We start from the raw sequence: 57,671 nt of genomic DNA on the forward strand, positions 1-57,671 counted from the left end.
CAGGACAAAATCATCAGGCTGCCAGCCAGAGGCGATGGCAAGCCCCGCGCGTCCGTTGGTCAGGTTGTCGATCACCGCCCATTCTTCGGCAATGCGCGCGGTATGGTGCAGCGGCGCGACGCAGCTGCCCGCGCGGACACCGATATTCTGGGTCACGGCGGCGACGGCTGCGCCCGTCACAGACGGGTTGGGGTAGGGGCCACCGAAGGCGTGGAAATGACGCTCGGGCGTCCAGACGGCGCAGAAGCCGTTTTGATCTCCGAACTTTGCGCCCTCAAGCAACAGCTTGTACTTGTCACGCCCGACGCCGTCATCGTTGCCCCAGTAGAACAGGCTGAATTCCATGCCCTTGCCGGTGATGGATTTCCCGGCGGTGGCATCACCCGCGACCAACGCGCGGTTTTCGTCATCGCTGAGAACGATCTTGAAGCCGCGCGCCAGCGTCCAGAACAGCTCTAGCACCGAAATATCGAAGGACAGGCTGGTCACTGCCAACCAGACCCCGGCCGGATCATGGCTGATGCGATCATCCATGCCGGTGAAAAAGTTCGACACGTTGCGATGTTCGACCATGACCCCCTTGGGGCGTCCGGTCGAACCGGAGGTGTAGATCATGTAGGCGAGGTTCTCCGAACGCACGCCGCTGTCGACATTGTCTGTCGCAGCCGTTCCCAGCCGTGGGTCCGTGTCCAGCAGCAAGGCTTGCGCGCCGTGGTCGGGAAGGCTTGCGGCCAACGCGGATTCTGTCAGCACCACCTTCGCGCCACTGTCTTCAAGATAGAGCGCCGTGCGATCCGCAGGGTAGGCCGGGTCCATCGGCACATAAGCTCCGCCTGCTTTCAGGATCCCCAGCGCGCCAATCAGCAACAGCGGAGAGCGTTTGACATGAAGACCCACCAGCGTATCGGGTCCCACACCCATCTCGCGCAGAACATGCGCAACCTGATTGGCGAGAGCGTTCAACTCGGTATAGGAAAAACTGAGGTTCTCGAAGACCAGCGCCGGGGCATCTGGCGTGCGTGCGACCTGCGCCTCGAAATGCTGATGCACGCAGGCGGTCTGATCGTAAGCGGTGTCGGTATCGTTCCAGTCCTGCAGTATCTGAGCACGCTCGGTCTCGGGCAGGATCGGAAGGTCCTGGATCGCCTGACTGCGCTGCGCCTCATCAGAGAGCGCCACAAGCAGGTTTTCCAGCCGTGCGGCAAACAGGTGCATGGCGGCGTCCGAGATATGTCCGCTGTCCGCAAACAGCACGGCCTGATCCCCGGATGCGGCAAGGGTCAGGCTTGTCCCCGGAACAAGCCCGGCTGAGACATCATCAGACAAGCCGACCGCTGGCGTTTGCAGAGGGGTTGCTCCGGGCATACGCGCAGGCAAATCGCAGGCAAACGGACCCATCTCACCGACCTGCGCAATGGTTTGGCTCAGCCCCTCTTGCGCCTCTGTAAAGGCCTGATCTGCCGCAAAACGGATCGGAACCCAGCTATTGAGATAGGACGAAGCCGCATCCGATAGCCGCAGCGCCAGATCAAGGCTGAAGGTATCGCCGAGCCGCGCCATAAGGGCCGCCAGAGCCGTTTGGGCGGTGATATCGTCAAGGCCAGTTGGAAGGTGCAACACTTGCGACCGAGGCGCACCGGACGGGGCCGCTGTGTTGATCAGGGGGATCTCGATCTGCTGTAGCGCTTCAAGGCGGGTGCGCCATTTGGGTTCAGCGGACAAAGTGGCAGAAACATCGCGGTCGATCTGCGCCACCTGATCTGCGGTCGGTACAGGCAAGGCGCTGCCCCCGTTCAACAGCCCATCGGTCGAGACCGAGGCCCCCAAACCGTTGCGCAATCCGCTGACCTTAATAACTCCGTCACCTGTGGCGACAGTCAGGCTGTCGGCTGTGCTTGTCAGAATGGTGCCGGGTGTCGCGTCGGTTTGCTGATCGCTGACCTCGACCGAGCCGACCAGCCAAATCTGACCATCACGCTCGATCTTCGGACAGCAAAGCGGGTTCCAGTATTCTCCGTGATCCAAAGCGCGGGTCAGGGCGGCCAGTTCGGTTGCGGGTTTGGAGAAATCCAGCCTAGCGGCAGCCGCCGGACGGTCATTCTTGGCAAAATAGCTGCGTTGCGACAGATCTTGCGGGGTCGCGGGCTGATCCACTTCAAGCGCCCGGATGACATCACCAAAGCTTTCGATGGCGGCGCCATAGCATTTGGTGTTCAGGGTCAGGGCGGTCTCACGGTCGCTGATATCAAACAGATTTTGGGCGACAATCCCGCCCTCATCGACACCGCCCGAGATCTTGTGCCAGGTGATCCCGTGCTTTGCCTCACCGTTCAGAATGGCCCAGACCGGCGCGTTCAGGCCGGCATAGCGTGGCAGCGGGCCGTCATGAAAATTGACCGCGCCCTTGCTGGCCTTGTCCAAAAGTGTCTGCGGCAACAGATCGAGATTGGCGATGCTGAGCAGCCAGTCGAACGACACACCCCCAATCCGGTTTGACAAATCCTGACCAGGGGCATGCAGGGGCAGGGAATGCGATTGTGCCCAGGCCTCGACATCCGGGTTGCGGGTCGCCACCCCCTGAATGCTGTGCCCTGCCTCCAGCAGCATTTCCCCGCATTGAATGACAAGGGATTCATGGCCAATAAGAAATGTGCTGAAAGGCATTGTTACTCTCCAATAACTGGCTTGGATGTGCTGTCCTGCGTGGCTTTGCGAGTGGGCGCGCGAAAGCAGGCGGACAGGTCATGCCAGGCCAGGGTACGCAAAAAATGGGGTGGAACACCGCTGTCCTTACGGGTGATCAAACACCGCAACCAGTGCAGGAAACCACCGGTCAAATGTACGCAGGTGGCACAGGCCGCATAAAACCGGCCGTGGTTCTTGGTGAAATAGTGTAGGCGCGAGTCGAACCAATAGGTCGGCACCCGGCTCCAGGTTTTCATACCGGTTGAGACCGAGCCAATATGCATGACCTCGCTGGGGCGCACGTAGTCGGTGCGATAACCCGCCAGCGCGGCGCGGCGGCACAGGTCGGTTTCCTCGAAATACAGGAAAAACTGCTCGTCAAAGAGGCCGATTTTATCCAGAACGCTTTGACGCATCATCAGGCTTGCCCCAGCTGTCCAATCAACGGTGCGCGTCTCGGACGGGATGGGAATGGGCACGATCCGGTTCTTGAGCAATCGACTGACCGGGCCAAAGTTGATTCCGCTTTCAAACTCGCTGGCAATAGACGGAAAGCGAAAGCTGGTCAGATGCGGATCCCCGTCTTCACCGTGGATGTAGCTGCCGGCAAAACCAGCCTGAGGCGTGGTTTCCAGATGCTCCAACAACAGGCCTATGGCGTTCTCGGCCGGGAAAGCATCAGAGTTCAGGATATAGACGTAGTCGGGCCGCGTGCCATCGGACAGGCCCGCCCGGATGCCCACATTGTTGCCCGCGCCAAAACCGCCATTGTGACCGGACTGGATGACCCGAACGCGATTGCCGTTATCCCAGCCTTGATCCTGAACATATGCAGCGATGGCTTCAAACGATCCATCCTGTGAATCGTTGTCCACAATAATGATCTCGCCCGCGATACCCTCCATTGCCTGCCGCGCAGCGCTGACGGATCGCAGGGTCATATCCGATGTTTTGTAGTTCAGAATAACCGTCAGGAGTTTGGGATCAGACATGGTCATTCCGCCGCTTGCCGAAGGGTCGGGCGCGGGATTTGACGCTCAGCGTCTTCCAGACAGGTTTTCATCTGTGCGGCCAACACCCGGACATTGGGCTCCAACACCATCGAGTCATGATCTCCGGGTACCTCGAACACTTCGATACTCGGGGCCCAAGGCGTCCAGTCATTGTCGTGGGTCAGGTAATAGCGCTCATGATGGACCAGTTTACCCGGCCCCAGTTCCCATTTCCCGACCAAAGGCGGGCGGAACAGGGTCAGGGGGCCTTCCCAAGGGTGCAAGGGATAGCTGTTGACGCTTTCCATAAACGCGGCCTCGATCTCGGTGTCGTGGAACTGCTGACCGGTCTCGGCTGTTTCTTCTTTGGGTTGGCGTTTATGGATCTCCCAGGCGATCCGGTTCTTGGCCCATTGAATGGGGTAGCTTGCCCCTTTGTTCCGTATCTCCTGCAACTGAATCTTCAAGCGATCCGCTTTGCTGAGCGGTTGCCGTACCGGCAAGGGCGTATCCAGCATGACCAGCGCTGCGATTTCTTCGCCCGCTTCAGTCAACTGGCGCGCGATCTCGTAAGCGGTGATGCCGCCGCCCGAGAAACCACCCAGCATGTAAGGCCCGGTGGGCTGCACCTGCCGCATCTCGGCGATGTAGTCCTTGGCGGCCTCGCGCAGATCGCGATGGGGTTCTTCGTCGCCATAAAGGCCGCGTGCTTGCAAGCCATAGAAGGGCCGGTCGGTGCCCACCAGATGCGCCAGATGACGCAGGTTCAGCACGTTGCCGAACATACCCGCCACCAGGAAGAACGGAGTCTTCGGTCCACCTTCGCCGGAATGCATCGGCACCAGATGGGTAAAGCGACGTTCCGGCGTGGCCGGGGCTGCTGCTGGTGCATCCCCTTCGCCGCCATCTTTCGGCACGCCGCGGGCGGCGATCAGGTCGGCGCATTTGCGGATGGTTGGGGCCTCGAACAGGACCGAAATCGGGAAGTCCACGTTATAGGCCTTGCGGATTTGTGCGAACAGGCGCACCGCGATCAGGGAATGCCCACCCAGATCGAAGAAACTGTCCTCGACACCGATCTCATCAACACCCAGTAGTTCCTGCCAGAACCCGGCGAGGCGACGTTCGATGTCATTTTCCGGGGCGACATAATCCGAATCCAACTCGGGTCGTTGGAATTTCTGATCCGAGCTTTCGGTGGATGCGCCGCTGTCGGCGGCCTGCGCGATCAAGCCGTCCAGATCCAGCGAGGACAAGATGATCTGCGATTGCCCGCTGGCCAGTGCCTTGAAGAACAGATCGGCCCCTTCTGTCGCGGGAATACCCTGAGACAGATTGTGGCGCAGCCGTTCCTCGGCCGGGGACAGGGGCGCCGGGGCGTCGACCTCGGAGGTGATCGCTGGCGCGCTTTCGGTGAAGGCAAAATCCACGGCATCTTCCATCCGGCGGATCGAGAAGCCCTCGACCTCGATACAGATCTTGCCGTCCGGGGCGGCGATAGTGACATCGAAACTGGCGGTTTCGCCTTCAGCCCGGTTGTCGCCTGCGTTGCGGACCCAACTGACGATCTGCGCGGGCAGTGGTGCATAAACGCGGACCGAGCGATACGAGACCGGCACCCACAGGTGCGAGGCCTGATATCCGACGATCAATTCCATCGCCCAACCCGTGGCCAGATCCATTAGCGCCGGGTGCAGGTGATAGCCCGCCTCGATATCCGTTTGCAGGCCCTCCGGCAGCGCCAAATGCGCCAGACCTTCATCCTGCCCCAGTGCGGTTGAGGTCAGCACCCGCCAGCGCGGGCCAAAGTTCAGATGTGCCTCCTGCGGGGATCGCAGCCGCCCACCACCCTCCGCCTGATGGACCGAGCCGCAACGGGCAGCGATGGCCGCCACATCCAGAGGTGCGGGCGCGATCAACGGCAGCAGAGACAGGCTGGCCTGTGCGTTCAATTCAAATGCATCGTCTGACCCGCTCTCGACCGTTAGGTCATAGCCCACATCGCTGCGTGGCAGGCGCAGACGGACCTGCTGATCTTCGCTATCGGACACCGCAAGCGGGCGCAGGAAATACAGATCGCGAATTTCAAACGGACCGGTTTCACCTTGTACTCGCAGTGCCTCAGACGCCAGTTCCAGATAACCGGTGCCGGGGATCAGAGCGTGCCCGGCTTTGGTCCGGTGGTCGTTCAGGAACCATCGATCATGGGCGTTGTAGGTCGCGCTCAGCAGTCGGTTTCCGACGTCATCGAATGTTGCCTGATCCAGCATCGGTACGCTTGCCGAAGTGACCGGCGCGGGCTCAACCGATCCCGTCCGGACCTCCATCGCGTCGGCGGCCATACCGACGTCGGCCCAGATTCCCCAGTTGACCGACAGAACCTGCGTTTTGTCGCCCGAACGTGCGCGAGCATAGGCGTTCAGGTAATCGTTGGCGGCCACATAGTCGACCTGACCCACAGGCGCCGTAGCGGTTGAGCTGGACGAGAACAGAACCAGCCAGTCAAGCGATCCGTCCGGGAAGATCTGGTCGATGACCTGTGTGCCGTGGATCTTGGGCGTAAAGACGTCCTCAATCTCCATCATGGTCTTGGTCATGATCGGCGCGTCGTCGATCAGGCCAGCCGCATGGATCACGCCGTTGATCTGGCCGAATTCCTGCGTAACGCTTTCGACGCAGCGGCGCATCTCTTCGACATTGCTGACGTCGACAGACATCGGCAGCACTTTGCCCCCGGCCGTTTCCAGCTTTTCGATGGCGCGGATACGGCGGGCCGTCTTGTCCTGTGGGGCCGAGTTATTCAGTACGGTTTCCCACTGATCCCGTGGCGGAAGATCCCCGCGTGCAAGCAGGACGATATTGGCATTCACCTTGGAAATCAGCGCTTCGGCCAGTGTCAGGCCAATGCCGCCGAATCCGCCGGTGATCAGATAGGTGCCGCCGTTGCGCAGGGGCAAGTCATCCAGAGACGGTTCCGCCAGAGCCTGCGGGCGATAGCCCTGTTCAAACCGCTTGCCCGCGCGGATCGCTGCCGTGAACGATGCGGGTGGGGCCAGCAGGTCTTCCAGCACCTGATCTGTCAGGCCGTTCGGTAATGCAGGCGCGCGGCGCTTGCCTGCGTTGTGAGACAGATCGATATCCAGCAGCGCACAGGTCAAGCCGGGGAATTCGCGCGGGATCACGCGGGTCGGGCCGGTGACGGTTGCTTTTTCCGGGTAGGGCAGGGCCTCATCCCGAACCTGCAGCGCGCCCGAGCTGAGGACATGGAGGTGCAGGGGCATCGGCAAGTCTTCGTCCCCGATGGCCTGCGCCAGGAAGAACAGGCTGTAAAAGCCCTGTTCCAGATTGCGGTGGAAGAAACTACCGCCGGGGCGGAAAGTCTCGGCCTGTGTCAGCAGCCAGCCATGCACAATTCGGGTTGGGATGCGGTCCTGCGCAACCAGATCGCGGATCAGCGCATCATAGCTTTCGCGCCCGCGTTCTGGGGCCAGTTGATAGTGATCCTCGCTGATGCGCGCAAAGGCATCGCCGGGCGTGACTGTGACAACCTTATGCCCGGCTTGCTTCAGGCGCGCGGTCAGGTTGTTGCACAGCCCGGCCTCGTCCGCAAAGATCAACCAGCTTTCCTGCGCCGCCTCCGACAGATCGCCGGTGACATCGACATCGCAGGCCGCGTATTTCGGTGTCCAGGCCACGCGAAAACCCCAATCGGCGGGGTCTTCGGTGCGCATCAGCCATTGGCTGGCTGTCTCGATCTGTGTCGTGCCGGGTTCGATGAAGTAAGGTGAGCGCTGGAAGGCATAGGTGGGCAGAGGCACCCGGTTGCGCCTCGCCTCGCCCCAGATCTGTTCCCAGTCGAACGCGCCGCCCAAAGCCCAGATCCGGCCCAGCATGGCCATGAAATAAGCATCATCAGCCACGTCATCATTCGGGTGACGCAGGCTGCTGATCACCTGATTGGCGTCGACCTTATCGTGCTGTCCGGTCAGAGAGGCCAGCGCCTTGCCCGGGCCGACCTCAATGAAGATACGTTCGGGGTTCTCAGAAAGCGTGGTGATGCAATCGGCGAAATGAACGGTGTTGCGCAGATGGCCGACCCAGTATTCGGGGTCCGTGGCCTCGGCTTCGGTGATCCAGTTGCCGCTGCGGTTCGAGGGGAACGGGATCTGCGGGGCGTTCAATTCGATTGAGCGCAAATAGTCGCCGAATTCCTTCAGAATAGGCTCCAGCATCCGCGAATGCGCGGCGATATCAATCGGGATGCGCTGACAGTCTACGCCCTGATTGCGCAGGCGTTCCTCCAGATTGTCCAGCGCCGCCTGTGGGCCGGTTGCTACGCTCAGGCTGGGGGCATTCACGGCACCCAGATCGAGGTCATCGCCAAGTAGCGGCAGCAGATCATCGGCGGGCAGGGGGACGCTTAACATGCCACCGGCCGGAACCGTATCGAACAGACGCCCGCGCAGATGAACCAGACCGATGCAATCCTCAAACGACATGACACCTGCCACGCAAGCGGCGGTGTTTTCGCCCATCGAATGGCCGACCAGAGCGGTGGGCTGAACGCCCCATTCCATCCACAGCTGCGCCAGCGCATATTCGGTGATCATGATCAGCGGCAGTTGTACCGAGGGCGTTTTCAACCGCTCATCTGCGGCCTCTTCCTGGCCCGGCTCAGGCAGCCAGATCGCGCGGATATCATAGTCGAGCTTGGCCTGCAGAATATCCAGACCCCGATCCATCCAATCGGCAAAGACCGGCTCGGTCTCATAGAGGTCGCGCGCCATCCCGGCGTACTGAGCGCCCCCGCCTGGGAACATAAAGACATGCTCGGGCGCGTCCGAGATCACCGTATGCGTGAACACCCGACGTGGATCATTTTCCTCAAGGATCGTGGCGGCTTCTTCATGGGTTTCGGCGACGATGACGCGCCGCTTTTCAAACCCGCGGCGCCCGTTTTTCAACGTCCAGGCGACATCGGCCAAATCCTGATCGGGATTGGCCCGCAGATGCGCGGCCAGTGCCGCGCTGTTGGCATCCAGCGCTTTTTTGCCCCGCGCTGACACCGTGAGGATTTGAAACGGCCAATCTGACGGCTCGGATGCGGCTCGCGCGGGCGCTTCCTCCAGAATGGCGTGTGCATTCGTGCCGCCAACGCCCAGAGAGTTGACCCCGGCTCGGCGGGGACCCTTGTGCGAGACCCAATCGGTCAGAGTGTCATTCACCCGGAACGGGCTGTTCTCGAAGTCAATCGCCGGGTTGGGTTTCTCGTAGCCCAAGCTAGGCGGGATTTGCTTGTGATGCAGCGCCAGTGAGGTCTTGATCAGGCTGGCCACCCCGGCGGCGGTATCCAGATGGCCGATATTGGTCTTGACCGAGCCCAGCCGACAGAACCCCGTCTCCTGAGTGGTTTCCGAAAATGCCTGTGTCAGCGCGGCCACTTCGATCGGATCACCCAGATAGGTTCCAGTCCCGTGGCATTCGATATAGTCCACTGTATCGGCCTGAACATCGGCCATCACATGGGCTTCGGAAATCGCGGCGGCCTGACCATCCACAGATGGCGCCAAGTACCCGGCTTTGGCCGCGCCATCATTGTTGATCGCTGTGCCGCGGATCACGCCCCAGATATGGTCGCCATCCTCGATCGCATCAGACAGACGGCGCAAAATGACAGCGCCAGCACCTGAGCCAAAAACAGTGCCTTGCGCGCGATGATCGAAGGCGTGGCAATGGCCGTCGGGCGAGAGAACCTCACCCTCTTTATAAACATAACCCCTGTTTTGAGGGAGTTCGATCGTAACCCCCCCGGCGATCGCCATATCGCACTCACCGGTCAACAAAGCCTGCGTTGCATAATGCGTTGCGACCAGCGAGGTCGAGCATGCCGTCTGCACATTTACACTCGGCCCCTTGAGGTCGAGGATATGGCTCAGCCGCGTCGACAGGAAATCTTTGTCATTCCCGGTATGGCGCAACAGGAACATGCCCACATCGTCGACCAGATCCCGGTTCGAGCAGACATTGAAATAGAAGTAGCTACCCATGCCGCAGCCTGCGAACACGCCGATAGGTCCGGGGAAATTCTCGGGCGGATGGCCGGCGTTTTCCAGCGCTTCCCAAGCGACCTCAAGGAACTGACGGTGTTGCGGGTCCATGATGGCCGCTTCTTTGGGGGAAAGACCGAAGAATTCGGCGTCGAATTCTTCGAACCGGTCGAGAGGCGCGGCAAACGGAACATAATCAGGCCGCTCAAGCAGATGCGGAGTTTCGCCGTTCGCAAGGAGTTGCTCTCTGCTGAGTTGGCGGATGGACTCCAGCCCCTCACGCAAGTTCGACCAATAGGTTTCAACCGAAGGCGCACCAGGCAAATGCGCGGCCATACCTATAATTGCGATATCGCCTTCCCGAGTAGAGATACTCACAGTTGAACCATCCATAACTTTAATGAGGCGAGCTTAAACCGCCCCGAAGAGATTTCCAAACAAAACAGGAAGGAAACCCATAGTTCATCTAGTTTTTGTTGCACCGATCTCGGCTGTCGTGGCCCAAGGAGCTATGTCAACGGAGTTCAGTGGAAATAGAGCACGTCAATTCGTGTAAAAGAAACTGCTCAAGCAACATGAAGTAGACGATATTGGTGAATGGAAAACTCGTTATCCAGTTTTAGTGGCCAGTTGCTCGAACTACGACGCCGACGGTCGCGCACAAAATGCCAAGATCAGTCATAAGTCTCAGGTCTTCCGCGTACGAGGTATCAAACTCAGCTCGGCCAGCAAATGTACTCGCATTACGCTCTGACACTTGCCAAGATCCAGTCAGGCCTGGCCGCAGAGAGAAATAGGCTTTGCCCGGGTAAAGCTTTTGTTGCTCCGGCATCATCGGACGAGGTCCAACTAGACTCATTTCGCCGATCAGGACATTCCAGAGTTGAGGCAGTTCATCTAGCGAAGTTTTGCGCAAAATGAGGCCAAACGAAGTAATGCGCGGGTCGTCCTTGAGTTTTTGGGTTTCTTCCCACTCTAGTCGTGCCAGCGTATTCGTCGCCAAATACTCATCGAGCAAGGACTTTGCGTCAGGGACCATTGTGCGGAGTTTCCACATCGTGAAGATACGCCCGTCTCGACCAACGCGTTGTTGGCCATAAAAGGGGTTGTAGCCGTCCCGAGCTACCAGCACCGCCAGCACTAAGACTATCGGCACAACAAAGGGTAGCGACAGCGTAACAACACTCACATCAAGAATGCGCTTGAAGAATTTTTGATATAGTGGAGTGAGTCTTGCAAGAGGCAGGCTGCACTGACGGACAGACTCGCTCGCCGCGATCTTCACGGAAACATTCGTATCTTGAATAGACATTACTATCTACCTTTTAACCTAAAGCCACAAATACGGCTTCACCAATACACCATGCTCTGAAGGGCCAAATACAAACCCTTGACGCATTCAAAGCATGAAGAACTTCTAGCTTACAACTTTGCGTCTTTTACTCAGCTTTGACTGTATACGTATATGAACTTCATCACAACGAGGCAAATACTTCAGTGCGTCAAATTTTCGCCCTAATAATGCTACAATTGGACGAAGTGCCCGCGATTGTTTAACCTAGTGCACGAAGCCTCAATCTTAGGTTGCGCGCACTCTACGACCCCATTCTTCTTGTTCTGTAATTCAGCATCCGGATGTCGGTAGAAAACCACAAGATCTTTGCGTTTTAGGGCTGCGGCCATTTGATTCGTCAGCTCAAAAGCAGCTTCAGATAGTCGCCATATGTAGACTTTGCGAACAAACGCGCGCGCTCTTCCAGCGCCGCATCATCGATCCAGCCGTTAGCCCAGGCGATCTCATCGAGGCTTCCGGTCTGCATGCCCTGCCGGTCCGTTAGCGTGCGCACAAAGTTCCCGGCATCCAGCAGGGATCCATGCGTGCCGGTATCGAGCCAGGCAAATCCGCGGCCCATGGTTTGAACATTCAGAAGCCCGTTGGTCAGGTACATCTCGAGCAGGGATGTAATCTCCAGTTCGCCACGCTTGGAGGGTTGAACTTCGCGCGCGCGCGCCGGGGCATCGCCGTCGAGGAAATAAAGTCCGGTTACGGCATAATTCGACGGCGGCACTTTGGGTTTTTCAATGATGCCGCGCGCCTTTCTGCCTTCGAAATCAACCACGCCATACCGTTCGGGGTCCGCAACACGGTAAGCAAATACCGTTCCGCCCTTCTCCTGTGCGTTTGCTTCAAGCAGCAGATCTGGAAGGCCGTGGCCGAAGAAAATATTGTCTCCCAGGATCATCGCCGACGGAGCCCCTGCCAGAAAATCTTCGGCCAGGGTATAAGCCTGTGCCAGGCCATCCGGGGATGGCTGCGTAATCCAGGTCAATGAAAGCCCGTATTGGCTGCCGTCGCCCAGCAGGCGCTGGAACTGGTCCTGATCCTGTGGCGTCGTGATAATCGCGATCTCGCGAATGTTTGAGAGCATGAGGACGCTGAGCGGATAAAAGATCATCGGCTTGTCGTAGATCGGCAGCAGCTGTTTTGAGACCGCCATGGTGATCGGATAAAGCCGGGTGCCAGACCCACCGGCAAGAATAATACCTTTGCGCTGCATGATCTGTCCTTTCAGGATTCAGCCGCTCGCGACCTTCAATTCAGCCAATACATTGGCCAGACCGATTTTCCAGTCAGGCCGGGAAATTTCGAAGATGTCTTTAAGCCGCGAACATTCCAGACGCGAATTCAGCGGTCTGGGGGCCGGGGTCGGGTAATCCGTTGTTGGTACGTTTTCGATCTGAACCGCAAGGCCCGCCTGCGAAACAATTTCGCGCGCGAAATCTGCCCAACTGACGTCTGGGTTACCCGAATAGTGAAACAGGCCACCTTCGGCCCGCCCACTGGTTTTGGCGATGGTCAACAGCGTGTCAGCAATATCGGCCGCGGGGGTCGGCCCACCGATCTGATCTGCAACAATGGTCAACCGGTCACGGGTCTCGGCCAGCCTCAGGATGGTTTTTACAAAGTTCTTCCCATGGGCTGAAAACACCCAGCTCGTACGTAGAATGGCGTGCCACCCCCCGGCCAGGGCAATCTGGCGCTCTCCGTCCAGTTTGGTCTGGCCATACACACCCAACGGACCGGTCGGGGCCTGCGTGGTTCGTGGAGTGTCCCCCGCTCCATCAAACACATAATCGGTCGAGATATGCAGGAGGGGAAGGCCCCGATCTGCCGCAGCACGCGCCATTGCGCCTGGTGCGTCGCCATTGATCCGCTGAGCCAGGCCCTGTTCTTCTTCAGCCTTGTCAACCGCTGTATAGGCAGCGGCATTGATGATCACATCAGCGTCTGTGCGCTGGACAAGTGCTGCGCAAACTGTAGGGTCAGACAGATCCGCCTGAGACCGATCCAACGCCTCAACCGCGATGTCATGAGTTTTCGCACGCCTGCGCAGCTCCGTCGCCACCTGACCGCTAGAGCCGAATACCAACGCCTTCATTTCGCGATCCCGAGCCGCTCGCCCACTCCGCTGCGCGTCTGTAGTGCGTTCAGCCATGCGCTATTCTCCAGATACCACTGAACTGTCTGTTCCAACCCGGTCTCAGGCGTGTAGGACGGACGCCAGTTCAGCTCTTCGCGGATACGGGTTGGGTCTATCGCATAGCGGCGATCGTGGCCGGGGCGGTCTGTGACAAAGGTGATCAGATCGGCATAGGGCGTCTTGCCCGGACTCAGCCGGTCCAGGGTCGCGCAGAGCAATTTGACCAGATCAAGATTGGTCATCTCGTTTTCGCCCCCGATGTTATAGCTACGGCCCAACTGACCTTTTTCCAGCACCAGTAGCAGTGCCTCGGCATGATCTTCGACATGTAGCCAATCGCGGATGTTATCCCCCGCCCCGTAGATTGGGATCGGCTGACCCGACAGCGCGTTGAGGATCACCACCGGGATCAGCTTTTCCGGAAACTGATAGGGGCCGTAATTGTTCGAGCAATTGGTTAGAACCACCGGCAGGCCATAGGTTTCGCGCCACGCCCGCACAAGGTGATCTGATCCAGCCTTCGAGGCGGAATAGGGCGAATTGGGCTGATAGGGGCTGTCTTCGGTGAAAAACCCGGTCTCGCCCAGAGATCCAAAGACCTCATCAGTCGAGATGTGATGAAAGCGGAAGCTCTCGGGTCGGCCAGCATCCATCCAGTAGGCACGGGCCGCTTCCAGCAGCACATATGTTCCGGTTACATTTGTGTCGATAAAGGCTGCAGGACCATCGATGGAACGGTCGACATGGCTTTCGGCGGCCAAATGCATGATTGCGTCAGGCTGATGCTTGCGCAGAATGCCGGACATCGCACCGGCATCCCGAATGTCAGCATGTTCAAATGCATAGCCCGGCGCGTCGGTAACCGAAGCGACATTATCCAGACAGGCGGCATAGGTGAGAGCATCGACATTGACGACCGAATGTCCCTCGGCAATCGCGCGGCGGATAACAGCAGAGCCAATAAAGCCCGCACCGCCCGTGACCATAATTTTCATCAACCATCCTCAATCGTGAACGGGGTATCTATATCTCGTAAAAATGGAGCTGCTCTATCTTTATCGGATAATTGTGGTTCGGCCATATCTAGCGGCCAATTAATTCCAATTTCGGGATCATCCCACCGAATGCTGCCCTCTGTTTCCGGTGCATAGGTGTCGGAGCATTTGTAAACGATCTCGGTATCTGGCTCCAATGTCATGAAGCCATGCGCAAACCCCGAGGGAATAAACATCATCCGGCCGTTTTCGAAGCTGAGCTCTTCACCAACCCACTGGCCGAAGGTGGGGGAGCCTTTTCGGATATCCACGGCCACGTCAAAAAGACGCCCGCGCCCACAGCGGACCAGCTTGGCCTGCGCGCGTGGGGGCGCTTGGAAATGCAGGCCGCGTACTGTGCCAGCGACGCTTGAAAGCGAATGGTTGTCCTGAACAAACTCGGTTTCGATGCCTTCGGCGGCAAATTTTTCGAGGTTATAAGTTTCTTCAAAGAACCCGCGATGATCACCGACGCGTCTTGGATAGATTAGAGTTACGTCCGAGATATGTAGATGCGCTAAAATCATGAATTGGAGTATCTCGCGTTGCTATCTGATTGAATTGCATGGCATTGTTGATTCCGATTGATCAGCCCCACCTATGTTGCCCGGTTTGATTGTTAGTGCATGGTTGACCCTTAGTCCATCAGGACAAATCGCACGTTTTCGCCCCTCACCTTTGTATGCTCCGCGACATGGTGGGATGACCAATACGCATCACTGAAGGGGAATCTGCAGGTCAGGTCAATTTGGTTACAGTCATTCAATGGGCGGATTTTATGGAGTTTGAGATCGCCGTTGCGAGCGCGTGTGCATTTTTCTTGTGATCAAATAATTGCAGCGCTTTAGCACGCGCGTTTTTGCCCATCTCGGCACGGAGCTCTGGATTTGACGCTAAAGTCCGAGTTGCCGCAGCTATGGAACCGACGTCTTTTTGCGGTACCAAAAAACCATCATGCCCATCCTCAATCATATCCGGTGTAGCGCCGATGATTGAACATATAGCAGGAATGCCACAGGCCATGGCCTCCATTACCGCGACAGGAGCTGCTTCATTTATACTGGTCAGAACCAGAGTGTCGCTCGTATGCAGAAGTTCCAAAACTGCGGCCTCCTCCAGCGAGCCCCAAAACTTGACATATTTGGTTAGTCCTAACTGTTTCACCTCGTCTTCAATACCTTGTTGGAATGGGCCATCACCAACAATGTCATAGTAGATTTCAATGCCCTCTTCGAGCAGGGCCGCCATCGCTCGCAAAAAATACCTATGACCTTTGGTGTCAGTCAATCTTGCAACGGTGACAGCCCGTATTGCTCCTGACTGTTCATGGGTTTGAGGTTTGGGAACGGGTTTAAATCGATCTGTATCTACACCCATCCAGATGACCGGAGTAGGTTTTTTTAGACCAATCTCTTCGCGAAGTTCATTACTTAGCTGGTTTGTAACTGCGCTGACGAAGGTCGCTCCACTCATTTTCGAAGGGTGGTCCACGCCGTAGTTTCCCAGATCCCCGTGCAAAGTTAGGCTATAAGTTATGTTGAAAAGGATGTTAGTCATCGCACCAACATGAGCAGAATTTGCACAAGAATGTATATGTATATGTGGAATATCTTGAGTTAGGCAGAAAATCCCCAAATCCGTGGCCGACGGGATAAGACCAAGTAGTTTCAATCGAGACGACAGAGGGGTTTCCTGCAAGCCCATTACATACTTGATTGCTCTTGCCGTACGTCTTGGATGACTAACAATGTAACCTAAGGCCTTCGTCAGCTTTGGAGGGAATATATAGTGCGTGCGATCCTGCGCTTCGTTGGCAAAGGCATGTGGACAGCTACCAGCTTGCGGTCTTCTAGTAGAAACAAGGAAGACATCCAAATTTGCCTCTTCAAGTGCCTGAGCCTCTCTCCAAAAGAAAGCATGCGTTTGACCGGGAAATTCAGGTACCAAGTATCCGATACGAAGAGAGTTACTCATAAAATTATCCAAGCTTAGGTTATCAGAAGGCAATCTACTAATCAGTTTAGCCGCTACGATATAGTGAGAATTTCAATGAGCAATTCAATTTCAAACATAGCTGTAGTCGCATATTTTTTCGGTCTTTGTCATTGATGAAATGATGGTCCGTTCTGGCTCAGATGGCAATCGCGCTTCTGCAAATATCAAGCCTCATAGTCGGCTTTGTTGCACAAATCGGTTCAAGGATTCATTTTGTGAATTCAGCGTTGTAGCCGGGAGGCATGAGCAGTTGGTCCCCTACGAAGTACAAGACCAGGAGCTAGGCTTCGTAAAACGCGGCGTTGAAGCAGCGCGGTTCGCCATCGAACTGGTTTGATCCTGAGATGCCTTGGCATGCGCGTCCGACAGGCAAGCGCGGGCGTCAGCCTGAGTTCCGCGACACGACGATCCAGTTCTGCCTGTCGACCAAGGCTCTGTTCAAGCTGCCACTCCGGCAGACCGCCGGGATGGTCGGCAGCTTTTTGCAATTGACTGGGCTGGACTGGTCCGTTCCCGATTTCGCTACGCTGTGCCGCCGACAGAAAGCGCTGGCCGTCCGGCTGCGCAGTCATCAACCGCTTCAATGCACGCGGCACCGCCAAGATCGTCCGTGCCCCCTAAGTTCAGAGGGGAAAGGAGGAGACAGACCTCAAGAAAGAGTTCTGCAACAACGCCGCGCCGATGGGTCCTGAGCTTAGTTCACTATCTTTGCCAAGTGGTTCATTCTTGCCTGGAATTCTTGGGAAAAGTCATGTCTAATTGCAAATTCCATAGCATTTTTTGATCGCTCTTTTACCTGATTGCGATTTCTATCCAGCTTTTCGAGGCATTCGGCGGTTTGTTCGATATTAGCCATCCGCACCGTCCAACCTCCACCAGACATCTTGCACAATGGACGCCACATTAGGTTGTCGTACCCGACAATCGGCAGGCCGCACCCCATACTTTCCAAATAGGTGCAAGAAGGATCCGACTGTCTGTGACAGCACAAGAATATATCCGCCGATGTACGTGCATAAGGCACCAGCTCGGTTTCAAAATCTATCGGTTTATGGAGCTTTACTTTCGTTTTCAAATTGTTGTTGCAAATGTCTTCAAATATTGCATCACGCAATGAGCCTGAACCAAAAATCTCCAGCGTAAATGGAACGCCTTTAGCGTTGAGTTTTGCGGCTATTGGAACCAGATCTTGTGCGCCTTTCATCGGCTCCAAGCGCCCTGAATAGATCAAACGCAAGGGCAATTTGCTATCTATGTAGGAAAAACGCTCGTCCATTTCAGTCTGTGTGACAAACAGATCTGGCTTCATTCTGTTATCCAGGTACATCATGCTGTTTGAATTCAGCTTCGAATAAGATTCGTAGCCTGGATATCCATTTGATTGAAGGCCAGATGCTTTTCGAAAGGCACGGCGCCGTCGATATTCGTGTCGCGTGTGCCACAATAGAGAATAGGCCCGCTTCAACAAGCTCCTGGATTTATCCAAAAGAACAATCTGAGTACGTGTACCGAAAACATATTCGACCGTATATACTACCTTGACGCCTTCTTTGGCTCCAATATCCGCGAGGTCTAAATTGACAGGATCGTCCCCACCGCAGAAAATTAGATCGTAGTTGGATATCATCTTGTTAGTAATAGGTTCGTCTGGTCCAATAACCTCAAGACCAAAACTGAGATCTTTCGCCTTGACCGTTCTCGAAAAGGGAATATGGTCAGCCCCCCTTCGTAAAACGCAATCAACAGGCCCGTCCCAAAGCTCACAGTGCAGCTTCATTCCTTCAATGAATTTTGTATCCAACTCCAATTCTTCGCCGTTTTCTATCACCGGGGCGGTGGCAACAATTAATAACTTGGACATGCAAAATAACTCACAAAAAAAGCCGGGCCTTGATAGGCTAGCATAGCTCCGAACATCATGGTTTGATCGATTTCATATCATTGCCTCATTGTATCAGTATTGTAGGCATTGCCAACTTGTTTACGCGTGGTTGAATAGGGTGAGGCCAGTTCCTGTCAGGGGATCTTTTCGACAACATAACCGTCCCAGAGGGCTGTGTTGGGTATTGCCAAAAATAGGGGCTATTTAGCGACTGCAAAACGCAACCGTATTTTTGATCTCATTCAATCGACCATGTACACCGTTTCGCCGGTTTCTATTGCCCGTTGCGCCGCTTGCCCCATTCTGACGGCCCAGAGGCCGTCATTCAAACTCACATCCGGTTTTGCTTTTTCGCCACGAAGCACTGCCAAAAAACCTTTGTGCTGGTAGTAGGTCGACCCATTGTGATCCCCCGCCGCCAACAGGTTCGGGTCCACTGGAACGTCCATTGATACGGGGCCTTTGGGATTGCGCGGACTGATGATTACACGCGGAGGCGGGGGGGCGCCCAAATGATCCTGCCAAAAGCGCTCGGGTCCTGGAACCAGCGCCTCGATTTTAGCATCTGGTCCGACGGCCGAGATTTCTTCCTGATAGCGAGAGCCTTCGGCAAACATGCAAAGCTCCAACATCGCGCGCGCGCCCGAAGCAAAGTCGACAAGAACATAGCCGTGATCCAGAATATCTGGGGTTTGGCCGTCGTAGCTCTCGTCCAAATGGTTCACCGCCTGCCCACCACTCGCCGTTATCCGTACCGGGTCGGATTGCAATATCAGGCGCATTAGGTCGAAGAAGTGGCAGCATTTTTCGACAAAAGTACCGCCAGTATTACGGTTGAAACGGTTCCAATGGCCGACCTTGTCCAGAAAAGGAAAACGATGCTCGCGGATCGACAACATTTTTATTCCACCAGTCACCTGGGCCTTCTCGATCAGAGCCGCAACAGGGGGCATGTACCGGTATTCCATCGCGACCCAAATCGGGCAGGGGTAGTCGCGCTGCAACTGTTCGAGCCGGGCCACGTCTTGCAGGTCGGTGAACAATGGCTTTTCTACCAAAAGCGGCAGCGGACGTGTTTCAGCGATTTCGCAAATCTGGTCCACATGAAGATGGTTTGGACTAACAATGACGACGCAGTCCAGTTCTTCAACCGTCAGAAGCTCTTGCACGGAACCTACCATGACAGCAGTCGGCGCAATTGCCTTGGCGACTTTTGCCATCTCTGGATCGGGCTCAAAGATCACTGCCACATTCGTACCGTCTAGCAATGCGATATTGTTCAGGTGCTCTTGCCCCATCATGCCGCATCCAATCAGCCCGTAATTGATGGTCCGGGTCATGTGCGATTCCTTTTACTTCAAACGTTGTACGTAGTTGGCCCGATCTGGGTCGAACCATGTTTTTGAGAACTCAACAGGTTCGGCGCTTTCCGACCAGCTGAAACGCTCGATATAACCTACTGTTTGGCCCGCTGGTTTGGTGAAATCAGGAGGTGTCCAGTCCGGTAGCGGCCGAACCGAGACTCTGTCTTCGGCTCTTGCGATCCAAAAGCCCAATTGGCGCTGATAGTAGCGATAGAGTGAGTCGGACAGCAGGCTCTGGTCGATCAGGCCCGCTGATTCGTCCAGCCAAATTTCTTCGACAGCGATGATTGTATCATTCAGGTAGCGCATCCGCCGGACGCGCGAACCGGCATCAGAAACACCGAATTTTGGCAGAACCACTGGCTTCCTTAGATGGTCAACTGACAGGATATCCGCACGCGGCAGGCCACCCCCTTCAGGTAGTTCCAGCCTGAACATTGCATAGACGCTGTTTTGTGTACCGGTCTCGCGGATGTAGTTGCCTGAGCCCTGGATGCGCTCCAACATCCCCTTTTTTTCTAGCTCCGAGAGCGATTTTCGGAGCGTTCCAACCGAGACATTCAGCTCCGCTGCCATCTCTCGCTCGGGCGGCAAACGCTCACCATCAATAAGGCGTCCAGCTGCGATGTCGCGGATCAGAAGTTCCGCGATCTGAATATATACCGGCAGGGCACTTGAGTTTCGGTTGGATGCAGGCACGGTCGACGCTTCACTCGGTCGCAGGAAAAATTGATACACTATTGATCTACATCAAAGCGATTGCTACGCAAGAGGAAAGTCAAAGATGTACGGAGCGTGAATCAGATGAGCATCGTCCCCATCACATCCCCCGATCTGAATGCGGCCGAAGTTTCCTGGTTTGCCGCGCTGTGTTCCGATGACTACCAATTCCTTGGCGTGCCCGATGGCGACCTGCGGTCGAGTTGGGAGCATTGTTCCGGCATCGTGAAAGAGGCCGAAGCGCAGGGGTTCCGCAACATCCTCTGCCCGTCCTCCTATCAGGTCGGTCAGGACACGCTGAGTTTTGTCGCGGGATGCGCCCCAATCACCGACCGGATCAACCTGCTGGCCGCTGTGCGTTGTGGTGAGATGCAACCGATCATGCTGGCCCGCACCATTGCAACGCTGGATCACATGCTGAAGGGGCGGTTGACGGTCAACATCATTTCCTCCGACTTCCCCGGTGAAAAAGCCGACAGCGCGTTCCGCTATCAGCGCTCGCGCGAAGTGGTAGAGATTCTGAAACAGGCTTGGACGCAGGATGAGATCAATCACGCAGGTGAGGTCTATAACTTCTCAGGCCTGACCACTGACCCGGCCAAGCCATTCCAGGTTGGAGGGCCGCTGCTCTATTTCGGCGGTTATTCTCCCTCTGCGCTGGACCTCTGTGGCGAACATTGTGACGTCTACCTGATGTGGCCCGAAACCAAGGACCAACTTGCCGAACGCATGAAGGCCGTTCATGCGGTTGCCGAGAACTACAATCGCACGCTGGACTATGGCCTGCGCGTCCACATGATCGTCCGCGATACCGAGGCCGAGGCGCAGGAGTATGCAGACTACATCGTCTCGAAACTGGACGATGAATATGGTCGTGCAATCCGGGAACGGGCGCTGGATTCGACCTCTCTCGGCGTGGCGCATCAAGCCAAGAACCGTGATCTGGCGGATGAATATGGCTATGTCGAACCCGGTCTCTGGACCGGTGTTGGGCGCGCGCGTTCGGGCTGTGGCGCAGCGCTTGTCGGTTCGACCGATCAGGTTATGAGCAAGATTGAAGAATACCAAAAGATGGGCATCCGCGCCTTCATCTTTTCGGGCTATCCGCACATGGATGAAGCCAAACATTTCGGCGCCCGCGTGCTGCCCAACCTGAAAACCTGTTCGCTGCCCGAAGCTTATGGGCGCGTGCCTGCAACTACCCCGGCAACACCGCTGGGCAACGGAGTTCGTCGCTGATGCAACGTGTGAAACTTTCTGACTCGCTGGAAATGAGCCGCATTGTCTATGGCATGTGGCGCTTGGGCGACGACACAGACACATCGGCGGCTCATGTCGAAGCCAAGATCCAGGCCTGTCTGGATCAGGGTATCACCACATTCGATCAGGCTGACATCTATGGGGGCTACGCGGCCGAGGCGGTGCTGGGCACGGCCCTGCGCATCAACCCAAGCCTGCGCCAGAAGATGGAGATCGTCACCAAATGTGACATCGTCGCTCCGGTTGGCCGCTACGCGGATGCGAAGGTGAAATACTACGACACCTCGCGCGCTCATATTCTGAAATCGGTCGACACGTCGCTGTCCGAAATGGCGATTGACCATATTGATCTGCTTCTGATCCACCGTCCCGACCCCATGATGGACCACCATGAGACCGGAGCGGCTCTGGACGAGGTCGTCGCCGGTGGCAAGGTCGGCGCGGTCGGCGTGTCGAACTTCCGGCCTTGGGATTGGTCACTGCTGCAATCGGCGATGAAGACCCAACTGGTCACCAACCAGATCGAGGTGTCTCTGGGTGAGATCAGCCCTTTCACCAATGGCGACCTGGCATTTCACCAGCAACATGGCCATCCACTGATGGCTTGGTCACCGCTGGGTGGAGGCTTGTTGATGGCCGGAAACCCGCCGGTGGGCGTTGTCGCGGATGAAATCGCAGCCGAGTTCGGCGTGGATCGCGCCGCGGTTGCCGTGGCCTTCTTGTTGGCGCATCCGGCCAACATCCTGCCAGTTCTAGGCACCAACAATCTGGACCGGATCAAACGTGCCTCGGACGCGCTGAAAGTCAAACTGGATCGTGAAAGCTGGTACCGCCTCTATGAGGCGGCGCTGGGCCATGAGGTGCCATGATGAACGCAATCTCAAAGGACATGACCCACACTTTCGTTCCGCAAAAGGACGACACCCGCACCCTACGCGACGCCTTCGGCCGCTTTGCCACGGGCGTCACCATCGTCACCTGCGACAGCGCGGATGGCCCGGTCTGCATTACGGCCAATAGCTTTTCGTCCCTGTCGCTGGACCCCGCCCTGATCATGTGGGCGGGTGACCGCAACTCGCGCCGCTTCCCCTATTTTCACAAAGCCCGCCATTTCAGCGTGCATGTGCTGTCCTCGGAACAGGCCGAGCTTTGCTTTGGCTGCTCGAAAGACGCTTTTGCGCTGCGCGACATTGCGCATGAGCGGTGTGAAAACGGGACACCGATCCTACCGGACTGCCTGGCGCGGTTCGAATGCGAACAACACGCGTATCACGATGCGGGCGATCACGTTATTGTGGTGGGAAAGGTACTTAAGGCCAGCATGGCGGACGGAGACGCGCTGACCTTTTATGCCGGGAAACTCGGCCAATTCGCGCAGCACTAAGCGCGATTTGACGACCGTGGGACATACCCGCGGCTGAACAAGGGAGGATCCGCATGGGCGGACTGGCATCGGTGCTTGCGCCGATTGCATTCGTGAACGAAGCCGCGCTGCGTCTGGGCCGCGCGGTTGGTGTCGTTGCGATTGCACTCATGGTGATCGCAATCCTAATCCAAGTGTTCTTCCGATACGTTTTAGGAAATGCTTTGCCATGGCCGGATGAGGCCGCGCGGTTTTGCATGTTGTGGATGACAGGCCTTATGGCCCCCACCGCGTTCCGGCGAGGCGGCTTTGTGGCCATCGACATGCTGGAACGCTTTCTGCCGCGCGTAATCGGCCAAACGCTGAACCTGTTCCTGCTGCTGATTTCGCTCGCGGTCCTGTTGGTTGCGGTCAATATCGGCTGGTCCGAGGTCACTGGATTCGGCGGCAGATTCGCCACGGCTGCCCTGTACCTGCCCACCACGTTCGGGTTCGATGAATGGTACCGCATCCCGCGCAGTTGGATGATGGCCTCGTTGCTGGTGGGGATCATTCTGTTGATTTCGGTGAATATCGAGCTGATCCTGCGATCCTTCATAACTCTGCTCGGCGGGGGCCACCTGTTGCCTGAAATTCCTGACGCGGCAGTGGGGGCCGAATAGATGCTGATCTGGTTCCTACCCACCTTCCTGATTTTCCTGCTGATTGGCCTGCCGGTCTTTTTCGCCCTTCTGGCCGCGCCCGGTATCCTGCTGTGGCTGAACGGTCAGGCCAACGACATCACGCTGCTCTATCGCAATGTCTATAACGGCATGGACAGCTTTCCCCTGATGGCGATTCCCTTCTTCATGCTGGCCGGAGAGTTGATGAATCGCGGTGGCATCACTATCCGCTTGGTCGAATTCAGTCAGGCCCTGATGGGCCACCTGCGCGGTGGTCTGGCGCATGTGAACGTGCTGAGCTCGATACTCTTCGCGGGCCTCTCGGGGTCCGCTGTGGCGGACACCTCGGCGCTTGGATCGATGCTGATCCCGGCGATGGAGAAACAGGGCTATACCCGCAAATTCGCTGCCGCGATTACAGCGGCGAGTTCAGTCATTGGTCCAATCATCCCGCCCTCAGGCATCATGATCATCTACGCTTACGTCATGGGTGAAAGCGTCGCCGCCCTGTTCCTTGCGGGCATCGTTCCGGGCGTGATGGTGGGCGTTGGCCTGATGCTGATGATCAAGTTCATGGCCGACCGATATGATTTCCCGGTTGCCAGCCGCAAATACACATGGCCCGAACGACGTCAGGCCAGCCTGAAAGCCTTTTTCCCATTGATGACCCCGGTGATCATTCTGGGCGGCATTCTGGGCGGCATCTTCACACCAACCGAGGCCGCCGCCGTCGCCGTGGGCTACGCCTTCATCATCGGCTTCTTCGTCCTGCGCACACTAACTTGGAAAGAGGTGCCCGAGGTTCTTAGCAACGCAGGGATGACCTCTGCCGTCGTACTGCTGCTGGTTGGCGCCGCGATGGCGTTCAAAACGGTTGTCAGCCTCAGCCATGCGCCGGAACAACTGGCCTCGCTGATTCTCAGCCTGTCGGAAAACCCGCTGATCCTGCTGTTCCTGATCAACCTGCTGCTATTCGTCGTCGGCATGTTTCTGGATGCAGGCCCCGCGATCATCATCCTTGGGCCCATCCTTGGCCCGATCTTCACCAGCCTCGGCGTCGACCCGATCCACTTCGCGATCATCATGAGCGTCAACCTGACCGTCGGCCTCGCCACACCGCCAATGGGCTTGGTGCTGTTCGTGGCCGCCGCCGTATCGCGCGAACGGGTCGAGACCATTGCCAAGGCGATCCTGCCGTTCCTGGCCGTTGAAATCATAGTGATCTTCCTGATCACCTATATCCCCGCACTATCCATGACGATCCCGAGGATAACGGGATTTGCCAACTAACTGAGTTCCACAGGGAGGAAACGCATGCTCAGAGAATTCTTCAAAACCGCAGCGGTGGCCACATCGCTTGTGGCCGCGTCCGCCATGGCTGCCACGGCCGCTGATTACACGCTGCGCGCCACCGCAAACTCGAACGAAAATGACGAAGACTATGACGGTCTGGTCGTCTTCAAGAACTACGTCGAGGCCGCCTCGAACGGCGCGATCGAGGTCGAGTTGTTCATCGGAACGCAGCTGTGTTCGAACGGCGCGGAATGCCTGCAAGGCGTGGCTGATGGCACGATCGACATCTATATCTCCACCTCAGGCGGCGCGTCGGGCATCTTTCCTTACGTGCAGGTTCTGGACTTGCCTTACCTGATGGCCGATGACCGCATTGCCGAGCATGTTCTGTCCGGCGACTTCACCCGCACCATGCGCAACATGGCGCTGGAGGACTCGGGCGGCGCGATCCGTCTGATGACCATTGGCAACACTGGCGGTTGGCGCAACTTCGCCAACACTCAGCGCCGCATTGCCGAGCCCGCCGATATGGAAGGTCTGAAAATCCGCACCGTGGTCGCCGACCTGCCGCAGGAACTGGTCAAAGCGCTGGGCGCTTCTCCGACACCGATCCCATGGCCGGAACTGTTCACCAGCTTCCAGACCGGTGTGGTCGAGGGCTCCAAGAACGGCATCACCGACATCATGGGGATGAAATTCCCCGACGCGGGCCTGCAATATGTCACGCTGGACGGCCACGCCTATATGGGCGCGCTGTGGTGGATGAATAACGCCAAGTTCCAGGAGATGCCTGAGGATATGCGCCGCGTCGTGGTCGACGGTTTCTATGCGCTGCAACAGGCCACCTTTGCCTCGCCCAAGCGCAAGTCGATTCAGGCCTATGAGGATTTCGTTGCAGGTGGCGGAGACCTCTATGTCCTGACGCCAGATCAGAAGGCAGCTTTCAAAGAGGCCGCAACCCCGGTGTATGACTGGTTCCAGTCCAACGTTGCCCGTGGGGACGAAATCTTTGGTGCATTGACCGAAGCGGTTGCTGCGGCTGAGGCCGATGTAAACGCCTCACGGGATGCGGATCTGAAATAAGTACATAGGCCGGGCTTTGCGGCCCGGCCCTCACCGAAACGGGTACATCCACCCTTTGTAGTCGTTGACCAGCACATGCGCCCTTTCGATCTGCTCCGGCGACATTTTCTTGACCACTTCCTCAAGGCTGATCGCCGCGTCGGGGTCGCCGCCAATGGCGCTGAGCGTGTACCACATGTATGCGCGCACCAGATCGGGCGCAGGCATGCCCAGACCCAATTCATAGTACCAGCCAACGCCCGACTGAGCCCCCGGATGCCCTTTCATCGAGGCGCGCAGATACCATTCAAAGGCCCGCTCGTAGTCCTGCTCGACCCCGAGACCCAGCCCGTACATCACGCCGATCAGCTCCTCAGCCTCGGCGTTGCCCGAGCGAGCGGCGGGAAGAAGCTCCTCTCGCGCGGCTTCAAACTGTCCGGCTTCCATCATATCGCGCGCTTGCTCCAGTTCCGCCAGAGCCGGAGACGCAAATATGCAAAGGGCGAAAACAAGCTGACGCATGGGGTGGTTGCTCTCTTCTGGGTTGGGGCTGCTGCGGCGCAGGATTTGCCGCGACCGTTAACCGATGATGACTTTATCTCATTTGATATGGAACAGGCCGCCGTTGGTCATCAACTGTTTTACGACCCGATCCTGTCGGGCAACCAGAACATCTCCTGCGCTCATTGCCACCACCCGGATTTTGGCACTTCGGATGGGTTGTCACTGGGCATAGGAGAAGGCGGGCAGGGGTTGGGACCGGACCGCACACCCGGCACCGGGGCAGACAGAATACGCAAACGCATCCCTCGCAACTCTCCGGGCTTGTGGAACCTTGGGGCGAAGGAAATTCACACCGTCTTTCACGACGGCAGGCTGAGCATTTCGGACGTCTACGGCAACGGCTTCAACTCCCCAGCGCAGGAGTGGCTGCCCGAGGGCTTGAATTCCCTGCTGGCGGCACAGGCTTTGTTTCCCCTGACCTCCCAATTCGAGATGGCGGGCAATGTGGCCGAGAATGAGGTTACAGGCGCGGTGCATGATCGGATAGACAAAGGCTGGCCTATTCTGGCGAAACGCGTCCGCACCGATCCACGCTATGGTCCGGCCATCGTCGCCGCCTTTGATGAAGTCGAGACGACCGAAGACATCACGATCACGCAAATCGCCAACGCTCTGGCCGCTTTCATGGCGATCGAGTGGCGGAGCACCGACAGCCCGTTTGACCACTACCTCGCGGGTGACACGAATGCCCTTTCACCGGCCCAATTGGATGGGATGAAGCTTTTCTACGGCAAAGTCCGCTGCTCAAGCTGCCATGCCGGACCTCTCATGTCAGATCAGAAGTTCCATGCTTTAGGTTTACCGCCCTTTGGGCCGGGCCGCACCCGTCAGTGGGATCCCGTTGTCCGGGATGTTGGCCGCATGGGTGAAAGCAACCGACTAGAGGATGCTTATAGGTTCCGCACCCCTATGTTGCGCAATGTTGCCCTGACTGCGCCTTACGGTCACAATGGCGCTTTCCCCGATCTTGAAAGCGTCGTTCGCCATCATTTAGACCCGCAGGCAAGCCTAGAAAAGTGGAATCCCAAAATGGCTGCATTGCCCGAGGTGCCATGGTTGCAAAAAGCTGACTTCATAGTTTGGGAGGACTACTATGAAATGGAGCGGCAACGCAAAAAGAATGATATTGCACCAATCCAACTCACGGAGTCAGAAATTCAAAATCTGATTGCTTTTTTACATTCGTTGACAGGTATCGGCGTAGATTCATTGAAGTTCGGGGTACCGAAAGGATTTGTTCCTTAGCTAGTCCTAAGGAAGACATTCTGGCGGAATGCTAATGTTGCACTTCGCCTATATCTCAATCGCGTACACCATTTGCAGCGAGGCAAATCTCGGCAGTTAGCTGTTGTGGGACCTACGCATCGGGTTGGGCGGTTGTATCCGAATGGGCCTGGGACGCGTGGAATTCCATTTTGCTGAACGCAGATTTCAAATGACGGTTTTGTGTGAGATCATCTACGCTTTGGCTTCGCGGCTACGGCTAGAGCCCGGTTTGACGGGCCGCATCGCAGCATCGATGGCTATCGCCGGAGGTCGGCTTTGGGCCATGAACCTGCCTATGCAAATACCGTCACAGCCTCTTGTCAAAAACTTGGTAATACCGAGTGGCTTTGTTCAGAATTTGTTGCAAACACGCAAAGCATCGAGAATTGCGGCGTGCATATTGCGGCTGGCGACTGCGTCGCCAATGCGGGCGAGATAGAATTGACCGTTCTGCACGGTGTCGGTGAAAGGGGACGTCCCGTTGATCAGCGCCTTGTGATTGACCTGTCCAAGGTTTTTCGAACCTGGTTTGAGGTCGTGATAAAGATCGTCCATCGGGATCGAGCCATGCTCGACGACCACGTGATCGACAAGACGATCAGTTATGCCACCCGTCAATACATGGCGCAGGCTGGCGTTAACCTTGTTTCCCTCGCGTGTCAGAGTGTGGAGTTCCTGAAGGCCGGTGAAGTTGACCCCATTGGCGGCCAGATCACGTAAGGCCACTGCAGAAGTCGTTGGACCAAGATCATGCAGAAACGCCCGGTCCAGAGTCACAAGCTCGACGCTGCAGCCGGCGCCCGCCAGCGTGTCGGCAGTGACCGCGGCGGGGTGGTCGCCGACCTCGTCGAACAAAAGCACGTCTCCCGAGATACGCGCCTCCCCGGACAATACCTCCCAGCTGGCGATCGCCAGATCGCCGCCGGGAATGGACGGGGGCTTTGGCCAGCCGCCAGTGGCAATGATGACCAGATCAGGGGCTTCGGAGAGCACGTCACCGGCTTCGGCATAGGCGTTGAGGCGGATGTCGACCCCAAGTGTTTTCACTTCGGAAATCAGCCAGTCAGCAACGCCCCAGACCTGCCTGCGCGTCGTGCCCTTGGAGGCCAGAACAAGCTGCCCCCCCAGCCGATCTGACGCCTCGAATAGAACAACATTGTGACCTCGCAGGGCACTTGTCCGCGCAGCCTCCAACCCGCCGGGTCCGCCGCCGACGACAACGACCTTCTTGCGGGTGCCGCTGGGCGCGATGACATGGGGCAATGTCTGTTCCCGCCCGGTGGCGGCGTTGTGACCGCACACGGCAGGCTTGCCCTGATTGACCCGGTCCACGCAATAGCCCAGGCCGACGCAGGGGCGGATGCGTTCCTCTACCCCGCGTGCAAGTTTGCTCACCAGATATGGATCGGCCATCTGGGCGCGGGTCATGCCCACCAGATCGACATGACCGCCGGAAACCGCGTGGCGGGCTGTTGCAATGTCGGCGATGCCGCCTGCATGCAGGATCGGCAGTTTGACGGCCTCACGGATACGCCCGGCCACAGTGATATGCGGGGCGGCGGGCAGGCCCATGGGGCGCACCCATTCGGCAAGACCAAGGTCATCGTAGGGTGCCCCAGCCAGGATGTTGAGCAGATCGACCTGGCCCGTGTCCTCCAGCAGCCGGGCGGCGGCGACGCAATCATCTGCGCTCAGGCCACCCTCAGTCAGCTCATCGCCGGTGATGCGTATGGACAGGATGAATTCTGGGCCGACCTCCGCGCGCACGGCGTCAAGCGCCTGCAGGGTCAGACGCATGCGGTTCTCCAACGTTCCACCATAGTCATCGTCGCGCTGGTTGGTCAGCGGCGACAGAAACTGGCCCAGCAAATGCGAGTGTGACAGGATTTCGATCCCGTCGAACCCGCCCTGCTGACAGCGGCGCGCTGCGGCGGCAAAATCTTCAATAACCCGGTCGATGTCCTCTTGTTCCATCACTTTGGGAAAGGCGCGGTGGGCGCGCTCGCGCACGCCGGAGGGCGCCAATACCGGCAGCCAATTGCCATCATCCCAAGCGGTCCGGCGCCCCATATGGGTGATTTGGCACAAGACAGCGGCGCCGTGCGCCTGAACGCCATCCGTGAGTTTCCGAAACCACGGAATGATACTGTCGTCGCCCGCATAAAGCTGGCCAAACACCGAAGGGCTGTCGGGGGCGATATTGGTCGACCCGCCAATCATGGTCAGGGCAACACCACCCTTGGCCTTCTCTTCGTGATACAGCCTGTAGCGGTCTCGCGGATGGCCGTCTTCAACGTAGTTGGGTGCGTGAGAGGTGCTGACGATGCGGTTGCGCAACGTCAGGTGCTTGAGCTGAAACGGATCAAGTAGTTTCACCACGATCAAATCCCTTCGGTCACGATATCTGTTTGAAAGCCGCCCTGGGTCAGGTCCGCTGATCAGCTTCAATGCTTGATGACGCTCTTTCCGAAAATATGCTACTTGGCAAGTATGGGTGAGAGTTCACTGCTTCCGACACGAATGCACAAAATGACGACCTGACCAAGAGTCTCGAATGCGGAAAATTCGTTGGGCAATGACGGGTGCCAGACATTCATCGCACGATCCACCAAGGTCAGCTCAGGGCCAAGGGTGTGTAGCCTTAGATTGGAGGTACGGCACGCGCGGTGACCAACTGTCTGGCTGTAACCCTTTCGCGATGTATCATATACAACCCCGCACTGATAATGATGGCAATGCCAAGCAGGCTAAGCGTGTTCGGGAAGTCTTTGAACACAAGATAGCCGAACAAGGTCGCGACCGGCAGCTCAAAGTATTGCAGCGGTGCCAATGTTGCCGAAGGGGCATACGAAAGCGCATAGGTCATCATCATGTGGCTCACCGTCGCGAAAAAGCCAGCGCCCAAAAGCCACAACAACGCGATGTCTGCCGGCCAAACGGGATCAAACAGATCAGAGCCGGAACCTTGCGCAACTATTAGGGGTGGAATGCAAAACAGGCTGGCGATCAGGCCGGTGTGGAATTGCAGGGTCACGGGGTGTACCCGACGCGACAATCCACGTGTCACAAGAATATAGAAAGCGAAGGCAACTGCCGTGCCAAGCGGAAAAATGGCAACTGCGCCGAAAGCCGCGAAACTGGGTTGGATGACGAACAACACCCCGACAAATCCCACAAGCGCTGCGCCGACGCGACGCGGACCGACGTTTTCGCCAAGATAAAACTTGCCGACCAACAAGACGATGAACGGGGCCACAAACACGATTGCCAGCGCATCGGCAAGGGGCATCACCCGGATGGCGGTAATGAAGCAAAACGTTGCGAACACCAAAAGCAATGAGCGGAAAACCAGCGCCATCACCTGATCTTTCGCCACGCGCAATGACAGTCCCATTATCCAGATGAATGGTGCCATCAACGCGCATTGCACCATAAACCGAGCAGCCGTAATCTGCCCAACCGGCACACTTGCCGATGCGAGTTTCGCAGACACATCCAGCAAAGGAGCGGTTAGGCAAAATCCCAGCATCAGTGCAACGCCAACAAGGATGCGATCTGTAGATTGAGGTATGGGATCAGCGGAGGTCATCGCATCATTTATCGATGTCGCCAAATGCGTGTCTGTTCTCAATGCGACGAAAGGCAAAAATCCCGCAATCCACGAGTTCGGGTGGGTGGGTTAGGATTTGCGCTCGCGGCGAATGTCCCCTCTGAGGGGCGCGCCGCAGCGACGTGGAGTATGGGTCAATGACTTCTGTGGGTGGCTCCTGCATTGCAAGTGTTTCCTGGCGATTTTTGCGGTTGTTTTTTCAGTACCGTCGTCTGTCCGGCCTGTATTCCTGTTTCTTTGTCAGCATCGCCCAGATGGCCCGCGCCGCTTTGTTTGCCACTGCAGTTGTCGCCAGTCTGAAGGGCTTGTCGGCGATGGTCTTCGCGGTCCAGAGATCGACCTTTTCGGGCGAACGCTTCGCCATCACTGCACGAGGCGTCATGCCCACGATCAACAGTTTGCGAATGTAGCGAACACCCTGTTTGGTGATTTTGCCAAGACGCTCCTTGCCGCCACTGTATTTGTTGAGCGAGGTCAGCCCCAGCCACACCGCCAGATCGCGCCCTGTGCGGAACTGTTTTGCATCACCAATCGTTGCGACAATCGCAGAGGCGGTGATCGGTCCGATGCCAGGCAGGCGGAAACGGACAGAGGTTTCCAGCTTGGTGCAACGAACCCGCCAATCTTCGAAGGCTTTTGCGTAAGCTTCAGAACCAAGCGTTTCGGACTGAACCCCCGCAGGCATAGACGCCAGCCACACCGCAGCCCATAGAATGCCAATACCACGCATAGCGATCAGCCGGGTTGGCCGATTGGTTTGGCAATGCTGTTCAGAGAGTGCTTGAGAAACATAGCAACCCACCAATGCAAAAAACCGTGGACGCAGCCACTACCTGCTAAGCCAGCAAACCAGACAGTCGGGAATGTTTGGCAATCAAGGTCGATGTGTGCCACTTTTCTCATCGTAAACAGGCCTGAGGAATCCCATCGCAGATGCAGCAGCCAGCACGGCCAACATTTTTTCAAAGGGGCCAACTTTTTTATCTGAAACCTCTTGAACCCTGTCAGCAACAATCGTAGATAGCCGCTCACCGATGGGGTGTAGCCAAGTGGTAAGGCAGCGGTTTTTGGTACCGTGTATCGTAGGTTCGAATCCTACCACCCCAGCCACCATTCTCCGAAAGAGCAACAAAATAAGGGGAATTCCGCCCCTTCAAGCCGACATGTATCCCATGCCTCCGAAGTTGGGATACAATGCGGGATACAAGCTCGTCACTCCAAGCTCGGATTCCGACCCAGGCGACGCGCTCGCGTCGGCCCCTACAGGCTCTCGGCAATACCTTCGCGGCGGCACGGCTCCGCAATGCTGTCCTCGCCCTTCAAACCGTCCAGCACAATCCGGATCTGCTCTTCGGCCGAAAACTGTTTGCATGTGGCACGGCGGATGTCCTTAACAACCTTCTCGCCGCGGCTCTTGCGTGTTCCGGGTTTCTGTCTCATCTCCACTCCCTGGTGGTTGCGATGTGCCAGAAACCCTCTCCTATAAAATCGACCTAAGCTGTCCCATTGGCGCTGACGTCAGACAGAAATTCCCCAGATTCCAACTCATGCCACACCCTAAATCCAATGAAATCAAAGGGCAAAACCTGCCTCGGACACGCCGTGTGTCACAGCCTTCAGAAACTGAGACACAGAGTGTAACACATGCCATTGCGAGCTATGCCCGCAAGCATGCCAACGCGCCCCGTCGAAAACCCAAATGGGCGGATCAAGCCTTGTACTTGATCCAGGTTGTTTTCAACGCAGTATACTTATCAAGCGAGTGCAAAGACAAATCCCTTCCGAAGCCTGATTGTTTCATGCCGCCAAACGGGGTTTGGGCGGACAGCGCGTCGACGGTGTTTACCGAAACGGTTCCCGCCATCAGCTTGTCCGACACGCGGCAGGCGCGCGACAGATTATCGGTCCAGACCGAAGCCGCCAGACCATAGATCGAATCGTTGGCCATGGAAATCGCCTCGTCCTCGCTGTCGAAGGGGATGACCGACAGGACGGGGCCAAAGATTTCATCACGGGCCAGCGGGTTGTCGTGGCTGACGTCATCGAAGATGGTTGGCTGAACAAAACAGCCTTTTCCGTCAATTTTGACTTGCTCGCCGCCGGTAACCAGATTGGCGTTTTTCTTGCCTTCTTCGACAAAACGCATGATGCCCTGGGTTTGCCGATCATTGACGATGGCCCCCATTTTCGAGGCCGGATCCAGCGGATCTCCGGGTTGCATCGCTTCGGCACGCGCGATCAGTTTTTCGACAAAGGCGTTCTTGATCGAGCGTTCGACATAGAGCCGCGAGTTGGCCGAGCAAACCTCACCCTGATTGAAGAAGATACCAAAGGCTGCCATGTCAGCGGCGGTATCCAGATCCTCGCAATCGGCAAAGACCAGATTGGGGCTCTTGCCGCCGGTTTCGGGCCAAACCTGTTTCAGGTTTGACTGACCGGAATACTGCATGAACATTTTGCCGATACCGGTCGAGCCGGTGAAGGCCAGACAATCGACGTCCATATGCAGACCCAGCGCTTTACCTGCGGTCACGCCGTAACCGGGCACCACGTTGAACACACCGTCGGGAATGCCAGCCTCAGCCGCCAATTCGGCCAGACGCAGGGCGGACAGGGGCGATTGCTCGGCGGGTTTCAGCACGAATGAGTTACCTGCAGCCAGTGCTGCGGCGCCTTTCCAGGTGGCCATGTCCAGCGGAAAGTTCCACGGAGTCACCGCGCCGACAACACCCAGAGGCACGCGTTTGACCAGCGCCAGATCGCCGGGTCCGGTCGGGGCGACCTCATCATAAATCTTGTCGATGGCTTCCGCGTACCATTGAAAGAAATGCGCCGAACCGGGCGCGTCCACGGTTGCCGCGTCTGTGACCAGCTTACCCATGTCGAGGCTGTCCAGCAGCGCCATTTCCTCCAGGTTTTCGCGGATCAGATCGGCCAGCTTGAGCATGACAGCCTTACGATCGCCTGGTGCCATGCGCGACCAGCGACCATCTTCAAATGCGGCGCGACCGGCAGCAACGGCACGGTTCACGTCTTCTTCGTCACATTCCGCAACCTGTGCCAAAACGTCGTTGGTTGCGGGATTGATGCAGTCAAATGTCTTACCGGATGCGGCATCGACAAATTTGCCGTCGATGAAAGCCTGGTTGCGGAAGGACAAACCGGCAGCGCGGCTTTTCCAATCTTCGTGTGAATAGTCCAACATGGTGTCTCTCCCTGATTATTCGTCGCCGGGCACGCCGTAAGACGGGGCCTCGCGTGGATCCAATGCGCGCTGGATGTATGCGTCCAACTGGGGTTTATACACGTCCCAGGCGGTTGCGATGTTTTCGATCGGGCAGTCCTCGGTCCAGTCGCAGCGCAGATCGGCAACGGGCCAACTGACCTTGTCGACGATTTTCATGCCTGCCGAATGCACCGGTCCGGCTTCGCCACCGGCGGCCAGAGCGGCCCGCATCGCCGCGATCAGGCGGTCGCCGATATGGCCCGAAGCGGAAAGAAACCCGTCAACGATCGCCTGCGGAACCGTGTCATTGGCCAGCAGGTTGCCGCCGGATGCGACATTCTCGGCCTGCGCCTGCGTCCAGATGCCCAGCGAATTGGGGCCGGAGTGGATTGCGGTACGTCCGAGCGTATCCACAGCCAGAACCTGACGATATTCGATAAAGCGGCCCTGCGCCTTCACCTCTTCCACCGCCTCGGGCGCGGATTTTCCCTGCTCCATCAGATCCAGCGTGAGGGGGCCAAGGCTGGGATCTGTGACGTTTTGGGATGCAACCGCACCAACTCCTGCACGCGCAAAGGAACAGCGCGCGGCAACGGCGGGGGAAGAGGACGAAATTGCCAGGCCAAACATGCCGGTCTCGGCGCATCGGGCAACCAATGAGAATGTCATTCTGGTCTCCTGTAATAACAAATACCGGACCGCGTTTTTTCGGGGAGAGGAGGGTTTGCGCGGCCCGGTCTGTTTGATTGATCAGTCAGACTGATCAATCGGGTATGACAGCGGTGCCGTCAATTTCGACCAGCCAGTCCGGGCGCGCCAGCGCCTGAACCACCAGACCGGTTGAACAAGGATGAACACCTTTGATGTATTCGCCCATGGTGCGATAGACCGCCTCGCGGTGGCGAACATCCGTGATGTAGACTACGACCTTGACCAGATGCTCCATGCTGCCGCCGGCCTCTTCGATCAGCTGCTTGATGTTCTGCATCACTTTGTGGGTCTGTTCGACCGGGTCATGACTTTCGATGTTGACGGCATCATCCAGGTTCTGCGGGCACTGGCCACGCAGATAGACGGTTTTGCCGCCCTGGGTGACAACGGCCTGACACAGGTCATTGTCCAGATTTTGCTCGGGGTAAGTGTCCGAAGTGTTGAATTTGCGAATGCGCGTATGAGCCATTTCGATATCCTGCTTTTCTAGTCTTATTCTGCTGCGGAAGAGATGATCGCCGCTTCGCCTTCGTATTTGGCGTAAGAGCACTGGATCGCGATCTGGTCAGCGATATATTTCGCGTCATGCCATACGCCCCAAAGGAACGAGGAACCACGGCGCGACTGCCAGGGCAGGCCCAGGAAATACACATCAGGTTCAACCGACACGCCACGCTGATGAATAGGCGCGCCACGCTCGTCAAATGCATCCGCCTTGAGCCATTTGTAATCCTGACGGAAACCCGTCGCCCAGATGATCGAGGTCACGCCCTCTTTGGCCAGATCAATACCTGTCAGCGGGTTGACCAGGCTTTCAGGATCATCATGAACCTTGCGGGCTTCGGGTTCCTCGGGCAGGTCGATACCGGTGCGTTCCACATAGGCATCGGCCGCATCCAGAACTTCGATATAGTTCGCATCGCCACCGGCGACATTCGCCTGCAGATCGTCATTGAAGCTCAGAACACCATCCGCGTAGCCTGCGGTCAGACCGGTCAGGGTGACGCCTTCGTTGCCCAGTCGACGGAAATCCATCGTGCGACCACCATAGGCACCACTGACCGAGATGGTCACATGTTCGGTGCCCGGCGCAGGCGCGGCCATGTCCCACAGGCCAAGAACACCCAGCCACCAGACAAAGTCACGCCCACGGTAACGGCGCGGCGGGCGATCATGCGGGCCGACCGACAGGAACACTTTGCGACCGGCGCGGTTCAGCTCATCCGCGATCTGTGCGCCGGACGAACCGGCACCCACGACCATTACAGCGCCTTCAGGCAATTGATCGGGATTTTTGTAGTAGAACGAGTGGATCTGCTCGACACCTGCGGTTTCCGGTACGATCGGCGGAATCACGGGGTGCTGGAACGCGCCGGTTGCCGCAACGATGCGATTGCATTCGATCTCGCCAGCGCTGGTCTTGACCAGAAAGCCACATTTGCCCGGCTGGCGGTTCGCCTCCAGCACTTCGACACCTTCGCGGATCGGTGCTTTGACCATTGCCGCATAATCCACCAGATATTGCGCAAAGCGTTCCTTGGTCACAAACTCATCGGGGTCATTGCCTTCGAACAGCATGTTCGGAAAACGGTCATGCCAGGCAGGGCCATTTGCCACCAATGCGTCCCAGCGACCTGTGCGCCACGCTTCTGCAGTTCGGTTCTTTTCAAGGATGACATGTGGAACATTGTTGTTCCCCAGATGCTCGCTTAGCGCGATACCTGCCTGTCCAGCGCCAACAACCAGCGTGTCCGTTTTTTCGATCGGCATTTATCGGTTCCCTTTTTGTCGTGGTCCGGTCGTTACAACCGGGGAGAGCTTGCGGTCTGATCCGGATTTGACGCATATCAACTGGCCCAAGAGCAGCGGAAAGAGTGTTCGTCCCCAGAAATCGGAACTGATAGATATCCTCGCTGGCAGCGATCCTGCCAAAACAGTGACGCCATAGGTGACGATGTCCATCCGTGCCGGTTCAGCACGCTTCGCGCGTTTCTATGGCAAAGTTCCACAAATCCGATGCGGACGAAATTAATGTCTAGCTTACCCTTAGTTAGGCTTTGGCTAATCCTGGAACCTCGCACCAAATTTTCCGGGTTTACTGAGTTTTCGACAGATACGGCGCGATCAGATAGTACAGTTCCCCCTGCGAAGAGATTTCGCATTTCTTGTACAATTGCTTGCGAATAACTTTCACGGTTTGCGGACTGATTCCCAACGTAAGGCCAATGGAGATCGATGAATGTCCCTGAAGGATCAGAAAGGCAATCTCGGACTGTCGGACGCTCAGGTTGATACCCTTTTCGTTGGATAGTCTCTGACGCAATGTTTCCGAGGGGTGTTCGGGCGCCGCCTCAGACCTGGAACTGAAAGAACGCCAGTTCTTTCGGATCAGCGCATTGGCAATCGGTGCGACCTGTCTTGCCTCTCTGATATCGCGGTTCGAGAATTTATGGCCTGTGGTCGCATCCCGACCAAAACAAGCGGTGATGGAAATCCCCTCGGCGGGGGTTGAGAAAAAGGCCATTTCGTCCACCAGAGTCGTGCGCTGGTAATAGGACTTGTAGTATTCGTTGCGTTGAAACTGATCCGGGGCGATGTCGATCAGGCGGTACAGCCCATCCGGCTGACCCTGTTTGTGCAGCGAATAGAACGGATCCAGCAAATAGACACCATCAGTATAGTGGCTGCTGATGCGTTCAAATACACGCTTTTCGGTTGCTTGGGTCAGAAAGACCTGAGGCGTTTGATCGTTGATAAAGGCGACGATCGTGAAGTTGTCGAATTGCAGGCAGGCGTTCAGCCAGGCCACCAGATGTTGTGCAAACTGTGGGGTATCAAGGGCAAGGACGGTCTGGGCCAGTAGTTCGGGTGTCGGATCGGGTTTCATCACAATCATACCTCTCTGGGGGTATATAGCCCTGAATGGATATAGTGATAGAGTTTTAGCCACAAATAGGGGGTATGTCTTGTCAATGTGCACAAATAAATGTGCCTGGCATTGAAACTGCCCCGCCAGATGTCCAACGGAGGTCCAGCCATGCGTGATCCACGCTATGATATTTTGTTCGAACCGATGAAGATCGGTCCCTTGACGGCCAAAAATCGGTTTTACCAGGTGCCGCACTGCAATGGTGGCGGGTACCGTGACCCATCCGCCGCCGCAGAGATGCGCGGGATCAAGGCCGAGGGTGGCTGGGGTGTGATCTTTACCGAACAGTGCGAGATGCACCACACTTCGGAAATCACGCCGTTCATCGAATTGCGCCTGTGGGAAGACAAGGACATCCCGCAACTGCGCAAAATGTCTGAAAAGATGAAAACGCATGGCGCGCTGGCGGGAATTCAGTTGGCGTATTCGGGCATCAATGGCCCGAACCTGTACACCAAGGAAGTACCTCTGGCGCCGTCCGCGATGCCGATCCGAACCTTCACAAACGATCCGGTGCAGGCGCGTGCGCTGGACAAGCAGGATATCCAGGACCTGCGCCGCTGGTTCGTGAACGCAGCAAAACGGTCGAAAGAGGCGGGGTTTGACCTGATCAACCTGTACGGTGCGCACGGGTTCGGCATCTTCCAACACTTCCTGAGCCGTGCCACCAATCATCGGACGGACGAATATGGCGGCAGCCTGGAAAACCGATCCCGCTTTGCGCAGGAAGTCATCGCCGACATGAAGGACGCGGTGGGTGACACCATGGCTATCGTATTGCGCGCCAGCCTGGATGAAACCATCGGAGAGCTTGGTTTTTCCAATGCCGAGCTGCGTGAATTCATCGAGATGAACAGAAACCTGCCGGACATGTGGGATCTGGCGCAGGGTACGTGGGAAGACTGTTCGGGCCCGTCTCGGTTCAAGGAAGAGGCCGCACAGGAAACTCTGGTCAAAGGTATTCGTGAACTTACCGACAAGCCCGTTGTCGGTGTTGGCCGGTTTACCTCACCAGACGTGATGGCCCGGATGATCAAATCCGGTACGCTGGACATGATCGGATGCGCGCGCCCGTCAATTGCTGACCCGTTCATTCCAAAAAAGATCGACGAAGGCCGGATCGAAGACATCCGCGAATGTATCGGCTGCAACATCTGCATCACCGGCGACATGACGATGTCGATCAGCCGCTGCACGCAGAACCCGACCTTCATGGAAGAATGGCGCAAGGGTTGGCATCCTGAAAAAATGAACGAAAAGGGCGACAGTTCGAACGTTTTGATCGTCGGTTCCGGCCCCGCCGGGCTGGAGGCCGCATGGGCTCTGTGCCGTCGCGGATATGACGTTGCCGTGGCCGAATCCCGGGATGTGATTGGTGGCCGTGTGACCCGCGAACGGGCCCTGCCGGGGCTGAGCGCATGGGGTCGTGTCGTCGACTATCGCGAATATCAGCTCAGCCAGCGCCCGAATGTGGAAATCTATCGCGAAAGCGAACTGGATGCCGACAGCATTCTGGAATTCGGCTTTGAAAACGTGTGTATCGCCACTGGCGCAACATGGCGCGCCGATGGTGTCGCCCGTCAGCACGTCGTGCCGATGCCGATTGCCGATGGCGCCAAGATCTATACTCCGGATGACCTGATGGATGGCACTATCCCGTCCGGCCGTGTCGTGGTTTATGATGACGATCACTATTACATGGGTGGCGTTCTGGCCGAGCTTTTGGCGAAGAACGGCGCGCAGGTGACGCTGGTTACACCGTCGGCCTATGTCAGCGACTGGACCAACAACACGCTGGAGCAGATCGCAATTCACCCTAGACTGGTGAACGCGGGCGTTGAAATCGTCCTCAATCAGGGTGTTTCCGAAATCCATGCGGATCACGTGGTGTCAAACTGCGTTTATACCGACCGCACCTGGAAGATTGAGGCCGACGCCGTGGTTGTTGTCGCATCCCGTGCTGAGAACAACAGTGTCTATCAGGACCTGATAGCCAAAGAGGCTGAATGGGGCGACGCAGGTATCAAGTCGGTCAAGCTGATCGGGGACGCCAATGCTCCGGGTCCGATTGCATGGGCAACCTATGCCGGTCACCGCTATGCACGGGAACTGGATGGCCCGGATATTGGCGACGCTTTGCCATTCCGTCGTGAGATTACTGAACTGGCCGTCGACTAATCTTTGACCAACCGCAGGCGCGGAGCTTGATCAAGTCACTCAGGCTCTGCGCTTCGGACAACGCAAGACCGTCTGCAAGGTGTCTTGATCCCTGCGAACCACCGAGAAGATGGCTTGGCTTTTTTCGAACCAGTGCAAAAAATCTGGTTGTTGAAAACGAAACCCGGGTCAATGATCTGACCTGCACAGGACTACCCGATACGCTTGGAATTTATTCTGCAACGCTGTCGCCTTCTGATTGAGGAGACGAAATCATGGTAGATGCAACTGATCGCGCTTTTGTTGGAAATCACAAATACGGCATGGGCTATGAGCCAACTTATAGTGGCGCAAACAGCCTGTTCCGCAGGCCCTATTCGCGCGACCTTGAAGGCGTCGATTTTGTCGTTTGGGGGGTGCCTTATGACCTGAGCGTCACCAACCGTCCCGGCTGTCGGCTTGGCCCCCGTGGCATTCGCGCTGCGTCAACCAACGTGGCCTGGGACGGTGGGCCGTGGTTTTGGGATTTCGATCCGTTCGAAAAGTTCCGGATGGTGGATTACGGCGATTGCTCGTTTGATCCCGGTTTCCCGTTGGAAATTCACGACAAGATATATCAGGAAGCCAAGGGTATTTTGGAATCGAACGCTTTTCTGCTGACCATGGGCGGGGATCATTCCATCACCGCACCAATTCTGAAAGCGCAGGCCGAGCGCCACGGACCGATCTCTCTGATCCAGATTGATGCGCATTCTGACACTTGGGAAGAAGAACCCCGACGGTTCGACCATGGGTCGATGTTCTATCACGCCGCGAAAGCGGGCATTGTCGACGCTGAGCATTCCATTCAGGCGGGACTGCGGACCTTCAATGCGAAATCTCATGGGTATACCCGTCTGACTGCCGAGTTCGTGCATGAAAACGGCATTGATGCGACCGTGGCAAAGATCAAGGAAGTTGTGGGCGACCGTCCAGCCTATCTGACCTTTGACATCGACGCACTGGACCCTGCCTTTGCGCCGGGCACCGGTACGCCTGTGTGTGGCGGACTGACCACTTGGCAGGCGATTTCGCTTATTCGCAAGCTGGGTGGCGTGAACCTGATTGGCGCGGATCTGGTCGAAGTTTCACCGCCTTTTGACAACGCCGAAATCACCGCGTTGGCCGGGGCGACGCTCTTGCTTGAGATGATCTGTCTGCTTGCTTCGCAGAAATGAGGGTGCGAAAGGGCAGGCCCCACCAGCGGCGCGCAAGGCAGAAAGCAGAGGGAACCGGAGTTTCGGGCAGGTCTTCAGCGTCTTTATAGTATATCGGGTTTGGTTTCCTGCGGATCACTTATCCTGACGAAAAGCAATGCTCGACTTGGCAATAACCCTCACGAAACTCGGGGCGTTGGAAAAACCTGCGCACCCGGTTCGCGGGTGACTGCACATGCGGTCAGAACGACGGTGGCGTGCAGGCGCTGATGATGACGCATTTTTGCGGCCCCACGGCGCGAAACCGGTGGGGCATATTGCTGTTGAACAGGTAGGCGTCGCCGGGGCCAAGGATCTTGCGCTTGTCGCCCACTGTCACTTCGACACGGCCGGATACGACAATCCCACCTTCTTCACCTTCATGCTGATAACTGCGCAGACCGGTATCGGCGTTGGGCTCATAGGTTTCATGCAGAATTTGCAGGGCGTGACCATAAAGGTTGCCTCCGACCTGACGCAGGGACAGTTTTCCCTTACCGATTTCAGTAAGTTCCTCTGCTGCGAAAAACACGTCCCGTTCAGGATCGGGTTCAAAGGCAAAGAACTCGGACAATCCTATCGGAATGCCATCCAGCAAACGCTTGAGCGAGCTGACCGAGGGGCTGGTTCGCCCGGATTCGATCTGTGAAATCGTCGAATTGGGCACATCTGTTGCCTTGGCCAGCGCCCGTTGGGACAACCCCGCACGCTCACGCAGATACCGCAGGCGCGCGCCTATTTCGAAATTGGTATCTTCTTTGTTCGAAGTGTTCATAATTTCGTACGATATCACGCAACATATATATAAAACAATGGTTTAAAAAAAGCAGCGAAAAGGCTTTTCAAACAACATCATGAAACATAATGTTTGTCGATTTCATTTCACCCGAGTCACGATGACCGGCATTCGAGAGGACACGAGATGAAGAACGCAGAGATTGCAGAACGTCGTAACGACGCCATCGCACGCGGTGTTGGCATGATGACACAGATCTATGTGGATCGGGCCGAAAACGCCGAGGTATGGGATGTCGAAGGCAACCGTTACATCGACTTTGCCGCCGGTATCGCCGTGGTCAACACGGGCCACCGTCACCCCAAGGTCATGGCCGCCGTAGAAAAGCAGCTGAACAGCTTTACCCATACCTGCCATCAGGTGATGCCCTATGAAAATTATATCCGTCTGGGCGAGCGTCTGAACGCAGCTGTTCCGGGTGATTTTGAAAAGAAGACCCTTTTTGTCACCACCGGTGCCGAAGCGGTTGAAAACGCTATCAAGGTCGCTCGCGCGGCGACCGGTCGTCAGGCTGTCATCGCGTTTGGTGGCGGTTTCCATGGTCGCACGTTCATGGGTATGTCGCTGACCGGCAAGGTCCAGCCCTACAAGGCTGGTTTTGGCACCATGATGCCCGATGTGTTCCATGTGCCTTTCCCGATTGATCTGCACGGTGTCAGTGTCGACGATGCCAAGGCGGCGATCACCCAGCTGTTCAAGGCAGATCTGGACCCGGGTCGTGTTGCCGCCATCATTCTGGAGCCGGTTCAGGGCGAAGGCGGGTTCTATCAGGCCCCTGCCGAGCTGATGCGCGCGGTACGTGACGTTTGTGATGAACATGGCATCGTAATGATTGCTGACGAAGTTCAGACTGGCTTTGCACGGACCGGCAAACTTTTTGCGATGGAGCACTATGACGTTGCGGCCGACCTGACCACGATGGCCAAGGGTCTGGCTGGTGGTCTGCCTTTGGCCGCCGTCACTGGCCGTGCCGATCTGATGGACGCCGCCAATCCCGGCGGTCTGGGCGGTACTTATGCGGGCAACCCGCTGGGCATCGCTGCGGCCAATGCCGTGATGGATGTGATCGAAGAAGAAGATCTGTGTAACCGCGCCAACGAGCTGGGTTCGCGCCTGAAACAACGCCTCGAGGCGATCCGGTCCACCACACCGGAAATGGTGGATGTTCGTGGCCCGGGCTTTATGATTGCGGCAGAATTCAACACTGCAGACGGTTCGGCACCAGATGCTGATTTCGCCAACCGTGTGCGCGCCGAAGGTCTTAAGCGCAATCTTGTGCTGCTGACTTGTGGCACCTACGGCAACGTCGTGCGCTTTCTAGCGCCGATCACCATCCAGGACGAGGTTCTGGCCGAAGCGCTGGATCTGCTCGAGCAGTCGATCAAAGCCGCGAAAGGAGCATGAGATGCTGGATGTAACCGCGAAGACTCTGGGCTTGTCGGACCCGTCGCTGTTAGAGGGGCGGGCCTATATCAATGGCGAATGGCGCGACAGTGAGGCCCGGTTTGACGTGACCAACCCGGCGACGGGCGAGGTCATCGCGCAGGTCACCGATACCACCGTTGCCGATGTGCAGCAGGCCATCGACGGCGCTTATGAGGCGCAAAAAGGCTGGGCGGCGAAGACCGGCAAGGAACGCGCGCAGATCCTGCGCAAATGGTTCGATCTGATGATGGCGGCGCAGGACGACCTGGGCACCATCCTGTGTGCCGAAATGGGTAAACCGCTGGCCGAGGCCAAGGGCGAGATCGCTTATGGCGCCTCGTTCATCGAATGGTTCGGGGAAGAGGCCAAGCGGGTCTATGGTGATACCATTCCGGGCCACCAGCCGGACAAGCGCATCGTGGTGCTGAAGCAGCCGGTGGGTGTCGTGGGTGCAATCACGCCGTGGAACTTTCCCAATGCGATGATCGCGCGCAAGGTTGCGCCGGCGCTGGCTGCGGGTTGTTCCTTTGTCGTGCGCCCGGCGGAACTGACACCGCTGTCGGCTATTGCAATGGCGGTGCTGGCCGAGCGCGCTGGCGTGCCTGCCGGTGTGTTCAGCGTGGTGCCGAACTCGAACGCGTCGGGTACGGGCCAAGAGATGTGCGCCAACCCGAAAGTGGCCAAGATCACCTTTACCGGCTCGACCCGGGTGGGCCAGATCCTGATGCGTCAGGGTGCGGACACCATCAAGAAGATGAGCCTGGAACTGGGTGGCAACGCGCCGTTCCTGGTGTTCGACGATGCCGATCTGGATGCAGCGGTCGAAGGCGCGATGATCGCCAAGTTCCGCAACAACGGTCAGACCTGTGTCTGCGCCAACCGCATCTACGTGCAGGCGGGTGTCTATGACGCCTTTGCCGAAAAACTGGCTGCGGCGATCAACAAACTGGTGCCGGGCGACGGCATGAAAGAGGGCATCACAACCGGCCCGCTGATCAATCAGGCCGCCGTCGACAAGGTCGAGGATCATCTGGCCGACGCAACTGCCAAGGGCGCGCGCATCCTGACCGGCGGCAAGCGGCTGGAGGGGACGTTCTTTGAACCCACCCTGTTGGCGGATGTGCCCGCCAGTGCCAAAGTCTCGCACGAGGAAACCTTTGGCCCCGTCGCACCGCTGATCCGGTTCGAGACCGAGGAAGAGGTAATCGCGCTGGCCAATGACAGCGAGTTCGGTCTGGCGGGGTATTTCTATGCCAATGACCTGGCCCGCGTCTGGCGCGTGGCCGAAGCACTGGAGACCGGCATGGTCGGCATCAACACCGGCCTGATCTCGACCGAGGTGGCGCCTTTTGGCGGGGTCAAGCAATCCGGTCTGGGCCGCGAAGGCTCGAAATACGGCATGGATGACTACCTCGAGCTGAAATACCTCTGCATCGGCGGCGTCAGCTGATCGACAAGACCATGTGCAGGCCGATGAATTTGGTCATCGGCCTGCACATCACCCTGTCGACTTATGGTTTCCAACGATCTGGTTTGCCGTCACCCGGTTTCGAGACGCGCAACAGCCTGAAGCAAGGTTTGCCCAAGCGTTCGAATTTGCTCTGCCGTCATGGATTTTCCCAATATCCGCTGATCCTGTTTTCCAACCGCCTGCATAACCGCTTCGGCGCGGGATTGACCCGAACATGTCAGGCGCACAAACCGGCTTCTTTGATCGTGGGGGTTATCGGTGCGTTCGATCAGGCCGTCCTTTTCCAGCTGCTTTAGCACCTTCGTCATGCCGCCAGAACTGATCAGTAACGAGCGGTAGAGCTCTGTCGGGGTCATCTGCCGGGGCTCGGCCTGGGCGCGAAGTGTGGTGAGGACCTCAAAGCTCGCCTGGGTCAATCCAAACTGCGTCACGACGTTACGCGTTTCTTCCAGCACGATGTCATTCAGCCGGGCAATCCCAAGGATCAGGTCGGTCTCGGGGCTGTCGGCTTCGGGCCAGTTTTCTTTGATTTGCGACAGGATCTCCTGAAGAGTTAATCGGTTGTTCACACAGGCCCCTCTCATTTGTCTTGCTGGAAAGATATATTTGTTCTAGAGAAAAAGAAAGCATCTTTCCGGAAAGACAGATTGTGCGCACGCTAAGGGACCGAATTCGTCATACGATACTGTTTGAGGGCATCGCTCTTGCCATTGTGTCGGTGGGCGGTAGCTGGATCACAGGCCATTCACTGGAGGCTATCGGAACCCTCAGCATCCTGTTCAGCCTGCTGGCGATGGGCTGGAATTTCGTGTTCAACTGGCTCTTTGATCTTTGGGATCTGAAGTATCGCAACATGGCACCACGTGGCCCCGGCATTCGGGCCATACATGCCATCTTGTTTGAAGCGGTCATGCTTACCGTCGGAATCTTCCTAACGGCCTGGTGGCTGAATATCGGGTATTGGGAAGCCTTCGTGCTGGATCTGGCGTTCTCGATCTTCTTCCTGTTCTACGCCTATGCGTATAACTGGGCCTACGACGCGATTTTTCCCGTTCCCAAGGCGGCGACGGCAATCAGCCCTTGCATCACCACGCCCGAGATTGCCAGCGCCGCCGACAGGTCTGGCGCAACCGACAGCACCCCTTCGGGTGAAAGAGCGCGCCGAAAACCCACATCCGGCAAATCCATCGCGTCAGCCGGATAGTTTGAGGTCCGATCACGGCCCACAAGCCGGTCTTTCTGCCCCAGAGGACAGATGATCTCGGTTATCGAACTGCCAATGGCGATCACCCGTCGTTCCTCGGCTATCAGGGCAGTGGTGGACAGCAACGCAGCGGCGCAGAAGGATAGAAGCTATCATATTGCACCACCTCATTTTCGGCTACGTCGGGCAATCCGGCGACCAACGCGTCTCAGGTGAGGCGGTGATCGGTGTCGCCTGTGTGTCGACCGGATATCAGGAAAATCAAACCGACCGCCGCATCAAACACTTCGACTGAAACAGCAGGTCCACGCTGAGTGGGTTTGGCGACGGCCCTGACCTCGGCAACATGATCGGTGTGCAGATACAGGTTGAAATCTGGATCCAGCATCATTGATGCAAGGCCCCATCTGCTTGAGCGTTTTGACGGGGCCGCCATGAATTTGGATGCAGCCGCGATTGCCGACAAAAACCATGAACTCAAGCTTTTAGTAGTACGCCATGGTTTTAACTGATGACTTTACGGCACTGAACGAGGGCGGCAGCCTACATAGCCTCTAAGGTGTGAGTGAGGCCGTTTCGGATGTGATCTTCCAACAGCTTTTTGGCCGCGTGGGCGTCTCTGGCCAGTGCGGCATCGAACATACCTTTGTGTTCCTTGACTGCTTCTTCGCCACGATAGGTCAGAACGAGCATCTGATAGCGCAGGTACTTGTCGTAGATGATCGAGTGCAGCGACAAAAGGTTCTTGGAGTTGCAGGCCGCGATCATCGCTTGGTGAAACTCCCAATCATATCGTTTCCAGGTTTCTTTCTCGGACTCGTCGCCCTTGAGAAGCTGCTGTTCCATCAGGTGCAATTTGTGATGTGCGGCAACAAGATTGCCTTCCCAATCCGTATCGCCGTTCGCAATGGACAACTCCAGCGCGTGGCATTCCAACAGGACGCGCAGTTCCGACACCTCTGTCAGGTCTTCGCGAGAAACCGGGGTAACCAGGAAACCCCGTTGCTCGGGAGCTTCGACAAATCCGTCGCTGGCAAGCCTGTTCAGGGTTTCACGAAGTGTCGAAAGGCTTGCCGAATAGCGATCCTTCAAGGCTTCCAGCTTCAGCTTGGAGCCGGGCTGCAGCGCGCCGAAGATGATGTCCCGTTTGATACGCTGATAAGTGCTTGCGCCTATTGTAGACGGCTGCTTTGCCATGCATTTCACCCGATATTCCTGATTTTCTCATTCAACTACCATTTTTGGCGACCATCAGCAATCTATACCTGTGTATGATAAAAATAATAATATCATATAATATTGCGGAATCGTGAAAACCCCAATACGGTCATGTCCAAGTTGGGCAAAACAGCCCGATCGCAAACATCAGTTTCGGGATTTTCCAGACCCTCCGGAAGGAAGCAAAGTGTCTAAGAACTTTCGCGTTGCCATTGTCGGCATTGGCCTAGTTGGACGCCGCCACGCAGACGCTATCCGAGCGTTGCGCCATGTGGATCTTGTCGCAGTGGTCGATCCCAGCGACGAAGGCCGTGCATACGCTGATGAGCACGGGATCGCATGCTACGAGACCCTCGGGGATATGTTTGCAAATCAGACGCCGGACGGAGCTGTTCTTGCGACCCCGACCACGCTTCATGTCGAACAAGGCCTCACCTGTATTCAACATGGTTGTCCTGTTCTTGTTGAAAAACCGATCGCCGTGGAGGCCACAGCAGCACTGGAACTTGTCCAAGCAGCGGAGAAGGCCAATGTGCCACTAATGGTTGGCCATCACCGTCGCCACAATCCTCTGATCAGGTCAGCTAAGGAAGCCATTGTCGCCGGCAAGATTGGAGATGTGCGCGCTGTCCATGCGAATTGCTGGTTCTATAAGCCAGACGACTATTTTGATGCTGCGCCCTGGCGAAAGAAACCCGGTGCAGGGCCCATCTCGGTCAATCTTGTTCATGATGTGGATCTGCTGCGGTACCTGGCCGGAGAGGTCGTGACAGTGCAGGCTCAGTCGGCTGCATCGCAACGCGGGTACGACAACGAAGATGTTGCCGGCGCGCTGTTGACGTTCGAAAGCGGGGCGATCGGGACTATTAGCGTTTCCGACAGCATCGTCGCTCCGTGGAGCTGGGAGATGACGTCTCGGGAATATCCGATCTATCCGTCGACCACTGAAAGCAGCTACATGATCGGTGGCTCTCATGGGTCGTTGTCCGTTCCCGATCTTCGATTGTGGAGTTACCAGAGCGAGCAAAGGGACTGGTGGACGCCAATCTCATCAACTGCACTGAAAAAAGGTGCCTCTGACCCGTTGGTCAATCAACTCAGGCACTTTGTCGAAGTTGCACGGCGTGAATTGGATCCGATTGTGTCCGGTTGGGAAGGTTTCAGAACACTTCAAGTCATTGAAGCTATTCAGAATTCCTGCAGAACAGGGGAAACGGTCAGGATCAAGAACTTGTAAGTAGCATCAACAATATACGTGGCTGTGGCTAAAAAATATCTGATATTTTGGAAAACATCTTGCAAACAGTCCAAAATAGGTCAAAACTCAGAATCGGAAAAATGCATCATGATGTCTCAGGGAGGAGCAAAGTGATTACCAAACTTACCCGCCGGGCTGCCGTGTCAGCCCTGGTCGCAACCGGTGTTCTGTTCAGTGCAACAAGTGGTGTGCTGGCGCAGGACAAAGTGCAACTTCGCCTCGCAACATCAGGCTCGGAAACGGATCAACGCTCGGTTGCTATGGCCGAGGTTTTCGCGCCAATGATTGCAGATTTTGCAAGTTATGAGCCCAGCTATAACGGCACTATCTTCGCTCAAGGCACCGAGTTGGATGCGATCAGTCGCGGCAATCTGGAAATGTCGATCACCTCGGCGCAGGAACTGGCACAGTTCTTCCCCGAGTTTTCGATCTTTACAGCCGGTTATGTCCATCAGGACGCCGCGCATCAGGTGGCTGTCTTCAACGATCCTTTGATGGATGCCTTCAAGCAAAAGGCAGAAGAAGAACTGGGCGTTAAACTGCTGTCGGTCATGTATCTGGGCCGTCGTCAGGTAAACCTGCGTCAACCCAAGGATGAATTGACCGTCTCAACGCCTGCCGATCTGGAAGGCGTGAACCTGCGGATGCCTGGCACCGACGCGTGGCAGTTCCTGGGCAAGGCACTGGGTGCCGCGCCGACGCCAATGGCATTTTCGGAAGTCTACACAGCGCTGTCGACCGGAGCGGTTGACGGTCAGGACAACCCGCTGCCAACCGTGGTTGATGCCAAGTTCTATGAAGTGACCAACCAGATCGTGCTGACATCGCATCTGGTGGACCTGAACTATATCGCCATCGGCAAAGGGGTTTGGGACGGGCTGACACCGGACCAGCAAGCCAAAGTTCAGGAAGCAGCAGATGCAGCGGCTGAATCAGGCCGCCAGAAGCAGCTGCAGAAAGAAGAGGACCTGGTCAGTTTCCTGAAAGAACAGGGGATGGAGATCTACGAACCCGATCTGGCAGCATTCCGCGATCAGGTACAGTCGATGTATCTTGAGAGCGAGTTTGCCGGTGCCTGGCCCGAGGGTGTTCTGGATCAGATTAACGCTCTGGGCAACTAATTCGCCGCGATAAGGGAGGGAGAACCATAATGAAAGGCTTCATCAAGGGGTTCTCCCGACTAACCGAAGCGATTGCCGGCGGGATGCTGGCGGCAATCTTCCTAATCTTCCTGCTTCAAATCCTTCTACGGTACTTCTTTACCCCAGCTGGCTGGACGCTTGAACTGATCGGCATCCTCTGGGTCTGGGTGATCTTCTTCAGCTGCGCCTTCATCGTGCGCGAACGGGATCACGTGAAGTTTGACATCATCTACCTTTCGGTGCCGATGCGGGTGCGTCAGGTCTTTGCGATGCTGGCGGCTGCCGCGATTGTGATCGGGATGCTTTACAGTTTCTTGCCAACCTGGGACTACATCGACTGGATGAAAATCCGCAAAACTTCGACCGTGCGCAATCCGTTCTCGGGCGAGAAGATACCGTTGCGCACAATATTCTCGATTTACGCGGTTTTCATGCTGGTCGTAGCAGCGCGGTATGCCTGGCTTTTCTTTGACGTCATGCGCAACGGCCCACCAAAAACCGAGCTTGAAATGGTCGTTGGGTACAACGTGGTTGACGATCATCCCCGCGTCGACGGTGAAGACGACGAGGACGCAGATAAATGAGTTTTGAACTACTTTCCTGCCTGCTTGCTCTCTTTCTTCTGGCAGGCATCGGCACACCTATCGGCTACTCCATCCTGTTGGCCTCATTGGTGTATCTGGGCGCGGCCGGACTGGACGTCGCCCTCGCGGGTGAGAAAATCCTGCAAGGCTTCTACAAAAGCACGATCCTGCTTGCCGTGCCTTTGTTCATCGTCGCCGCCAATATCATGAATGCGGGGTCGATCACCGACCGCCTGCTGAACTTCTGCGTCGCTGCTGTTGGTCGTTTCAAGGGCGGTCTTGGGCACGTCAACGTGGTGGCGTCGCTGATCTTTTCCGGCATGTCCGGGTCTGCTGTCGCGGATGCTGCGGGGATCGGCAAGATCATCATCGAGATGATGACCAAGGATGGCCGGTATAGCCGGGGCTATGCGGCTGCGATCACGGCAGCGTCGGCGACGATCGGCCCGATCATTCCGCCCTCGATCCCGATGGTTCTGTATGCGCTGGTCTCAAAGGCCTCTATCGGATCGCTGTTTCTGGCCGGTATTCTGCCGGGCCTGATCATGGGCGTCGTCCTCATGGCGATGAACTACTATCTGGCCGGCAAGCGGAACTTTGCGTTGGAAGAACCCGTTCCGCTGCGCGAGTTGCCAGCTAAAACCGCAAACGCGTTCCCGGCGCTGTTGATGCCCGCAATCTTGCTCTATGGCATCTACGGCGGTGTCACCACGCCGACCGAAGCCGCCGCGGTGGCCGCATTCTACGCCCTGCTATTGGCCGCACTGTTCTACCGCGCGCTGACCTTCCGGGGTCTCTATCAGGTCTTCGTTGACAGTGCCCGGTCATCCGCTGCCGTCGGGGTGGTCATTGGTGGTGCGTTCATCCTGAACTTCATCGTCATTCAGGAACAAATCCCTCAGTCGATCTCAGCACTGCTGGAGGGTTCGGATGTTAGCCCGATTGTTTTCCTGATCCTGGTCAACCTGTTGATCCTCGCGCTGGGTTGCGTGTTGGACGCAACAACGATCATTCTGGTGATCGTGCCCCTGTTCATTCCAACCTGCGAAGCGCTTGGGATTGATCTGGTGCATTTCGGGGTTCTGGTTGTCGTGAACTCGATGATTGGTCTGATCACGCCGCCCTATGGTATTCTGCTTTTCGTGATCAACGCAGTGACCGACATTCCACTGCGTGAGATTATCTCGGAGATTTGGGCCTTTCTGGCGGTGCTTATCTTTGCCCTTGTGATCATGATGCTGATGCCCGATCTGGTTCTGTGGTTGCCGCGTATGTTCGGGTATCAGGGGTAATGTGCCTGTCGGTTTCGACAACATCCATTCCCGGCGATCTGGCTGAAAAACTGTACGCCATCGCCGGGGCTGGATTTGACGGTGTCGAGTTGCATGAACCGGACCTGACCGCTTTTGATGGGCCGCCATCGCAAATTCGCGATATTGCATCAGACCTCGGCCTGAAAATTTGCCTGCTGCAACCCTTCCACAACCTCGAAGGTCAGTCAGGTGACAATCGGCAGCGCGCTTTTGACCGATTGAAGCGTAAACTTGATCTGATGAACGAGCTGGAGACCGATCTTCTGCTGATCGGGTCCGCCTTCGATACAGACCTTGCCGCCACAGAAGATCAGGTGATCGCAGACCTCGGCGAGGCGACTGAAATTGCGGAAAAACAGGGGTTGCGTCTGGCCTATATGGGCTTGCCATGGTCGGGCCTTGTTCACTCGGATGAGCAAGCGCTGCGCGTCGTTGAAGCCATTGATAGCCCTCATTTCGGGTTGGCCTTGAATTCCTTCTTCTCCCTTGCCGACGGGTCCAAACCCGCCCGCCTTCGGGACATTCCCGGAGAGCGCCTGTTCCATGTGCAACTGTCCGATGCACCCCGGCTTGAGATGGACATACGTCGGCTCAAACGGCATTTCGGACTTCTGCCGGGGCTCGGATCGCTTAATCTCGCGGGCTTCGTCAGGGTGTTGTCTCGCGCCGGGTACACGGGGCCCTGGTCGATTGCGCGCGTCAACGAGGCAGCACCTCAACCCGGCGGCCGGACCCTGGCCCGAGACAGCTACAGGGCGCTGGTGAACCTTCTGGACGAGGTGTCACGGACTGAGCCGGGAACAGATTTCGGTATCCCGGACCTGCCGGAGCGCGTCTATGCGTCAGGCTTTGAGTTCGTCGAATTTACTGCTGATGAGGTAGGCGGCGCGCAGCTGGCAGATATGCTGTCAGCCATGTGTTTCCGAATGGAGCGAAAACACGTCAGCAAATCCGTCGAGCTGTGGCGGCAGGGTGCGATCAACATCGTGGTGAATACCGAAAAGGAAGGTTTTGCCCATTCGGCGTTCCTGGGTCACGGCCCGTCGGTCTGTGACATGGGTCTGCGCGTCAAGGATGCGGATCAGACGGTTCAGCGCGCCACCGCGTTGGGTGCGCCGAATTTCTCGCAGCCGGTGGGGACCGGGGAACTGGACATACCGGCCATTCGTGGTGTTGGCGGCAACGTCGTTCATTTCATCGATGAGAAATCCGATCTACACCGGGTCTGGGATATCGAGTTCGAGCCGGTCGCCAAAACCAAGGCGACCCAGCCGGCCGGTCTGCGCCGTATCGACCATCTGGCCCAGACGATGCGCCATGATGAGATGCAAAGCTGGCTGCTCTATTACATCTCGACTTTTGAGATGGCCAAGTCGCCCATCGTGAACGTCGCCGACCCGTCCGGTGTCGTACAAAGCCAGGCTATCGAAAGCCCTGAAGGCGAAGTGCGCCTGAACCTTAATGGGGCGGTTGGACGACGAACGCTGGCCGCATCCTTCCTCAAAGAAGGGCTGGGGGCAGGGGTGCAGCACATCGCCTTCCAGTCGGACGATATATTCGAAACTTCAGACCAATTGCGCAAATCCGACTTTCCCAGCCTGCCCATCCCTGAGAATTACTACGCTGATCTGCAAGCGACATTCGGGTTGGATGACGACTTGGTTGCCCAACTGCGCCGGGGTAATATTCTATACGACCGGGCGGCGGGTGCCGAGTATTTTCAGATCTACAGTCACCCCATCTTCAACGGTTTCTTCTTTGAAATTGTTGAACGCCGCATGAGCTATGCCGGGTATGGCGCGCGAAACGCGCCCATTCGCCTCGCCGCGCAAAGCAAAACCCAGACGCTCAAAGAGGTGCAGATTCAATGACCTTGCTGGATGAAAACATGACAATGGATGAGCGCGCCGTTCGCCAATGGTGGCGTACCTCAATCATCGACATGAAGCCCGGCCAGATCGCTTTTCGAGGCAACGCGATTGAAGATCTGATCGGGAATGTCTCTTTCCCGCAGATGATCTGGCTAATGGTGCGGGGCGATCTGCCCAGCGACGCGCAAGCGCGCCTGTTCGAGGCCGCTTTGGTCGCGGGCGTGGATCACGGCCCGCAGGCGCCTTCGATTGCGGCTGCGCGTATGGCCGCCACCTGCGGGGTTGGCCTCAATAATGCGATGGCGACTGCGATAAACATGCTGGGCGACGTGCATGGTGGGGCAGGAGAGCAGTGTGCAGAGCTGTACTATGATATTGCCGCCCGCATCGATGCCGGAGCTTCGCTGGATGACGCTGTTCGGGATGGCTTGGACAGCTGGCGCGAGACCTACGGCAAGATCGTTTCTGGCTTCGGACACCGTTTTCATAAGCCCGTCGACCCACGTGCGCCCCGGCTGATGCAACTTGTTCGTGATGCGGCAGCAGAAGGTACAGTTTCCGGCCGGTTTGCCGAAATCGGAGAAGAGGTTCAGGCCGAGCTTGGCCGCCAACGCGGCGGTCGACCAATTGCCATGAATATCGACGGCGCAACGGCCGTGATTTTCTGCGAACTTGACTTTCCTGCGCCCTTGTCGCGCGGGCTGTTCTGCCTGTCCCGCTCGGTCGGAATACTCGCCCACGCGTGGGAGCAGATGGGGCAGGGTGGTCGCAACAAGGGCCCAATGCCCCCGAATTACTTACCCCTCTACGAAGACAGGAATGATGATAAGTGAGACATCGAAATCCTTCCGGGTCGGCCTTATTGGCTGTGGTCGTATCAGCGATATCTATCTAAAAACGCTCTCCAAGTTCTCAAACATCGATGTTGTGGCTTGCGCAAGCCTTGATCCTTCGGAAAGCCGCGCCAAGGCGGATCAATACGGCATCCTCAAAGCCTGCACACCAGATGAGGTGTTTGACGACCAGACAATTGACTGCGTTCTGAACCTGACAATTCCAGCGGCGCATGCCGAAATCAGCCTGCGCGCCCTGGAGGCGGGTAAGCACGTTTATTCCGAAAAGCCACTGGTTATGAACCGAACCGATGGCAAGGCGATCCTGCACACAGCCTCCGAAAAGGGGTTGCTGGTCGGCTGCGCGCCCGACACGTTTCTGGGCGGTCGTTGGCAGACAGTTCGGCGCTTGATTGATGAAGGTGCTATCGGGAAACCAACAGGGGTTTTCGCCCATGTCGGCACCCACGGAACCGAACGCCATCATCCCAACCCGGATTTTTATTACAAGGCCGGTGGCGGGCCGTTGCTGGACCTCGGGCCCTACTACCTGACCGCCATGATTTTTTGTCTTGGCCAAATTGACCGTGTCGCCGGAATGGCGCGGCGAACCTTCGACAAACGAATGATCGAAAACGGCCCGCGCAACGGCGAATGGATGGATGTCGAGGTCGACACGCACTCCCTAAGCCTGCTTCAGTTCTCATCCGGTGCTATAGGGTCGATGACCATGAGTTTCGACGTCTGGGACAGCGAAACTCCGCGGTTCGAGATCTATGGCGAAGACGGAACCATCAGCATCCCTGATCCTGACCCGGTTCACGGTGCCAATGTCTTTCAGGGCGATGTCTGGTTGAAAACGCGCGAAACCTCGCGCTGGTCCCATCAGCCCCGGCCAGTGGGTCGCGAGGACTGGCAGGTGGTCGAAAACAAGCATGGGTTTAATGAAGACAGCCGCGGGCTTGGTCTACTAGATCTGGCTCTGGCGGCACAAGAGGGACGCCAGCCCCGTGCAAGTGGAGCGCTTGCTTACCACGTTTTTGAGGTCATGGACGCAATTGAACGCGCCCCGAAATTCGGTGCCTACCAAACGATAGAAAGCCGTTGCGCAGTGCCAGAGCCTCTGCCGGTGGATTTTCTGAAGAATGAGAGGAAGGAGCTGGCTCATGCCGGTTGAAATACTGGAATTCGCGCAACCGTTCTTTCGCGTCCAGCACATTACCGATGAAGACAAAACACCAGTCGAGGGTCGTGCGATTGTTCTGAACCTTGGGGGACGGGACCTTTTGGTCGAGGATCAGGCCATTGCGCCGCTTACGTCTGTCATCGTGCAAGATAGCTCACTCAGAGGTGTGGAACGCGCAGTAATTGTCTACGGATTCGACGAACATGGCGACGACAACGCCTTGTTCGCAAGCGTGAAAGACACATGGCCTTCTGCCTTTGACGTTCGCCAAGAGGAGCGCCTGCGCGGTGTCAGCCATTACATGTCGCCAAAGATCTTCGTGGGGAATGTCGGACTGACCATGTACCATTCCGGCTCGGTTCCGTTGAATGTCGGATTGCACAAGGACCATCCGTTCTGCCCGGTGCCGGGGTTTCGCGAAGTGCATACGCAAATCGTAGGCTTCGGCAAAATGCAGCAATGCCGCGAACGGGATGTTGAGACGCTTTACCTCGAAGAATTCATGGCCCCGGGCACAACGCACAAGCCGATGTATGACGCCGAAGGCAACTATCCCTGGCACCAATACGAAACGATTACACCCAGCATCTTCATGGCGGTGGAGATACTGCCCGAAGGTGCACGGATCCCGGACATGGAGGTTCGGAATGACTGAGAGACTTTTACCCGAAAACCTGAACTTTGACGGCCCTTTCCCCCAATTGTCCCGCCGTTTGCGGCTGGGCGTTGTCGGCGGTGGGCGTATTTCGGTCACGCAAGCAACGGCCGCGCGGATGACTGACCGTTGGGAGGTCATCGCAGGTGCGCTCAGTTCCGACGCGGCGCGCAGCAAGGCGCGCGGGGCTGAGTGGTTCCTGCCAGCAGACAGGTGCTATGCGTCGTTTGATGAAATGGCAAAGGCCGAGGCAGCGCGCCCGGATGGTGTGGATGCCGTTATGATTACCACCCCGAACCACGTTCATTTCGACGCGGCCAAAGCGTTTCTGGAGGCGGGCATTGACGTGCTGTGCGACAAGCCCCTGACCAACGACGTCGCCGAGGCGGAGGGGCTTGAGGGGATCACCACAAGTACGGGGCAGGTTTTTGCCGTCGGTTATGCGATGTCGTGTTTTCCTGTAATCCGTCAGGCCAAACAGATCGTCGCCGAAGGCGGCATCGGCAAAATCAACCAAATCCATGTCGAATTCATGCAAGACTGGATGACCCCGGAAGATGTGGCGGATGCGCCCCACGTCAAATGGCGGCTGGACCCGAAAATCTCAGGCCCGACCAGTTGCGTTGGCGACATCGGCACGCACGCTGCGCATCTCGCCAGTTTTGTCTCGGGGCTGCCTTTGACCGACCTGCGGGCCGAGTTTCATGTCTGCGGCGCGCCCAAGCCATTAGAAGACACGGTGTTCATGTTCACCCGCTACCAAAACGAGGTTCCGGGAACCCTGATGGCGACACGCCTTGCCCCCGGAAATCGCGGTGGGTTGCGGTTGCGCATTTTCGGAAGCGAAGGAGGTCTTGAGTGGGACCTGGAGAACTCGGAACAACTGAAGTTCAACCGGTTTGGAGAGCCTGATCGTATCATCAGCCGAGGACACGGGCATGGCATCGGCCCGGGTGCGGAACGTCTGGTCCGTACCGCGCGCGGCTTCCCTGAAGGGATAATTGAGGCGTGGGCCAATCTTTATACCGAGTTCGCAATGGCGGTCGCTGCGCGAAGAGATGGCGTTACACCGCCGCCAAACTGGCTTGGATATCCCGGTGTCGGTCAAGGGGCAGACGGCGTAAGATTCATTGATGCATCTGTCAGATCACACCAGTCCGGAGGAAATTGGGTCAA

General features: G+C 56.9%; 44 protein-coding genes, 1 tRNA gene and 4 pseudogenes (2 of these 49 cut by a window edge). 23 read left to right on the forward strand and 26 right to left on the reverse strand.

Translation table 11 applies throughout. The features are described from left to right. The 9 genes from AC2FD8_RS07410 to epsE form a co-directional block, all read right to left on the reverse strand. Window positions 1-2,607, reverse strand: the 5' portion of a protein-coding gene (locus AC2FD8_RS07410) for a MupA/Atu3671 family FMN-dependent luciferase-like monooxygenase (protein ID WP_496855293.1). The gene continues 1,959 nt to the left of window position 1, outside the view; the window shows 2,607 of its 4,566 coding nt (coding positions 1-2,607); its start codon is at window positions 2,605-2,607; the stop codon falls past the left edge of the window. A 59-nt stretch (window positions 2,608-2,666) separates the two neighbouring features. After that, on the reverse strand, window positions 2,667-3,677 hold the full coding sequence (locus AC2FD8_RS07415; protein WP_496855291.1) for a glycosyltransferase family 2 protein: 1,011 nt from the start codon (window positions 3,675-3,677) through the stop codon (window positions 2,667-2,669). Between the two features lie 2 nt (window positions 3,678-3,679). Then, entirely contained in the window at window positions 3,680-10,117 is a 6,438-nt protein-coding gene (locus tag AC2FD8_RS07420; RefSeq protein WP_496855289.1) for a type I polyketide synthase, read from the reverse strand. A gap of 226 nt (window positions 10,118-10,343) precedes the next feature. Continuing rightward, on the reverse strand, window positions 10,344-11,036 hold the full coding sequence (locus AC2FD8_RS07425; RefSeq protein WP_496855287.1) for a sugar transferase: 693 nt from the start codon (window positions 11,034-11,036) through the stop codon (window positions 10,344-10,346). Between the two features lie 379 nt (window positions 11,037-11,415). Beyond that, the gene (rfbA, locus tag AC2FD8_RS07430) at window positions 11,416-12,285 is read right to left on the reverse strand and encodes a glucose-1-phosphate thymidylyltransferase RfbA (RefSeq protein WP_496855385.1); all 870 of its coding nucleotides are present in this window, start codon (window positions 12,283-12,285) and stop codon (window positions 11,416-11,418) included. 15 nt (window positions 12,286-12,300) lie between these two features. After that, window positions 12,301-13,164 carry a dTDP-4-dehydrorhamnose reductase gene (gene rfbD / locus AC2FD8_RS07435; RefSeq protein WP_496855383.1) on the reverse strand — a complete coding sequence of 288 codons (864 nt, stop codon included), beginning with the start codon at window positions 13,162-13,164 and terminating at the stop codon, window positions 12,301-12,303. Beyond that, complete coding sequence (gene rfbB / locus AC2FD8_RS07440; RefSeq protein ID WP_496855285.1) at window positions 13,161-14,201, reverse strand: dTDP-glucose 4,6-dehydratase; 1,041 nt, start codon at window positions 14,199-14,201, stop codon at window positions 13,161-13,163. Before rfbB ends, rfbD begins: the two co-directional genes overlap by 4 nt. Further along, entirely contained in the window at window positions 14,201-14,767 is a 567-nt protein-coding gene (gene rfbC, locus AC2FD8_RS07445; protein WP_496855284.1) for a dTDP-4-dehydrorhamnose 3,5-epimerase, read from the reverse strand. The genes rfbB and rfbC overlap by 1 nt, the downstream gene beginning before the upstream one ends. Before the next feature lie 235 nt (window positions 14,768-15,002). After that, complete coding sequence (gene epsE, locus AC2FD8_RS07450) at window positions 15,003-16,214, reverse strand: exopolysaccharide biosynthesis GT4 family glycosyltransferase EpsE (RefSeq protein ID WP_496855282.1); 1,212 nt, start codon at window positions 16,212-16,214, stop codon at window positions 15,003-15,005. A gap of 323 nt (window positions 16,215-16,537) precedes the next feature. Between epsE and AC2FD8_RS07455 the strand changes: the two are divergent. Next, a pseudogene (locus AC2FD8_RS07455) lies at window positions 16,538-16,798 on the forward strand (transposase); the annotation flags it as partial. Between the two features lie 131 nt (window positions 16,799-16,929). Here AC2FD8_RS07455 and AC2FD8_RS07460 read toward each other — a convergent pair. The 3 genes from AC2FD8_RS07460 to AC2FD8_RS07470 all read right to left on the reverse strand — a co-directional run bounded on the left by AC2FD8_RS07460 (window position 16,930) and on the right by AC2FD8_RS07470 (window position 20,180). Then, window positions 16,930-18,096: a glycosyltransferase gene (locus AC2FD8_RS07460; RefSeq protein WP_496855280.1), complete on the reverse strand. Its 1,167-nt coding sequence runs from the start codon at window positions 18,094-18,096 to the stop codon at window positions 16,930-16,932. Between the two features lie 263 nt (window positions 18,097-18,359). Then, window positions 18,360-19,457 (reverse strand): Gfo/Idh/MocA family protein, encoded by a 1,098-nt coding sequence (locus AC2FD8_RS07465; RefSeq protein WP_496855278.1) that lies wholly within the window; start codon window positions 19,455-19,457, stop codon window positions 18,360-18,362. 12 nt (window positions 19,458-19,469) lie between these two features. Beyond that, a complete protein-coding gene (locus tag AC2FD8_RS07470; RefSeq protein WP_496855276.1) occupies window positions 19,470-20,180 on the reverse strand; it encodes a GntR family transcriptional regulator in 711 nt (236 codons plus the stop codon). Between the two features lie 105 nt (window positions 20,181-20,285). Here AC2FD8_RS07470 and AC2FD8_RS07475 point away from each other — a divergent pair, with 105 nt between their 5' ends. The 6 genes from AC2FD8_RS07475 to AC2FD8_RS07500 are packed head-to-tail and all read left to right on the forward strand — an operon-like array spanning window position 20,286 to window position 25,862. Continuing rightward, on the forward strand, window positions 20,286-21,440 hold the full coding sequence (locus AC2FD8_RS07475) for an LLM class flavin-dependent oxidoreductase (RefSeq protein WP_496855274.1): 1,155 nt from the start codon (window positions 20,286-20,288) through the stop codon (window positions 21,438-21,440). Beyond that, window positions 21,440-22,330 carry an aldo/keto reductase gene (locus AC2FD8_RS07480; protein WP_496855272.1) on the forward strand — a complete coding sequence of 297 codons (891 nt, stop codon included), beginning with the start codon at window positions 21,440-21,442 and terminating at the stop codon, window positions 22,328-22,330. The genes AC2FD8_RS07475 and AC2FD8_RS07480 overlap by 1 nt, the downstream gene beginning before the upstream one ends. After that, the gene (locus tag AC2FD8_RS07485; RefSeq protein WP_496855270.1) at window positions 22,330-22,845 is read left to right on the forward strand and encodes a flavin reductase family protein; all 516 of its coding nucleotides are present in this window, start codon (window positions 22,330-22,332) and stop codon (window positions 22,843-22,845) included. The genes AC2FD8_RS07480 and AC2FD8_RS07485 overlap by 1 nt, the downstream gene beginning before the upstream one ends. 53 nt (window positions 22,846-22,898) lie before the next feature. Then, entirely contained in the window at window positions 22,899-23,486 is a 588-nt protein-coding gene (locus AC2FD8_RS07490; protein ID WP_496855269.1) for a TRAP transporter small permease, read from the forward strand. Beyond that, window positions 23,487-24,776 carry a TRAP transporter large permease gene (locus tag AC2FD8_RS07495; protein WP_496855267.1) on the forward strand — a complete coding sequence of 430 codons (1,290 nt, stop codon included), beginning with the start codon at window positions 23,487-23,489 and terminating at the stop codon, window positions 24,774-24,776. A 24-nt stretch (window positions 24,777-24,800) separates the two neighbouring features. Then, window positions 24,801-25,862 (forward strand): TRAP transporter substrate-binding protein, encoded by a 1,062-nt coding sequence (locus tag AC2FD8_RS07500; protein ID WP_496855265.1) that lies wholly within the window; start codon window positions 24,801-24,803, stop codon window positions 25,860-25,862. A gap of 30 nt (window positions 25,863-25,892) precedes the next feature. Here the strand turns inward: AC2FD8_RS07500 and AC2FD8_RS07505 are convergent, their stop codons facing one another. Continuing rightward, a complete protein-coding gene (locus AC2FD8_RS07505; RefSeq protein WP_170478075.1) occupies window positions 25,893-26,363 on the reverse strand; it encodes a tetratricopeptide repeat protein in 471 nt (156 codons plus the stop codon). A gap of 87 nt (window positions 26,364-26,450) precedes the next feature. Between AC2FD8_RS07505 and AC2FD8_RS07510 the strand changes: the two genes are divergently transcribed. After that, entirely contained in the window at window positions 26,451-27,650 is a 1,200-nt protein-coding gene (locus AC2FD8_RS07510) for a cytochrome-c peroxidase (RefSeq protein WP_496855381.1), read from the forward strand. Between the two features lie 372 nt (window positions 27,651-28,022). On the opposite strand, the gene AC2FD8_RS07515 is transcribed toward AC2FD8_RS07510, so the two are convergent. The 3 genes and pseudogenes from AC2FD8_RS07515 to AC2FD8_RS07525 form a co-directional block, all read right to left on the reverse strand. Next, window positions 28,023-30,050, reverse strand: coding sequence for an oxidoreductase (locus tag AC2FD8_RS07515; RefSeq protein ID WP_496855263.1), 2,028 nt, complete (start codon window positions 30,048-30,050; stop codon window positions 28,023-28,025). A 262-nt stretch (window positions 30,051-30,312) separates the two neighbouring features. Next, complete coding sequence (locus tag AC2FD8_RS07520; RefSeq protein WP_496855379.1) at window positions 30,313-31,260, reverse strand: DMT family transporter; 948 nt, start codon at window positions 31,258-31,260, stop codon at window positions 30,313-30,315. Window positions 31,261-31,480: 220 nt separating this feature from the next. Then, window positions 31,481-31,861: pseudogene (locus AC2FD8_RS07525) on the reverse strand (transposase); the annotation flags it as partial. Window positions 31,862-32,316: 455 nt separating this feature from the next. On the opposite strand from AC2FD8_RS07525, the gene AC2FD8_RS07530 reads away from it, so the two are divergent. Further along, window positions 32,317-32,391: transfer RNA gene (locus tag AC2FD8_RS07530), tRNA-Gln, on the forward strand. Between the two features lie 153 nt (window positions 32,392-32,544). On the opposite strand, the pseudogene AC2FD8_RS07535 reads toward AC2FD8_RS07530, so the two are convergent. From AC2FD8_RS07535 to AC2FD8_RS07560, 6 genes and pseudogenes are all read right to left on the reverse strand, one after another. Beyond that, window positions 32,545-32,721: pseudogene (locus AC2FD8_RS07535) on the reverse strand (IS3 family transposase); the annotation flags it as partial. Window positions 32,722-32,989: 268 nt separating this feature from the next. Beyond that, window positions 32,990-34,486, reverse strand: a complete 1,497-nt coding sequence (locus AC2FD8_RS07540) for an aldehyde dehydrogenase (protein WP_496855261.1) — start codon at window positions 34,484-34,486, stop codon at window positions 32,990-32,992. Window positions 34,487-34,501: 15 nt separating this feature from the next. Beyond that, window positions 34,502-35,176: a DUF1028 domain-containing protein gene (locus AC2FD8_RS07545; RefSeq protein WP_496855259.1), complete on the reverse strand. Its 675-nt coding sequence runs from the start codon at window positions 35,174-35,176 to the stop codon at window positions 34,502-34,504. Between the two features lie 94 nt (window positions 35,177-35,270). Further along, window positions 35,271-35,687: a RidA family protein gene (locus tag AC2FD8_RS07550; protein WP_496855257.1), complete on the reverse strand. Its 417-nt coding sequence runs from the start codon at window positions 35,685-35,687 to the stop codon at window positions 35,271-35,273. Window positions 35,688-35,710: 23 nt separating this feature from the next. Continuing rightward, window positions 35,711-36,988 carry a flavin-containing monooxygenase gene (locus AC2FD8_RS07555; protein ID WP_496855256.1) on the reverse strand — a complete coding sequence of 426 codons (1,278 nt, stop codon included), beginning with the start codon at window positions 36,986-36,988 and terminating at the stop codon, window positions 35,711-35,713. Window positions 36,989-37,313: 325 nt separating this feature from the next. Then, the gene (locus tag AC2FD8_RS07560) at window positions 37,314-38,105 is read right to left on the reverse strand and encodes a helix-turn-helix transcriptional regulator (RefSeq protein ID WP_496855254.1); all 792 of its coding nucleotides are present in this window, start codon (window positions 38,103-38,105) and stop codon (window positions 37,314-37,316) included. A gap of 150 nt (window positions 38,106-38,255) precedes the next feature. Here AC2FD8_RS07560 and AC2FD8_RS07565 point away from each other — a divergent pair, with 150 nt between their 5' ends. Then, a complete protein-coding gene (locus tag AC2FD8_RS07565; RefSeq protein ID WP_496855252.1) occupies window positions 38,256-40,325 on the forward strand; it encodes an oxidoreductase in 2,070 nt (689 codons plus the stop codon). 254 nt (window positions 40,326-40,579) lie between these two features. Continuing rightward, the gene (gene speB / locus AC2FD8_RS07570) at window positions 40,580-41,521 is read left to right on the forward strand and encodes an agmatinase (protein ID WP_496855250.1); all 942 of its coding nucleotides are present in this window, start codon (window positions 40,580-40,582) and stop codon (window positions 41,519-41,521) included. A gap of 220 nt (window positions 41,522-41,741) precedes the next feature. Here the strand turns inward: speB and AC2FD8_RS07575 are convergent, their stop codons facing one another. Next, on the reverse strand, window positions 41,742-42,314 hold the full coding sequence (locus AC2FD8_RS07575) for a cupin domain-containing protein (RefSeq protein WP_496855248.1): 573 nt from the start codon (window positions 42,312-42,314) through the stop codon (window positions 41,742-41,744). Between the two features lie 147 nt (window positions 42,315-42,461). On the opposite strand from AC2FD8_RS07575, the gene AC2FD8_RS07580 reads away from it, so the two are divergent. Beyond that, window positions 42,462-43,739: a 4-aminobutyrate--2-oxoglutarate transaminase gene (locus AC2FD8_RS07580; RefSeq protein ID WP_496855247.1), complete on the forward strand. Its 1,278-nt coding sequence runs from the start codon at window positions 42,462-42,464 to the stop codon at window positions 43,737-43,739. Between the two features lies 1 nt (window position 43,740). After that, entirely contained in the window at window positions 43,741-45,210 is a 1,470-nt protein-coding gene (locus AC2FD8_RS07585) for an NAD-dependent succinate-semialdehyde dehydrogenase (protein ID WP_496855245.1), read from the forward strand. 89 nt (window positions 45,211-45,299) lie between these two features. On the opposite strand, the gene AC2FD8_RS07590 is transcribed toward AC2FD8_RS07585, so the two are convergent. Further along, window positions 45,300-45,800: a MarR family winged helix-turn-helix transcriptional regulator gene (locus AC2FD8_RS07590; RefSeq protein WP_496855243.1), complete on the reverse strand. Its 501-nt coding sequence runs from the start codon at window positions 45,798-45,800 to the stop codon at window positions 45,300-45,302. Window positions 45,801-45,880: 80 nt separating this feature from the next. On the opposite strand from AC2FD8_RS07590, the gene AC2FD8_RS07595 reads away from it, so the two are divergent. Next, the gene (locus AC2FD8_RS07595) at window positions 45,881-46,435 is read left to right on the forward strand and encodes a PACE efflux transporter (RefSeq protein WP_496855241.1); all 555 of its coding nucleotides are present in this window, start codon (window positions 45,881-45,883) and stop codon (window positions 46,433-46,435) included. A gap of 208 nt (window positions 46,436-46,643) precedes the next feature. Here the strand turns inward: AC2FD8_RS07595 and AC2FD8_RS07600 are convergent. Together AC2FD8_RS07600 and AC2FD8_RS07605 are read right to left on the reverse strand one after the other, a co-directional pair. Then, a pseudogene (locus AC2FD8_RS07600) lies at window positions 46,644-46,914 on the reverse strand (ChuX/HutX family heme-like substrate-binding protein); the annotation flags it as partial. A gap of 64 nt (window positions 46,915-46,978) precedes the next feature. Beyond that, window positions 46,979-47,632, reverse strand: a complete 654-nt coding sequence (locus AC2FD8_RS07605; RefSeq protein ID WP_496855239.1) for a GntR family transcriptional regulator — start codon at window positions 47,630-47,632, stop codon at window positions 46,979-46,981. A 208-nt stretch (window positions 47,633-47,840) separates the two neighbouring features. Between AC2FD8_RS07605 and AC2FD8_RS07610 the strand changes: the two genes are divergently transcribed. The 9 genes from AC2FD8_RS07610 to AC2FD8_RS07650 all read left to right on the forward strand — a co-directional run. After that, entirely contained in the window at window positions 47,841-48,890 is a 1,050-nt protein-coding gene (locus tag AC2FD8_RS07610) for a Gfo/Idh/MocA family protein (RefSeq protein WP_496855234.1), read from the forward strand. A 131-nt stretch (window positions 48,891-49,021) separates the two neighbouring features. Next, complete coding sequence (gene dctP / locus AC2FD8_RS07615) at window positions 49,022-50,032, forward strand: TRAP transporter substrate-binding protein DctP (RefSeq protein ID WP_496855233.1); 1,011 nt, start codon at window positions 49,022-49,024, stop codon at window positions 50,030-50,032. 29 nt (window positions 50,033-50,061) lie between these two features. Further along, window positions 50,062-50,637: a TRAP transporter small permease gene (locus AC2FD8_RS07620; RefSeq protein WP_496855231.1), complete on the forward strand. Its 576-nt coding sequence runs from the start codon at window positions 50,062-50,064 to the stop codon at window positions 50,635-50,637. Then, window positions 50,634-51,929, forward strand: a complete 1,296-nt coding sequence (locus tag AC2FD8_RS07625; protein WP_496855229.1) for a TRAP transporter large permease — start codon at window positions 50,634-50,636, stop codon at window positions 51,927-51,929. The genes AC2FD8_RS07620 and AC2FD8_RS07625 overlap by 4 nt, the downstream gene beginning before the upstream one ends. Then, window positions 51,929-53,821: a bifunctional sugar phosphate isomerase/epimerase/4-hydroxyphenylpyruvate dioxygenase family protein gene (locus AC2FD8_RS07630; protein ID WP_496855227.1), complete on the forward strand. Its 1,893-nt coding sequence runs from the start codon at window positions 51,929-51,931 to the stop codon at window positions 53,819-53,821. Before AC2FD8_RS07625 ends, AC2FD8_RS07630 begins: the two co-directional genes overlap by 1 nt. Next, window positions 53,818-54,654 (forward strand): citryl-CoA lyase, encoded by an 837-nt coding sequence (locus AC2FD8_RS07635; RefSeq protein WP_496855225.1) that lies wholly within the window; start codon window positions 53,818-53,820, stop codon window positions 54,652-54,654. The genes AC2FD8_RS07630 and AC2FD8_RS07635 overlap by 4 nt, the downstream gene beginning before the upstream one ends. Further along, entirely contained in the window at window positions 54,644-55,831 is a 1,188-nt protein-coding gene (locus tag AC2FD8_RS07640; RefSeq protein WP_496855223.1) for a Gfo/Idh/MocA family protein, read from the forward strand. Before AC2FD8_RS07635 ends, AC2FD8_RS07640 begins: the two co-directional genes overlap by 11 nt. Continuing rightward, entirely contained in the window at window positions 55,821-56,495 is a 675-nt protein-coding gene (locus AC2FD8_RS07645; protein WP_496855222.1) for a hypothetical protein, read from the forward strand. Before AC2FD8_RS07640 ends, AC2FD8_RS07645 begins: the two co-directional genes overlap by 11 nt. After that, window positions 56,488-57,671: the 5' portion of a Gfo/Idh/MocA family protein gene (locus AC2FD8_RS07650; protein WP_496855221.1), read on the forward strand. It continues 7 nt past the right edge of the window; the window shows 1,184 of its 1,191 coding nt (coding positions 1-1,184); it begins with the start codon at window positions 56,488-56,490; its stop codon lies off the right edge, out of view. Before AC2FD8_RS07645 ends, AC2FD8_RS07650 begins: the two co-directional genes overlap by 8 nt.

The organism is Ruegeria sp. YTSC192 (assembly GCF_059609705.1).

What these genes read in the sequence shown, in the direction of transcription:
- AC2FD8_RS07490 (WP_496855269.1), top strand. Translation starts at nt 22,899, where the DNA reads ATGGGCGGACTGGCATCGGTGCTTGCGCCGATTGCATTCGTGAACGAA.
- AC2FD8_RS07640 (WP_496855223.1), top strand. Translation starts at nt 54,644, where the DNA reads ATGATAAGTGAGACATCGAAATCCTTCCGGGTCGGCCTTATTGGCTGT.
- rfbB (WP_496855285.1), bottom strand. Translation starts at nt 14,201, where the DNA reads ATGAAAATTATGGTCACGGGCGGTGCGGGCTTTATTGGCTCTGCTGTT.
- AC2FD8_RS07620 (WP_496855231.1), top strand. Translation starts at nt 50,062, where the DNA reads ATGAAAGGCTTCATCAAGGGGTTCTCCCGACTAACCGAAGCGATTGCC.
- AC2FD8_RS07545 (WP_496855259.1), bottom strand. Translation starts at nt 35,176, where the DNA reads ATGACATTCTCATTGGTTGCCCGATGCGCCGAGACCGGCATGTTTGGC.
- rfbC (WP_496855284.1), bottom strand. Translation starts at nt 14,767, where the DNA reads ATGATTTTAGCGCATCTACATATCTCGGACGTAACTCTAATCTATCCA.
- AC2FD8_RS07420 (WP_496855289.1), bottom strand. Translation starts at nt 10,117, where the DNA reads ATGGATGGTTCAACTGTGAGTATCTCTACTCGGGAAGGCGATATCGCA.
- AC2FD8_RS07585 (WP_496855245.1), top strand. Translation starts at nt 43,741, where the DNA reads ATGCTGGATGTAACCGCGAAGACTCTGGGCTTGTCGGACCCGTCGCTG.
- AC2FD8_RS07625 (WP_496855229.1), top strand. Translation starts at nt 50,634, where the DNA reads ATGAGTTTTGAACTACTTTCCTGCCTGCTTGCTCTCTTTCTTCTGGCA.
- AC2FD8_RS07645 (WP_496855222.1), top strand. Translation starts at nt 55,821, where the DNA reads ATGCCGGTTGAAATACTGGAATTCGCGCAACCGTTCTTTCGCGTCCAG.
- rfbD (WP_496855383.1), bottom strand. Translation starts at nt 13,164, where the DNA reads ATGAAGGCGTTGGTATTCGGCTCTAGCGGTCAGGTGGCGACGGAGCTG.
- AC2FD8_RS07495 (WP_496855267.1), top strand. Translation starts at nt 23,487, where the DNA reads ATGCTGATCTGGTTCCTACCCACCTTCCTGATTTTCCTGCTGATTGGC.
- AC2FD8_RS07555 (WP_496855256.1), bottom strand. Translation starts at nt 36,988, where the DNA reads ATGCCGATCGAAAAAACGGACACGCTGGTTGTTGGCGCTGGACAGGCA.
- AC2FD8_RS07465 (WP_496855278.1), bottom strand. Translation starts at nt 19,457, where the DNA reads ATGACCCGGACCATCAATTACGGGCTGATTGGATGCGGCATGATGGGG.
- epsE (WP_496855282.1), bottom strand. Translation starts at nt 16,214, where the DNA reads ATGAGTAACTCTCTTCGTATCGGATACTTGGTACCTGAATTTCCCGGT.
- AC2FD8_RS07565 (WP_496855252.1), top strand. Translation starts at nt 38,256, where the DNA reads ATGCGTGATCCACGCTATGATATTTTGTTCGAACCGATGAAGATCGGT.
- AC2FD8_RS07580 (WP_496855247.1), top strand. Translation starts at nt 42,462, where the DNA reads ATGAAGAACGCAGAGATTGCAGAACGTCGTAACGACGCCATCGCACGC.
- AC2FD8_RS07560 (WP_496855254.1), bottom strand. Translation starts at nt 38,105, where the DNA reads ATGAAACCCGATCCGACACCCGAACTACTGGCCCAGACCGTCCTTGCC.
- AC2FD8_RS07630 (WP_496855227.1), top strand. Translation starts at nt 51,929, where the DNA reads ATGTGCCTGTCGGTTTCGACAACATCCATTCCCGGCGATCTGGCTGAA.
- AC2FD8_RS07425 (WP_496855287.1), bottom strand. Translation starts at nt 11,036, where the DNA reads ATGTCTATTCAAGATACGAATGTTTCCGTGAAGATCGCGGCGAGCGAG.
- AC2FD8_RS07635 (WP_496855225.1), top strand. Translation starts at nt 53,818, where the DNA reads ATGACCTTGCTGGATGAAAACATGACAATGGATGAGCGCGCCGTTCGC.
- AC2FD8_RS07540 (WP_496855261.1), bottom strand. Translation starts at nt 34,486, where the DNA reads ATGTTGGACTATTCACACGAAGATTGGAAAAGCCGCGCTGCCGGTTTG.
- AC2FD8_RS07510 (WP_496855381.1), top strand. Translation starts at nt 26,451, where the DNA reads ATGGAACAGGCCGCCGTTGGTCATCAACTGTTTTACGACCCGATCCTG.
- AC2FD8_RS07460 (WP_496855280.1), bottom strand. Translation starts at nt 18,096, where the DNA reads ATGTCCAAGTTATTAATTGTTGCCACCGCCCCGGTGATAGAAAACGGC.
- AC2FD8_RS07485 (WP_496855270.1), top strand. Translation starts at nt 22,330, where the DNA reads ATGAACGCAATCTCAAAGGACATGACCCACACTTTCGTTCCGCAAAAG.
- AC2FD8_RS07480 (WP_496855272.1), top strand. Translation starts at nt 21,440, where the DNA reads ATGCAACGTGTGAAACTTTCTGACTCGCTGGAAATGAGCCGCATTGTC.
- AC2FD8_RS07505 (WP_170478075.1), bottom strand. Translation starts at nt 26,363, where the DNA reads ATGCGTCAGCTTGTTTTCGCCCTTTGCATATTTGCGTCTCCGGCTCTG.
- AC2FD8_RS07520 (WP_496855379.1), bottom strand. Translation starts at nt 31,260, where the DNA reads ATGACCTCCGCTGATCCCATACCTCAATCTACAGATCGCATCCTTGTT.
- AC2FD8_RS07605 (WP_496855239.1), bottom strand. Translation starts at nt 47,632, where the DNA reads ATGGCAAAGCAGCCGTCTACAATAGGCGCAAGCACTTATCAGCGTATC.
- AC2FD8_RS07475 (WP_496855274.1), top strand. Translation starts at nt 20,286, where the DNA reads ATGAGCATCGTCCCCATCACATCCCCCGATCTGAATGCGGCCGAAGTT.
- AC2FD8_RS07415 (WP_496855291.1), bottom strand. Translation starts at nt 3,677, where the DNA reads ATGTCTGATCCCAAACTCCTGACGGTTATTCTGAACTACAAAACATCG.
- AC2FD8_RS07575 (WP_496855248.1), bottom strand. Translation starts at nt 42,314, where the DNA reads ATGAACACTTCGAACAAAGAAGATACCAATTTCGAAATAGGCGCGCGC.
- speB (WP_496855250.1), top strand. Translation starts at nt 40,580, where the DNA reads ATGGTAGATGCAACTGATCGCGCTTTTGTTGGAAATCACAAATACGGC.
- AC2FD8_RS07500 (WP_496855265.1), top strand. Translation starts at nt 24,801, where the DNA reads ATGCTCAGAGAATTCTTCAAAACCGCAGCGGTGGCCACATCGCTTGTG.
- AC2FD8_RS07550 (WP_496855257.1), bottom strand. Translation starts at nt 35,687, where the DNA reads ATGGCTCATACGCGCATTCGCAAATTCAACACTTCGGACACTTACCCC.